The sequence below is a fragment of the Pseudomonas cichorii genome (assembly GCF_015471405.1).
Lineage (GTDB): Bacteria > Pseudomonadota > Gammaproteobacteria > Pseudomonadales > Pseudomonadaceae > Aquipseudomonas > Aquipseudomonas serbiensis.
The window spans coordinates 171,802-227,381 of sequence record NZ_BLVZ01000010.1 but is presented as its reverse complement, the minus strand read 5'-3'; the positions used below and the strand labels follow the sequence as shown (position 1 = coordinate 227,381).

The 55,580-nt window shown below is 58.2% G+C and carries 59 protein-coding genes and 1 tRNA gene (2 of these 60 only partly in view); 27 read left to right on the top strand and 33 right to left on the bottom strand.

Features of this window, described 5'->3' with window-relative positions; all coding sequences use genetic code 11:
- Nucleotides 1-417, top strand: the 3' portion of a protein-coding gene (locus JL015_RS17625; RefSeq protein ID WP_201019398.1) for an ABC transporter substrate-binding protein. 507 nt of this gene lie to the left of the window's left edge; the window shows 417 of its 924 coding nt (coding positions 508-924); its start codon lies off the left edge, out of view; the stop codon is at nt 415-417.
- A gap of 106 nt (nt 418-523) precedes the next feature.
- Complete coding sequence (locus tag JL015_RS17620; RefSeq protein ID WP_201019366.1) at nt 524-2,794, top strand: molybdopterin guanine dinucleotide-containing S/N-oxide reductase; 2,271 nt, start codon at nt 524-526, stop codon at nt 2,792-2,794.
- 2 nt (nt 2,795-2,796) lie between these two features.
- Here JL015_RS17620 and JL015_RS17615 read toward each other — a convergent pair whose 3' ends face one another.
- From JL015_RS17615 to JL015_RS17550, 14 genes are all read right to left on the bottom strand, one after another.
- Nucleotides 2,797-3,459: a response regulator gene (locus JL015_RS17615; RefSeq protein ID WP_200999891.1), complete on the bottom strand. Its 663-nt coding sequence runs from the start codon at nt 3,457-3,459 to the stop codon at nt 2,797-2,799.
- Between the two features lie 168 nt (nt 3,460-3,627).
- The gene (locus JL015_RS17610) at nt 3,628-4,680 is read right to left on the bottom strand and encodes a protein-glutamate methylesterase/protein-glutamine glutaminase (RefSeq protein ID WP_201019365.1); all 1,053 of its coding nucleotides are present in this window, start codon (nt 4,678-4,680) and stop codon (nt 3,628-3,630) included.
- Nucleotides 4,677-5,207, bottom strand: coding sequence for a chemotaxis protein CheD (locus JL015_RS17605; protein ID WP_236250234.1), 531 nt, complete (start codon nt 5,205-5,207; stop codon nt 4,677-4,679). Before JL015_RS17605 ends, JL015_RS17610 begins: the two co-directional genes overlap by 4 nt.
- Nucleotides 5,198-6,010 (bottom strand): CheR family methyltransferase, encoded by an 813-nt coding sequence (locus JL015_RS17600; RefSeq protein WP_200999888.1) that lies wholly within the window; start codon nt 6,008-6,010, stop codon nt 5,198-5,200. The genes JL015_RS17605 and JL015_RS17600 overlap by 10 nt, the downstream gene beginning before the upstream one ends.
- Nucleotide 6,011: 1 nt before the next feature.
- Nucleotides 6,012-6,530, bottom strand: coding sequence for a chemotaxis protein CheW (locus JL015_RS17595; RefSeq protein ID WP_201019364.1), 519 nt, complete (start codon nt 6,528-6,530; stop codon nt 6,012-6,014).
- A gap of 14 nt (nt 6,531-6,544) precedes the next feature.
- Nucleotides 6,545-8,173: a methyl-accepting chemotaxis protein gene (locus tag JL015_RS17590; RefSeq protein WP_201019363.1), complete on the bottom strand. Its 1,629-nt coding sequence runs from the start codon at nt 8,171-8,173 to the stop codon at nt 6,545-6,547.
- 27 nt (nt 8,174-8,200) lie between these two features.
- On the bottom strand, nt 8,201-10,267 hold the full coding sequence (locus JL015_RS17585; RefSeq protein WP_201019362.1) for a chemotaxis protein CheA: 2,067 nt from the start codon (nt 10,265-10,267) through the stop codon (nt 8,201-8,203).
- Between the two features lie 3 nt (nt 10,268-10,270).
- Nucleotides 10,271-10,588 (bottom strand): STAS domain-containing protein, encoded by a 318-nt coding sequence (locus JL015_RS17580; RefSeq protein WP_201019361.1) that lies wholly within the window; start codon nt 10,586-10,588, stop codon nt 10,271-10,273.
- A gap of 4 nt (nt 10,589-10,592) precedes the next feature.
- Nucleotides 10,593-10,958 (bottom strand): response regulator, encoded by a 366-nt coding sequence (locus JL015_RS17575; RefSeq protein WP_201019360.1) that lies wholly within the window; start codon nt 10,956-10,958, stop codon nt 10,593-10,595.
- A gap of 33 nt (nt 10,959-10,991) precedes the next feature.
- Nucleotides 10,992-12,083 carry a methyl-accepting chemotaxis protein gene (locus JL015_RS17570; protein WP_201019359.1) on the bottom strand — a complete coding sequence of 364 codons (1,092 nt, stop codon included), beginning with the start codon at nt 12,081-12,083 and terminating at the stop codon, nt 10,992-10,994.
- Nucleotides 12,084-12,591: 508 nt separating this feature from the next.
- A complete protein-coding gene (locus JL015_RS17565; RefSeq protein ID WP_201019358.1) occupies nt 12,592-13,770 on the bottom strand; it encodes an acyl-CoA dehydrogenase family protein in 1,179 nt (392 codons plus the stop codon).
- Nucleotides 13,767-15,119, bottom strand: coding sequence for an LLM class flavin-dependent oxidoreductase (locus JL015_RS17560; protein WP_200999880.1), 1,353 nt, complete (start codon nt 15,117-15,119; stop codon nt 13,767-13,769). The genes JL015_RS17565 and JL015_RS17560 overlap by 4 nt, the downstream gene beginning before the upstream one ends.
- A 342-nt stretch (nt 15,120-15,461) precedes the next feature.
- Complete coding sequence (locus JL015_RS17555) at nt 15,462-17,045, bottom strand: rhodanese-related sulfurtransferase (protein WP_201019357.1); 1,584 nt, start codon at nt 17,043-17,045, stop codon at nt 15,462-15,464.
- Entirely contained in the window at nt 17,042-17,650 is a 609-nt protein-coding gene (locus JL015_RS17550; protein WP_201019356.1) for a cysteine dioxygenase family protein, read from the bottom strand. Before JL015_RS17550 ends, JL015_RS17555 begins: the two co-directional genes overlap by 4 nt.
- A gap of 228 nt (nt 17,651-17,878) precedes the next feature.
- Here JL015_RS17550 and JL015_RS17545 point away from each other — a divergent pair, with 228 nt between their 5' ends.
- The gene (locus tag JL015_RS17545; RefSeq protein ID WP_200999877.1) at nt 17,879-18,784 is read left to right on the top strand and encodes a LysR family transcriptional regulator; all 906 of its coding nucleotides are present in this window, start codon (nt 17,879-17,881) and stop codon (nt 18,782-18,784) included.
- Between the two features lie 62 nt (nt 18,785-18,846).
- On the opposite strand, the gene JL015_RS17540 is transcribed toward JL015_RS17545, so the two are convergent.
- Together JL015_RS17540 and JL015_RS17535 are read right to left on the bottom strand one after the other, a co-directional pair.
- The gene (locus tag JL015_RS17540) at nt 18,847-19,935 is read right to left on the bottom strand and encodes an LLM class flavin-dependent oxidoreductase (protein ID WP_201019355.1); all 1,089 of its coding nucleotides are present in this window, start codon (nt 19,933-19,935) and stop codon (nt 18,847-18,849) included.
- 252 nt (nt 19,936-20,187) lie between these two features.
- Nucleotides 20,188-21,069 (bottom strand): DUF4123 domain-containing protein, encoded by an 882-nt coding sequence (locus JL015_RS17535; RefSeq protein ID WP_201019354.1) that lies wholly within the window; start codon nt 21,067-21,069, stop codon nt 20,188-20,190.
- 407 nt (nt 21,070-21,476) lie between these two features.
- On the opposite strand from JL015_RS17535, the gene JL015_RS17530 reads away from it, so the two are divergent.
- Complete coding sequence (locus tag JL015_RS17530; protein WP_200999874.1) at nt 21,477-21,779, top strand: SelT/SelW/SelH family protein; 303 nt, start codon at nt 21,477-21,479, stop codon at nt 21,777-21,779.
- On the opposite strand, the gene JL015_RS17525 is transcribed toward JL015_RS17530, so the two are convergent.
- Nucleotides 21,773-22,660 carry a DMT family transporter gene (locus JL015_RS17525; protein WP_201019353.1) on the bottom strand — a complete coding sequence of 296 codons (888 nt, stop codon included), beginning with the start codon at nt 22,658-22,660 and terminating at the stop codon, nt 21,773-21,775. The genes JL015_RS17530 and JL015_RS17525 overlap by 7 nt on opposite strands.
- Before the next feature lie 133 nt (nt 22,661-22,793).
- On the opposite strand from JL015_RS17525, the gene JL015_RS17520 reads away from it, so the two are divergent.
- Nucleotides 22,794-23,615, top strand: a complete 822-nt coding sequence (locus JL015_RS17520) for a UDP-2,3-diacylglucosamine diphosphatase (RefSeq protein ID WP_201019352.1) — start codon at nt 22,794-22,796, stop codon at nt 23,613-23,615.
- 6 nt (nt 23,616-23,621) lie between these two features.
- On the opposite strand, the gene JL015_RS17515 is transcribed toward JL015_RS17520, so the two are convergent.
- Together JL015_RS17515 and JL015_RS17510 are read right to left on the bottom strand one after the other, a co-directional pair.
- Entirely contained in the window at nt 23,622-23,933 is a 312-nt protein-coding gene (locus JL015_RS17515) for a DUF962 domain-containing protein (protein ID WP_201019351.1), read from the bottom strand.
- A gap of 58 nt (nt 23,934-23,991) precedes the next feature.
- On the bottom strand, nt 23,992-25,446 hold the full coding sequence (locus JL015_RS17510; RefSeq protein WP_200999870.1) for a TrkH family potassium uptake protein: 1,455 nt from the start codon (nt 25,444-25,446) through the stop codon (nt 23,992-23,994).
- A gap of 163 nt (nt 25,447-25,609) precedes the next feature.
- Here JL015_RS17510 and JL015_RS17505 point away from each other — a divergent pair, with 163 nt between their 5' ends.
- The gene (locus JL015_RS17505; RefSeq protein ID WP_201019350.1) at nt 25,610-26,170 is read left to right on the top strand and encodes a nitroreductase family protein; all 561 of its coding nucleotides are present in this window, start codon (nt 25,610-25,612) and stop codon (nt 26,168-26,170) included.
- Between the two features lie 33 nt (nt 26,171-26,203).
- Here the strand turns inward: JL015_RS17505 and JL015_RS17500 are convergent, their stop codons facing one another.
- From JL015_RS17500 to JL015_RS17475, 6 genes are all read right to left on the bottom strand, one after another.
- Nucleotides 26,204-27,544: a sensor histidine kinase gene (locus JL015_RS17500; protein ID WP_201019349.1), complete on the bottom strand. Its 1,341-nt coding sequence runs from the start codon at nt 27,542-27,544 to the stop codon at nt 26,204-26,206.
- Between the two features lie 80 nt (nt 27,545-27,624).
- Entirely contained in the window at nt 27,625-28,086 is a 462-nt protein-coding gene (locus JL015_RS17495) for a Spy/CpxP family protein refolding chaperone (protein WP_201019348.1), read from the bottom strand.
- 139 nt (nt 28,087-28,225) lie between these two features.
- A complete protein-coding gene (locus tag JL015_RS17490; RefSeq protein ID WP_200999866.1) occupies nt 28,226-28,903 on the bottom strand; it encodes a response regulator transcription factor in 678 nt (225 codons plus the stop codon).
- A gap of 7 nt (nt 28,904-28,910) precedes the next feature.
- Nucleotides 28,911-29,324, bottom strand: coding sequence for a translation initiation factor 2 (locus JL015_RS17485; RefSeq protein WP_201019347.1), 414 nt, complete (start codon nt 29,322-29,324; stop codon nt 28,911-28,913).
- Nucleotides 29,325-29,483: 159 nt separating this feature from the next.
- Nucleotides 29,484-29,783: a YciI family protein gene (locus JL015_RS17480; protein WP_117164088.1), complete on the bottom strand. Its 300-nt coding sequence runs from the start codon at nt 29,781-29,783 to the stop codon at nt 29,484-29,486.
- 1 nt (nt 29,784) lies between these two features.
- Nucleotides 29,785-30,384 carry a septation protein A gene (locus JL015_RS17475; protein ID WP_201019346.1) on the bottom strand — a complete coding sequence of 200 codons (600 nt, stop codon included), beginning with the start codon at nt 30,382-30,384 and terminating at the stop codon, nt 29,785-29,787.
- A gap of 67 nt (nt 30,385-30,451) precedes the next feature.
- Here JL015_RS17475 and JL015_RS17470 point away from each other — a divergent pair, with 67 nt between their 5' ends.
- The 7 genes from JL015_RS17470 to nadA all read left to right on the top strand — a co-directional run bounded on the left by JL015_RS17470 (nt 30,452) and on the right by nadA (nt 36,601).
- On the top strand, nt 30,452-31,315 hold the full coding sequence (locus tag JL015_RS17470; RefSeq protein WP_201019345.1) for a PHP domain-containing protein: 864 nt from the start codon (nt 30,452-30,454) through the stop codon (nt 31,313-31,315).
- Nucleotides 31,316-31,328: 13 nt separating this feature from the next.
- Nucleotides 31,329-31,958: an L-threonylcarbamoyladenylate synthase gene (locus JL015_RS17465; RefSeq protein WP_200999861.1), complete on the top strand. Its 630-nt coding sequence runs from the start codon at nt 31,329-31,331 to the stop codon at nt 31,956-31,958.
- Nucleotides 31,959-32,077: 119 nt separating this feature from the next.
- Nucleotides 32,078-32,776 (top strand): segregation and condensation protein A, encoded by a 699-nt coding sequence (locus JL015_RS17460; protein ID WP_176767540.1) that lies wholly within the window; start codon nt 32,078-32,080, stop codon nt 32,774-32,776.
- A gap of 15 nt (nt 32,777-32,791) precedes the next feature.
- Entirely contained in the window at nt 32,792-33,553 is a 762-nt protein-coding gene (scpB, locus tag JL015_RS17455; protein WP_201019344.1) for an SMC-Scp complex subunit ScpB, read from the top strand.
- Between the two features lie 28 nt (nt 33,554-33,581).
- Nucleotides 33,582-33,773, top strand: a complete 192-nt coding sequence (locus JL015_RS17450; protein ID WP_200999859.1) for a DUF1289 domain-containing protein — start codon at nt 33,582-33,584, stop codon at nt 33,771-33,773.
- A 185-nt stretch (nt 33,774-33,958) separates the two neighbouring features.
- Nucleotides 33,959-35,179, top strand: a complete 1,221-nt coding sequence (gene rluB / locus JL015_RS17445; RefSeq protein WP_200999858.1) for a 23S rRNA pseudouridine(2605) synthase RluB — start codon at nt 33,959-33,961, stop codon at nt 35,177-35,179.
- 363 nt (nt 35,180-35,542) lie between these two features.
- Nucleotides 35,543-36,601 (top strand): quinolinate synthase NadA, encoded by a 1,059-nt coding sequence (nadA, locus tag JL015_RS17440; RefSeq protein WP_200999857.1) that lies wholly within the window; start codon nt 35,543-35,545, stop codon nt 36,599-36,601.
- A 62-nt stretch (nt 36,602-36,663) separates the two neighbouring features.
- On the opposite strand, the gene JL015_RS17435 is transcribed toward nadA, so the two are convergent.
- A complete protein-coding gene (locus tag JL015_RS17435) occupies nt 36,664-38,097 on the bottom strand; it encodes a M48 family metalloprotease (RefSeq protein ID WP_201019343.1) in 1,434 nt (477 codons plus the stop codon).
- A gap of 148 nt (nt 38,098-38,245) precedes the next feature.
- Between JL015_RS17435 and JL015_RS17430 the strand changes: the two genes are divergently transcribed.
- Together JL015_RS17430 and JL015_RS17425 are read left to right on the top strand one after the other, a co-directional pair.
- The gene (locus JL015_RS17430; protein WP_201019342.1) at nt 38,246-38,497 is read left to right on the top strand and encodes a sulfurtransferase TusA family protein; all 252 of its coding nucleotides are present in this window, start codon (nt 38,246-38,248) and stop codon (nt 38,495-38,497) included.
- 35 nt (nt 38,498-38,532) lie between these two features.
- Nucleotides 38,533-39,603, top strand: coding sequence for an AI-2E family transporter (locus JL015_RS17425; protein WP_200999854.1), 1,071 nt, complete (start codon nt 38,533-38,535; stop codon nt 39,601-39,603).
- A gap of 45 nt (nt 39,604-39,648) precedes the next feature.
- On the opposite strand, the gene JL015_RS17420 is transcribed toward JL015_RS17425, so the two are convergent.
- Together JL015_RS17420 and JL015_RS17415 are read right to left on the bottom strand one after the other, a co-directional pair.
- Nucleotides 39,649-40,122, bottom strand: a complete 474-nt coding sequence (locus JL015_RS17420; RefSeq protein ID WP_200999853.1) for a peroxiredoxin — start codon at nt 40,120-40,122, stop codon at nt 39,649-39,651.
- 9 nt (nt 40,123-40,131) lie between these two features.
- A complete protein-coding gene (locus JL015_RS17415; protein ID WP_200999852.1) occupies nt 40,132-40,695 on the bottom strand; it encodes a glycine cleavage system protein R in 564 nt (187 codons plus the stop codon).
- Between the two features lie 326 nt (nt 40,696-41,021).
- On the opposite strand from JL015_RS17415, the gene dapA reads away from it, so the two are divergent.
- The 11 genes from dapA to JL015_RS17360 all read left to right on the top strand — a co-directional run bounded on the left by dapA (nt 41,022) and on the right by JL015_RS17360 (nt 51,915).
- Nucleotides 41,022-41,900, top strand: a complete 879-nt coding sequence (gene dapA, locus JL015_RS17410; RefSeq protein WP_095067464.1) for a 4-hydroxy-tetrahydrodipicolinate synthase — start codon at nt 41,022-41,024, stop codon at nt 41,898-41,900.
- Between the two features lie 18 nt (nt 41,901-41,918).
- The gene (gene bamC / locus JL015_RS17405; protein ID WP_201019341.1) at nt 41,919-43,034 is read left to right on the top strand and encodes an outer membrane protein assembly factor BamC; all 1,116 of its coding nucleotides are present in this window, start codon (nt 41,919-41,921) and stop codon (nt 43,032-43,034) included.
- Entirely contained in the window at nt 43,035-43,793 is a 759-nt protein-coding gene (locus JL015_RS17400) for an MBL fold metallo-hydrolase (RefSeq protein ID WP_122320391.1), read from the top strand. It abuts the gene before it with no gap.
- Between the two features lie 28 nt (nt 43,794-43,821).
- Nucleotides 43,822-44,532 (top strand): phosphoribosylaminoimidazolesuccinocarboxamide synthase, encoded by a 711-nt coding sequence (purC, locus tag JL015_RS17395; RefSeq protein ID WP_122320392.1) that lies wholly within the window; start codon nt 43,822-43,824, stop codon nt 44,530-44,532.
- A 92-nt stretch (nt 44,533-44,624) separates the two neighbouring features.
- Nucleotides 44,625-44,714, top strand: a tRNA-Ser gene (locus JL015_RS17390).
- Nucleotides 44,715-44,878: 164 nt separating this feature from the next.
- Nucleotides 44,879-45,346 carry a gas vesicle accessory protein GvpU gene (gene gvpU / locus JL015_RS17385; RefSeq protein WP_025261196.1) on the top strand — a complete coding sequence of 156 codons (468 nt, stop codon included), beginning with the start codon at nt 44,879-44,881 and terminating at the stop codon, nt 45,344-45,346.
- Between the two features lie 344 nt (nt 45,347-45,690).
- Nucleotides 45,691-47,382 (top strand): NAD-dependent malic enzyme, encoded by a 1,692-nt coding sequence (locus JL015_RS17380; RefSeq protein WP_122321994.1) that lies wholly within the window; start codon nt 45,691-45,693, stop codon nt 47,380-47,382.
- 237 nt (nt 47,383-47,619) lie between these two features.
- Complete coding sequence (locus JL015_RS17375; protein ID WP_122321996.1) at nt 47,620-49,269, top strand: phosphoethanolamine transferase; 1,650 nt, start codon at nt 47,620-47,622, stop codon at nt 49,267-49,269.
- A 205-nt stretch (nt 49,270-49,474) separates the two neighbouring features.
- Nucleotides 49,475-50,608 (top strand): ribonuclease D, encoded by a 1,134-nt coding sequence (rnd, locus tag JL015_RS17370; protein WP_201019340.1) that lies wholly within the window; start codon nt 49,475-49,477, stop codon nt 50,606-50,608.
- Complete coding sequence (locus JL015_RS17365) at nt 50,605-50,898, top strand: YcgL domain-containing protein (RefSeq protein ID WP_200999847.1); 294 nt, start codon at nt 50,605-50,607, stop codon at nt 50,896-50,898. Before rnd ends, JL015_RS17365 begins: the two co-directional genes overlap by 4 nt.
- 84 nt (nt 50,899-50,982) lie before the next feature.
- On the top strand, nt 50,983-51,915 hold the full coding sequence (locus tag JL015_RS17360; RefSeq protein ID WP_201019339.1) for a D-2-hydroxyacid dehydrogenase: 933 nt from the start codon (nt 50,983-50,985) through the stop codon (nt 51,913-51,915).
- 87 nt (nt 51,916-52,002) lie between these two features.
- Here JL015_RS17360 and JL015_RS17355 read toward each other — a convergent pair whose 3' ends face one another.
- Nucleotides 52,003-52,596: a nitroreductase family protein gene (locus JL015_RS17355; RefSeq protein ID WP_201019338.1), complete on the bottom strand. Its 594-nt coding sequence runs from the start codon at nt 52,594-52,596 to the stop codon at nt 52,003-52,005.
- Between the two features lie 216 nt (nt 52,597-52,812).
- Here JL015_RS17355 and JL015_RS17350 point away from each other — a divergent pair, with 216 nt between their 5' ends.
- On the top strand, nt 52,813-53,262 hold the full coding sequence (locus tag JL015_RS17350) for a YcgN family cysteine cluster protein (RefSeq protein WP_201019337.1): 450 nt from the start codon (nt 52,813-52,815) through the stop codon (nt 53,260-53,262).
- Nucleotides 53,263-53,267: 5 nt separating this feature from the next.
- On the opposite strand, the gene JL015_RS17345 is transcribed toward JL015_RS17350, so the two are convergent.
- The 4 genes from JL015_RS17345 to JL015_RS17330 all read right to left on the bottom strand — a co-directional run.
- Complete coding sequence (locus JL015_RS17345; RefSeq protein ID WP_200999843.1) at nt 53,268-53,645, bottom strand: YgaP family membrane protein; 378 nt, start codon at nt 53,643-53,645, stop codon at nt 53,268-53,270.
- 77 nt (nt 53,646-53,722) lie between these two features.
- Nucleotides 53,723-54,211, bottom strand: coding sequence for an RNA methyltransferase (locus JL015_RS17340; RefSeq protein WP_200999842.1), 489 nt, complete (start codon nt 54,209-54,211; stop codon nt 53,723-53,725).
- 52 nt (nt 54,212-54,263) lie between these two features.
- The gene (locus JL015_RS17335) at nt 54,264-55,136 is read right to left on the bottom strand and encodes a copper resistance protein B (protein ID WP_201019396.1); all 873 of its coding nucleotides are present in this window, start codon (nt 55,134-55,136) and stop codon (nt 54,264-54,266) included.
- A gap of 10 nt (nt 55,137-55,146) precedes the next feature.
- Nucleotides 55,147-55,580, bottom strand: partial view of a copper resistance system multicopper oxidase gene (locus JL015_RS17330; RefSeq protein ID WP_201019336.1) — the 3' portion only. 1,297 nt of this gene lie beyond the right edge of the window; only the last 434 of its 1,731 coding nucleotides appear in the window; the start codon falls outside the window, past its right edge — the gene reads right to left on this strand; its stop codon occupies nt 55,147-55,149.

Genomic DNA, 55,580 nt, shown 5'->3' with positions numbered 1-55,580 from the left:
GTCACCCAGCAGGAACGTCAGGGTGCCAGGATCATCATCACGGCCAAGGGGCTGATTCCCGCGCAGAGTTTCATTGTTGCCAACGACAAGGCTATCAAGAACAAGCGCGCCCAGATCAACGATTTCCTTCAGCGTCTGCAAGCGGCCCGCGACTGGTCGGTGCGTGATCCGAAGAACAGCGAAACCTACGCCAACGCCTGGTCGAGCCTGACCCGGGCCGATGCGGAGGTGGCCCGGCGCTGGTTCTCCCGCTCGCAGATAGTCGTCGTACCGATTACACCTGAAGTGATTGCAGGCGCGCAGCAGACCATCGATTTTTTCAACAGCGCCGGGTTGACCAAAAGCTATCCTGCGGCCAGCGTGTTTGATGAATCGTTCAATTCGGCGCTTAAATTGCAGGAGCAGGTTTCACGTTGATTCATCTGCTTCTTTTCGCGAATGAATTCGCTCCTGCACCCAAGGAGCGAATTCATTCGCGAAAGCTCCACGCCAAAACCCCACCCCCCCTCAGGAGCCCTTCACCATGACTTTCACTTCATTGCACTGGGGCGTCTACCGTCCACAGGTTGTGGACGGAAAGCTTGAGGCGCTGGTGCCCGCAGAGTGGGACAAGGACCCTTCGCCCATAGGGGATTCGGTAGCAGGTGCCATCGCATCGCCGACCCGTATCAAGCGTCCCGCCGTGCGCCGCAGTTTTCTTCACGAGCAAGGTGGTCGGCCCGACCTGCGAGGGCAGGAGCCTTTTGTTGAAGTGTCCTGGGACGTTGCACTGGATCTGGTCGCCCGAGAGCTGAAGCGCATCAGGGGCGAGCATGGCAACCAGGCAATCTTCGGTGGCAGTTACGGCTGGGGCAGCGCGGGGCGTTTTCATCATGCCCAGAGTCAGTTGCATCGCTTCCTCAACTGCCTGGGCGGTTATGTATTCAGCACCGACAGTTACAGCCTTGGTGCAGGACGAGTGTTGATGCCGCATATCGTCGGTAATATGGACTGGCTGCTGGCGGCGCACACCTCCTGGGAAAACCTGGCCGAGCACTGCGAGTTGTTCGTGGCCTTCGGTGGCCTGCCTGCCAAGAACGCCCAGACAAGCCCCGGTGGCGCCAGCGATCACTTGCTGAGTGAGGCTTTGCAGTCGATGTCGAAAGCGGGTGTGGAGTTCGTCAATGTCAGCCCGTTGCGCGATGACTTGGTCGGCCCTGAAAGGAATGAATGGCTGGCGATTCGTCCCGGCAGCGATACGGCGTTGATGATGGCGTTGTCCTGGATCCTGATCACCCAAGGGCTGCATGACGAAGCCTTTGTGCAGCGTTATACCGTCGGCTATGAGCGCTTTCGTGACTATCTGCTGGGCCATGTCGACGGACAGCCAAAGGACCCGCAATGGGCCGAGCAACTGACTGGAATCCCGGCCCGCCAGATCATCGAGCTGGCACAACGCATGGCCAGCAAGCGGACCATGATCAATGTCGCCTATTCCTTGCAGCGTTCGATCCATGGCGAACAACCGTTCTGGATGACCGTGACCCTGGCCGCACTGCTGGGACAGATCGGTTTGCCGGGTGGCGGTTTTGGGCTGGGTTATGGCTGCATGAACAATACGGGCAGCGGCCGCAAGGCATTTTCCGGGCCGCGTTTCGAGCAGGGCAGCAACCCGGTCAAGGATTTCATCCCGGTGGCACGTGTCGCCGACATGCTGCTCAATCCCGGTGCGCCTTTCGATTACAACGGCCAGCAACGGCACTATCCCGACATTCGGCTGGTGTACTGGGCCGGCGGCAATATCTTTCATCATCACCAGGACCTCAACCGTCTGCTGGATGCCTGGCAGCGCCCGGAAACCATCATTGTTCACGAGCAGTACTGGACCGCCCAGGCCAGGTACGCCGATATCGTCCTGCCTGCGACTACGGCGCTGGAGCGCAATGACATCGGCAGTTCGGCTTCCGACCGTTTCATGATCGCCATGCAGCAAGCCATCGAGCCAGTGGGTGACGCCCGCGACGACTATTCGATCTTCGCCGACCTGGCACAGCGTCTGGGCTTTGCCGATACCTTCACTGAGGGGCGTGATGCGTCTGCCTGGCTGCGTTATATCTATGAACAGTCTCGCGAGCGGGCCGAAACCTTCGGCGTGCAGTTGCCGGACTATGATCGGTTCTGGCGCGAGGGCCTGTTCGAGGTGCAGTACCCCGAAACCGACATGATCCTGCTCAAGCCCTTCCGCGACGACCCGCAGGCCAACCCTTTGCCCACGCCTTCAGGGCGTATCGAAATCTTCTCCGAGCGCATTGCCGGGTTCGGTTACGCGGACTGTCCGGGGCATCCGGTCTGGCTGGACAAGCCAGCGGCCACGTTTCCCTTGCACCTGCTCTCCAACCAGCCGCGAACCCGTTTGCACAGTCAGTACGACCACGGTGCCTATAGCCGCGCTTCAAAGATCCACGAGCGTGAGCCCTTGACCCTCAATCGCATCGACGCGCAGGCCCGAGGCATTGTCGATGGCGATGTGGTCAAGGTTTTCAACGAGCGAGGGGCTTTTCTGGCCGGGGTGATTGTCTCGGATGACATTCGCCCCGGCGTCGTGCAGATCGCCACCGGAGCCTGGTTCGATCCACTGGTCCATGGCCAGAAGGGCAGCCTTGAGAAACATGGCAACCCGAACGTGATTACCCTCGATGTGGGGGCTTCACGCTTGTCTCAGGGTTGCTCGGCACAAACCGCGTCGGTGGAGGTCGTCAGGTGGGATCAGGCGTTGCCGCAAGTGACGGCCTTTGAGCCGCCACTGCTGACGTGAGGCTAATCGTTGACCTGAATGATCCCCTCACGCACGGCAAACAACACCAGGCTGGCGATATCGTGAATCCCCAGACGATGCATGACCTGAGAGCGATGGGCCTCGACTGTCTTGACGCTCAGGCCCAGGCCCAGTGCGATGGAACGAGTCGATTCGCCACGGGCGATCAGGCGCAGGATTTCCAGTTGGCGTTCAGTCAGTGAAAAGTTTCCGGATCTGCTGCCCGAAGGCTGCGTAAGGCTTTTCTTGACGGCCTGGCTGACCACCAGCGGCACGACTTCCGAAGACAGATATTGATCGCCATGCTGCAACGCCTGTAAGGCCAGTTCCAGCTCCAGAAAGCTGGCGCTCTTGAGCAGATAGCCCTGGGCACCCAGTTGCAGGCATTTCATGACGAAGCTTGAGTCGGTATGTGTCGATAGCATGAGCACCTTGCTGCAGGGCGCATGGACTGATAACTCCTCCAGTGTATGGACGCTGCATGATCGCTCCATGGACATGTCGAGCAGGATGATGTCCGGCGACAACAGGCAAGCAAGCTGGACGATGCTATCCCCATCGCCAGCCTCCCCGACGATTTCGTATTCGTGTTGTTTTTCCAGTAGTGCTCGTATACCAGCCCGAAACAACGGGTAGTCATCGGCGAGCAGAATTCGGCAAGGCATATGTACGGCCTGTGTCGCATGGGAAGTGAATAGCGGCCAACGAGTGACAGCTACGATTACTATTCTCCCGTGGGGGTTGATGATAGCCCGCTGATGGCTAGCTGCATCCATTTGCAAGACGCCCACGGGGAGGACGTCCCTATCCCGAATATCGGCGATGGCATTCCGTTAGCCATGCCGTGCGCTGTCACCAAACTGTTGGATCAGTATCGGTACTCTGGACAGCGGTTCTATCGCTTGTGCCGCGCCCATGCGAATCGCTTCCTTGGGCATGCCGAACACAACGCAACTGGCCTCATCCTGGGCGACGGTGTGGGCTCCGCTTTCGCGCATGGCCAGCAGGCCGCGCGCTCCGTCGTCTCCCATGCCGGTCATGATCACGCCCAGCGTATTGGCGCCTGCATGTCTGGCCATAGAGCGAAACAGCACGTCTACCGATGGCTTGTGCCGGTTTACCGGTGGGCCATCGATAACCTCGACTTGATAGTGTGCTCCGTTGCGTTTGAGCTGCATGTGCAGACCACCGGGAGCGATCAGTGCCAGACCGCTGTGAACGCGATCCAGATGCCTGGCTTCACGTACTTCTATCTGGCAGAGACTATCGAGACGTCTTGCGAAATCTGCCGTGAATTTTTCCGGCATGTGTTGAACGATCACAATGCCCGGGCAGTCACGTGGCAGTTGGCGAAGAATGAATTCCAGTGCCTGGGTGCCTCCGGTCGAGCAGCCCAGTGCGACCACCCGGTCGGTGGTCCTGAACAATGGATTTACTGCGGGCGGTGCTTCCTGGACCTGCGCGCGGGCAGGTGGCCGGAAAGCGCCTGGGCGTGTGCGGGCGGCCTCTTCGATCTTGCGGATCAGATCCCCCGAAAGTTGCTCCAGGCTTTGTTTCAGACCCAGCCGGGCCTTGGTGAAAACCCCCACTGCACCGGCTGCCAGTGCTTCGACGGAAACGCTGGCACCTTCCTCGGTCAGCGTCGAACAGATCAGGGTCGGAGTAGGGCGTTCGCTCATGATCTGACGCAGAAAGGTAAGACCATCCATGCGCGGCATTTCGACATCCAGAATCACCACGTCAGGCCAGTCGCGGCGCATCTTGTCGATGGCGTAAAGCGGGTCACTGGCCTGGCCGATCACTTCGATGCCGGGATGGTTTGTCAGGCAATTGGTAAGCACCTGGCGAACCAGGGCCGAGTCGTCAACGATGAATACGCGGATCACAGAATATGCCCACCTGTCCTTGAGTTCGGCATGACGGGCGGCGTGACTTCATTGCGCTGACAGTCGATCCTGCCACTCAGGCCATCTATCTGAAGGCGGCGGTAGTGCTCGCCATTGAGGTCGTGCAAGTCCACCGCCCAGTTGCGCAGGCTGAACTGTTTGCGGGCGAAGTCGCTGTTGGTGTGGCCGATCTTGCGCAGCGAGTTACCCTCGAAACGCGACAGGCAGCCACCGCCGAAAATCCCTTTGCGGTACTCGCTCGGGTTGGTGCCGTGACGCACCATGTCGGCGTGCATGCGCTGGAACACGGCATCGCCGTAGCGCGTGTCCTGATCGTTGAGCGGTGCCTTGTTGTAGCTGGCCGTCGGGTCACGGGGCAGGACGTAATGGGATACGCCCAGCAAGCGCCAGCGTGGATGCCAGAGAATTATCGATACGCAACTGCCCAGCAGGGTCGTGACAGGACCGTCGTGGCGCCCAAAGAAGTAATCGCCGGGGCGCAGGAAAATGGGTTGATTCACAGACATTCGTACACCGAGGGCCGTACCAGTCGTACGGGTAGCTCAAAACCATGAATGCTTTCGGCGTGGCCTATGAATAGCAGGCCGCCGGGACGCAACTGACAGACAAGGCGCTGCACAATACGTTTCTTTTCTTCGTTGTCGAAGTAGATCAATACGTTGCGCAGAAAGATCACATCGAACATGCCCACGTCTTCTGCCAGCGGCTGGACGATATTCACCTCGCGCAGCGTGACCCGGTCGCGCAGGGCCGCCTGCACCCGGAAGCGTCCGCTCATGTCGCCTACGCCGCTCAGGCAGTAGCGCTGCATCCAGCCCTGGGGAAAGTACTTGGCCTGGGCGATGTCATAGATGCCTTCGTGGGCCTTGTGCAGCATGCTCAGGCTCAGGTCGCTGGCCATGATGGACCAGTCCTGTGTGGTGGCGTGTTCGCTGAGCACCATCGCAAGGCTGTAGGGTTCTTCACCCGATGAACAGGCGGCACTCCAGATCCGCAGTGAACCCCGACGTCTGGCCAGCCACTGGCCGAGAAACTCGAAGTGCGGATGTTCGCGGAAGAAGTACGTTTCGTTGGTTGTAAGCAGATCCACCACCAGACGGCGTTCCTGCTTGTACATGGGCTGTTCGAGCATGTGCAGGTATTCGGTGTAACTGTCGAGCCGGTAATAACGAAGGCGTTTCATCAGGCGACCGGCAACCAGCGGGCGCTTGTTCTGCGCCAGCTGGATGCCTGAAGCATCGGCCATGAGTTTTTGCAGATGGAGGAACTCGGTATCACCGAGTGTCGGCATCTTCAGTGCTTCTGACATCTCAGGTTCCCTTGAGCACAGCAAGACTGAGCTGGCGAATGTCGTCCAGTGACAACACTTGTGCAATGTTCAGAATGATGGTGAAAGTCTGGTCGCGACGAGCCATGCCGGCGATGAAGTCTGTGCGGATACCGGCCCCGAAAGGTGGGGCGGGCACCACCTGTTGCGGATCGATATCGAGCACGGCGTCCACGGCGTCCACCACCAGACCGATGCGCTGGTAGAGGTCTTCCAGCGTCAGTTCGATGATCACGATGCAGGTGCGCTTGCCGGGCTGCGTCAGCTCGAAGCCGAAGCGCGCCGCCAGATCGAGCACCGGCACCACGTTACCGCGCAGGTTGATCACGCCATGGATAAAGGCCGGCATCATCGGTACGGAAGTGACTTCGTCGTACTCGATGATCTCCCGCACCAGATCGATGGGTAACGCATACGCGGCATCGCGTACCCGAAACGACAGATGCTGGATGCTCATCGTGTCGGCGTCGGATAACAGCTCTACAGTTTGCGGAAGGCTCATAGGTCACGTCCCCCTTAATTGAAACTGACGAACTGGCCTTCATCGACCTGCGACTTGCCTCTGGACCATGGCGGCGGCGTGCTGCTGTAGTTGTCCGAGGCTCGTGGCTGAGGTCTGGATGAAGACTGTGCTTCAAAGCGGAAGAAGCCGATCAGTTCCTGCAACTGGCCGGCCTGGGCATTCATTTCTTCTGCCGTGGCCGCCAGCTCTTCGGAGGCCGAAGCGTTCTGCTGGGTGATCTGGTTCATCTGGCCCATGGCGATATTGATCTGCCCGGCCGCGCCGCTCTGTTCCTGGGACGCCGCAGTGATTTCCTGCACCAGGTCGGAGGTCTTCTGGATATTGGGCACGATCTCGTTGAGCAAGCGTCCAGCCTGCTCGGCCAGTTGTACGCTGCTGGAGGCGACCTGACCGATTTCCTGGGCCGCCACCTGGCTGCGTTCGGCCAGCTTGCGTACTTCGGCGGCGACCACTGCGAAGCCTTTGCCGTGATCGCCCGCTCGTGCGGCTTCGATTGCGGCGTTCAGGGCCAGCAGGTTGGTCTGGTAAGCGATGTCGTCGATGATGCTGATCTTGTCGGCAATCTGCTTCATGGCCAGGACGGTGTCGCCGACAGCGCCACCGCCTTGAACGGCGTCATTGGCAGCCTTGCCTGCGATGCCGTCAGTGATCTTGGCGCTTTCGGTGTTCTGGGCAATCGAAGCGGACATCTGTTCGACCGAGGCGCTTGTCTGTTCGACGCTGGCGGCCTGTTCGTTGGCCGCCTGGCTCAAGGACTGCGAGGTCGAACTGACCTGCTCCGAGGCTGAAGACAGCGAGTCTGCGGCACTGCGTACATCACCCAGAATACTGCGCAGACGCAGGGCCATGTTCTGCATGGAAGCGAGCAACTGACCGGTTTCGTCCTTGCTGTTGACTTCAAGGTCCTTGCTCAGGTCGCCGGCCGCCATGCGGTTAGCGGCTTCCACCGCGCCATTGAGCGGCTTGGTGATGCTGCGGGTGACCAGTACGCCGATCAGCATGCCCAGCAGAGTGGCGACGGCCACCAGCACAATCATTTGCACGCGGGAGCTTTCGGAGATCGTGGTGATTTCCTGATTCGACTGTCCGGCCCGTTCTTTCTTGTAATCGACCACTTCACCCAGCATGCGGTCGACTATCTCGGACGTCGATATGGCCTTTGGCAACAGATTGGTTACCTCACTGGCTTCCTGGAGCTGGCCGCTTTGTTGATGGGCGAGCAAGAGTTGCTTGGCTACGTTTTCGTATTCGGTCAGTGGTGCCAGCAAGCCATCGACTCTGGCCTGGCCTTCTTTGGTGATGAAGCTCTCGCGGGATTTGACGATCAGAGCGCGAGTGGTTTCCAGTGTGCTGCGAGTCAGGTTGGCCGCACTTTCCCGCTCTTCCTGAGTGGTGGAGAGCAGGCTCTGGCGCATGGCGCGACCTGCGGTGATCAGCTGGATATTGGCTTCCTGCAACTGGCTCATGCCCTCGACGTCGATGTCGTACATTCGATCCGAAAGCCGGTTCACCTCGTCCAGGTTGCGGATGCCAAGCAAGCCAATGGTCGCGGTCAAGGCCACGACGATCAGAAAACCGAGTGTCAGCCTGACCCCTATCTTCATATTTCGGATGAACTGCATGTTTACATCTCCTGAAGGCTGAAAAAGTTAGTTGGTGCTGGCGACACTGGTCTGGTTGGCGCTTTCGACCAGGGCTTGTAAATGGCGAAACAGGCTGGGTATATCCAGAATCAGTGCGACCTGACCGGAGCCCAGAATGGTGGAGCCGCTGATACCGCGAAGGTGCTGGAACATCTTGCCCAGAGGCTTGATGACGGTTTGCAATTCGCCATGCAACTGATCGACGATCAGCCCGGCCTGCTGGCGTCCCTGGCTGACCACGACAATATTGCGGCGGCGCGAAGGCTCTGCCTTGATACCGAAATGGCTGTCCAGTGCGATGCAGGGCAGGGGTCTGCCACGCAGGTTCAGATAGCCATAGCCGTTTTCCAGAGGCGGCTCGCTGGCCTCCATGCATTCGGTGACCATGTCCAGCGGAATGACGAAACTGTCCTGGCCTACGCTGACCAGAAAACCGTCGATGATGGCCAGGGTCAGCGGCAGGCGAATGCGGAATGTGCAGCCTTCACCGGCAACCGAATCGATCTCGATCAGGCCGCGCAGTTGATCGATGGCGCTACGCACGACATCCATTCCCACACCGCGCCCCGACAGGTTGGAAACCTGCTCGGCGGTGGAGAACCCGGCCTCGAAAATCAGCAAGTGAATATCGCTGTCGCTCAGTTGTGCGTCAGGTTCGACCATGCCTTTGGCGATGGCTTTTTCCAGAATGCGTGCGGTGTTCAGGCCGCGGCCGTCATCGCTGATTTCCAGCACGATCATCCCTGAGTCGTGATAGGCATTGAGGCTCAGATTGCCCTCGGCGGGTTTGCCGACGGCCAGGCGGTCGGCCGCGGACTCGATGCCGTGGTCGATGGCGTTGCGCACCAGATGCGTCAGCGGGTCGGCCACCTTGTCGATCACCGACTTGTCCAGCTCGGTTTCGCCCCCGCGAATGGTCAACTGGATCTTCTTGTCCAGTTCCTGGCTGACGTCACGCACTACGCGGTGGAAGCGGTTGAAGGTTTCACCCACTTCGACCATGCGCAGCTTCAACGCGCTTTCGCGGATCTGCTCAACATGCTGGAGCACCGCCTGAGTGCTTTCGATACAGGCGTTGTGGCCACTGAGACGGGCCTGCATTTGCGCGCCGGCTGTACTGATGACCAGCTCGCCGACCAGATTGATCAGCTCATCAAGCTTGTTTGCTGCGACCTTGACCAGCGTGGTTTCCACGGGCCGACGGTCACGGTTGGGGGCCGCGGAGGGTCTTTCAGGCGCGGCTACGGGGACCTGAGCCACGGCCTGCGCTTGCATGACCGGAGCCTGTTCGACGACTGGGTAATGCTCGATAACGGTTTGGCCAGCATCGGGTTCAGGAGTCAGTTGCTCGATATGCAGTGTGCAGAAATCCTGAATGAACTCGAAAACGTCTTCGATCTCGCTGGCCTGAGCGCTGCTGCGCAGGGTCAGTTTCAGCTCCAGGTAGCAGTCTTCAGGGTCGAGTTTCCCCAGCTCGGGCAAGGAGGGCGTCAGCGTCTGCAAGTGCGTGATGGTGCCGAGCTTCTTGAGGTAACGCACGAAGGCCGCAGGGTCAAAACCGTTCTGGAACAGTTCCTTGGCAAACGCGATGCAAACCTGCCAGTCGCGTTCGTCGGCACTCACGGCCGTTTCACTGCTGCTCGACGCGGTATCTTTGGTCTCGACGGCATCATGTCCCTGAGCCTTGGCCAATGCCGCGAGCAGTGGGGCCTGGCGGCTTTCGTTGGCTTCCATCAGGCCGTTGTCGGGGTCTACGCTTTCGAGCATCGTGCTCAGTTCATCCATGCATTTGAGCATTAGCGAAGTCAGGTCCGAGGTCAGCACTCGCTGGCCGTCGCGTACCGACATCAACAGACTTTCCAGGTGATGGGTGAGGGTGACCAGCGGCGTCAGCGAAAAAATGCCGGCTGACCCTTTGAGGGTGTGTACAGCCCGGAAAAGGCCATTGACGGCGTCGTGATCGTCAGGCGAGGTTTCAAGACGCAGCAGGCTGTCTTCGGCATCCTTGAGCAGGTCACGGCCTTCATCCAGAAAGCCCTGGAGTAATTGATTCCACTGTTCGCCACTGAGCATCGGTCAATCCTCGGCCTTGGCCACAGGTTGGAGAACATCCAGAGCCAGCAGCTCGGCCATTTCAATCACGCTGGGCGAGGCTGCACTGACGGTGGCTGGTGTCCCGGTCAATGACAGCTCGCGCTGCAATGCCAGCAACAGTTGGGCGCCAGCGCTGTCGAGTTCATCGATGCCGCTGAGGTCCATTTGCCATGAATGGGCCTGGGTGGACATCAAGGGGATGAGCAACTCACGCGCCTGTCTGACTTCATAGATGGTCAGGTCGCCCTTCACATGCATCAGCGTCGGGGCGTCTTGCGTACCGCCTGTTATCGAGAACATGGGCTTACCCCAGCAGTTTCTCGACCGCAGCGAGCAATTGCTGAGGCTGAAAAGGTTTGACGATCCAGGCTTTGGCACCCGCGGCCTGGCCTTCGGCTTTCTTGGATTGTTCGCTTTCGGTGGTGAGCATGATGATGGGCGTGAAGCGGTATTCAGGGCGTGCCTTGACTTCCTTGACCAGGCCTATGCCGTCGAGGTTGGGCATGTTCACGTCGCTGATGATCAGGTTGACCTTCTGCCCGGTCAGCTTGTTGAGGGCATCGCGCCCGTCTACAGCCTCGATCACCTGATGCCCGGCGCTGCTCAGGCTCATTTTCACCAACTGGCGCATCGATGAAGAGTCATCGACGATCATTACGGTCTTGGCCATGTTCGGAACTCTCGTATAGGGAAAAAGCAGGAATCAGAAAAAAGTGATTTCGCTGGCAGCGGCCTGTGGTCGCCCGTTGCGCTCTTCTTCCGTGGTGAAGCGCTGACGCAGGCGATCCAGCCATGCGTGCGGATCATCGAGGCTCTGGTCTTGACTGTGCAGGGCATCGAGCAGTTGTTGCTGATCGGCCTGGACGTGATCGAGCATCTGGTCGGCGCGGTCCTGGAACTGCAGGTTGACCATGATCGAGTGGATATCGCGCTGGGTATCCCTGGCATCGCGTTGCAGCGCCTGGGAGGAATCTGAAAGTTCGTTGAGGTTCTCTCCCAGGCGGGCCATGACTTGAGTGACCGAGTCGTTGAGAAAGTCCAGGTTGTTGCGCTCGCTTGCGCCCAGTTCGGCGGCCGCTGTGATGGTGAACTGGATGGCCTGGTTGATTTCTTCGACCTTGGTGTCCATGCCCTGGCCTGTCTCGGCGGACAGCGAAGAGAGCTTGCGCACTTCGTCGGCGACTACCGAGAAGCCACGGCCATGTTCGCCGGCACGAGCGGCTTCGATAGCGGCATTGAGGGCCAGCAGGTTGGTCTGGCTGGCGATTTCCTGCACGCGCTTGGCCATGAATTGCAACTGACCGGCATAGCTGTCGAGTTTGCCGATCGTGGTCGTCAATTCCTGCTGGCGCTGACTGCTGGCGTTGAAGGAGTGGGTCACTTCCTTGAGCCGTTCGTTGGCTTCAAGCAGGCTGGCTCCGACGCCACCGTTTCCGAGGATGTTCTCGGAGTTCTGCAGGCTGCCTTCCAGGCGGGTCGCAATATTACTGAAGCTGTTGAACAGTTCACTGATATTGGTTTGCAGCAGGTCACGGCTCTGATTGATGCTTTCGCTCCAGCTTGGAACGACGGTATGCAACAGCGCCGGTACGTCGGGCTGGCTCAGGGATTGAGCCGGGTCTGAGTCGGAGTGTTCTGTGGCAAGTGGCGTTGTAGACGCTCTGGCACGTAAATGCAGGGCAATAGTAGCGATAGCAATAATAACCAGGCCACTGGCTGAAACTATGTTTTGTCCCAGTGCGATCCCGGTAGCGCTTACAGCGAGGCCAAGCCAAAAACCAATGTAAATAGCCATCCTCGCATCCATTCGATTGCCTTAAAGATAATCGGATGATAGCGATGGTAAATTGACGTCAATATCGGGATAACCCCTAATCCTTGCAGTGGGCGGCGTAGGCTCTACGACACAGGTATTTGGATTTTTAGCTGACTGGAGTGTCAGGTAAAAGTCATTGTATTCAATGTTTTTGGATCCAGAACGGACTGTCGCAGGTGTGCGCGACAGGTGTGTGGTCCTAGGTAAATGGCTTAAGGGTGTGAGCTTGAAAGCGGTTTGAAAGGGCGAACTAATATGAGTTTTAGATGGATTTACTATCGATGTACGATAACTAACTAGGGTGATATTTCAGGGGGGATGAATGAGGGGGGACAAATAAAAAAGCGGTTTGCTAAAGGGTTGAAAAAATAGGCTTTTAATATTGAATATGACATTTTTATTTTGATGTTCGTCTTCACGAAGTTATTCGTGAAGACGCCTGTTAAATAGATTCATTATCATCGGAAAAAACGATCTGATGAAGTCCTTACAGGGATGTACTGCGAGCCGCGAAAACAGCCTTGCCCACCCCCTGAAGGACCGCGTCGTTTTGCGGCGTATGAACCCGGCCACACAGCACATTACGGTAATGGCGTTGCAGCGGATTGCTGCGTGACAGGCCGGGATTGCCGGTCGCTTCGATGGCCAGCTCTACAGCGCGAAGGGCGTTGCCGGTCACCAGGTATTTGATCTGCGCAGCGTTTTTCGTCGGCACCAGCCCCCTGGCGGCAGACTCCAGCAGGTTCTGATTGGCGAACAGCAAGGTGTCGATATGGCCGACCACCTCCTGAAAGCGTGGCAGGGTCGACAGTGCAGCTCCGAGGTTGGACGGTTTGCGCTGCTCCAGCCACTGAACCAGCCAGTCCCTTGCCGAGTGGGCGATACCGTCATAGACCGATGACAGCAGCACCGACATCCAGAGCAGGCCCGAAGCGTCGAGCTCCGGCTGTGGAGCGCTCCAGCGGCTGACACTGACGGCATGTTCCAGCGGTACCAGCACGTCCTCGAAGATCACTTCATGACTGCTGGTGGCACGCATCCCCAAATGGTCCCAATCTTCGACTATACGGATGCCGGGCGTGTCCTTGTGTACCAGCCAGGCTCCGACCAGTGGGTCTTCATCATCACTGCGAGCCCAGACGCTGAACCAGGTCAGGCCATGGCTGCCGGTGGAGTAGATCTTGCTGCCGCTGATCCGCCAGCCTTCCGCTGTGCGGCGGGCAGTGGTGGCAGGTAGGCCGCCGCGAGCTGGAGTGCCGAGGTCTGGCTCCACTCGCAGTGCATTGATCAGTGCGCCATCCTGAACGGCTTGTTTCGCGACCAGTACACGCAAATCCCTGGGCCAGCTTTTGCTTTCCTGCAAACGGGAATGCTGGATGTACTGCATGACCAGAATCAGCGCAGTGGAAGGTTCGCCCTTGGCAACGGCACTGACCGTTTGCAGTGCCTGAACCAGATCGGCACCGCCGCCGCCCAGGTCGGTGGGGACGGTAAGACCCAGCAGTCCGTGTTCATGCAGCAGACGGAAGTTGTCGTGGGGGAACTCGCCGCTGACGTCGTAATGCTCGGCTGTTTCGGCCAGTTGTGCGGTGATCTGGGCCAGCCGGGCCGCGAAAGCCTCGGCTGATTCTGGATTGTCCTGAGGACGAAGCAGGGAAAGGCTCATGCCACGGCTTCCTCTCTGGAACCGAGGGCCTGGGCGTCTTGTGCATGGCGATTGACCGGTACGGACAAACCAAAGTGCTCACGCAGGGTTGCGCCCGTGTATTCGCTGCGGAACAGACCGCGTTGCTGCAACAGCGGCACGACCAGCTCGGTGAAATACTGCAAGCCGTCCGGCAACAGCGAATTGATGATGAAGCCATCCGCCGCGCCTTGTTCAAACCAGGTCTGGACAGCGTCGGCAACCTGTTCGGGTGTGCCGACGAAATCGCGGCGAGGGCGCGAGAAGTACAAGGCGACTTCACGCAGGGTCAGGCCTTCGTCTTTGGCCAGTTGCTTGATGCGGTCCGAGCCGCCTTTCTGACTGTTGGAGCCCAGGTCGCCCAGTTCGGGGAACGGCTCATCCAGTGGGTACTGGCTGAAATCGTGATCGTTGAATGGGCGACCCAGCGCAACGATGGCATCTTCGATGGACACCAGTTCCACGGCCTGTTGATAGCGGCTTTCCACTTCGGCTTCATCGCGGCCGATGATCGGGCGGATACCCGGCAGGATCGACAGGTCTTGCGGGTTGCGGCCGAATCCTGCGGCGCGTTTTTTCAGGTCCCTGGAATAGTTTTTGGCGTCTTCGAGGGTTTCTGCATGAACAAAGATGGCATCGGAATATTCCGCTGCGAAATTGCGCCCGTCCTCGGAAGTCCCGGCCTGAAACAGCACGGGATGACCCTGACGGGAGCGGGAAATGTTCAGCGGGCCTTTGACCTGAAAGAACTCGCCTTGATGGTTGAGCGCATGCAGCTTGCTCGGGGTGAAGAATTCGCCGGTCTGTTTGTTGCGGGCAAAGGCGTCGTCTTCCCAGGAATCCCACAGGCCCTTGACCACCGAGACGTGTTCCTTGGCGATGCGATAGCGAACCGCATGGGGCGGATGTTCGCCTTTGCTGAAGTTATCGGCAGTGCCGCTGAGCCAGGACGTGACCACGTTCCAGCCAGCGCGACCGCCACTGATGTGATCCAGTGAGGCGAACTGGCGGGCCACCTGGAAGGGTTCGGTGTAGCTGACCGTGACAGTCGCCACCAGACCGATGTGCTGTGTGGTGGCCGCCAGTGCAGAGAGGATGGTCAGCGGCTCGAAGCGGTTCAGATAGTGCGGGCTGGATTTCTCGTGGATATGCAGGCTGTCGGCAATGAAGACGAAATCGAATTTGGCCGCTTCGGCCAGGGCGGTCTGCTGCTTGTAGAAACCGAAATTGACACTGGCATCCGCCAGCGCATCCGGATGGCGCCATTCACCCCAACCGTGGCCCACGCCATGAACCATGGCTCCGAGTTTCAAGTGACGTTGTGTGCTCATGTCGAGTGCTCCTGAATGGGTGTCGTGGGCTGACGGCTCTGGAGGTCAGCAGTCCCTGCCTGGGTGAATGAGATTGAAATTATTCCTATAAGAAACCGATGTGAAGTATCTTTTGGTTATATGCTAATTATGTAATTAAGTGATTTTTAGTTTTTAGAATATAAATAATATTGATTTTGTTCGAGCGGATTCATCCGCTAGACGTCATTGAAGGCGGTGTGTTTTCCTTGGCTGTACAGGCCTTTTGCGAATGAATTCGCTCCTACGGAATCAAGTTCACATGTGAGCTTTTCTGTGGGAACGGAGTCATCCGCGAAGAGGCCAGTAAAGTTCAGCGCAAAGTCAGATCACATTGAAGCCATGGGTCCCGTCGCGACCCAGTTGCTCCACCAGACCAAACTCCCAGTCCAGATAAGCCTGCATCGCCTCGCGTGGTGCATCAGTGCCTTCATAGGGGCGGCGATAGCGATCAATGCGTGGCGAGGCCAGGTGACTTTCGCCGTGCTCCAGTGGCAGGCCAGCCTTGATCCAGCTGGCGGTCCCGCCGTTGAGCAGGAACACCTGCCTGCCGGTCAAGGCCTCTACCTCGGCCACTGCCAGACGGGCCAGACGACTGCTGCCGCAAGTCAGCACATAACGTTCGGCACTGGGCACTTTGCTCAGGGCCTGTGCGAGATCCGCCCGCAATGTCCACCATGCGCCGGGGATGTGCTGCTTGACGTAGTTGGCGCTGGCGGTGAAGTCGAGCACCGCGACATTGTCGTCGGCCTGCCATTGGGCCAGGGTTTCAGGGCTGATTTCCTCGACCTGAGGCGGCGTCGGGAAAGGAGCATCCCAGTCACCTGTTTCGCTGAAATCCGCCGCTTGCAGATCATCGATCACGAACACTTCCCAGCCCAGTTGCGCCAGCCACGAAGCCGACATGTTGGCCCGTACGCCGTCATCGTCCACCAGCACCAGACGCGCACCGCGCACGCTGGCGAAGTGATCGGTTTCCTGCACCAGTTGCCCGCCGGGCGTGGAGCGAGCCGCAGGCAGGTGGCCTTTGGCGAATTCTTCCGGTGTGCGTACATCGAACAGATACGTGGTTCGTGTGGCGTCGTCCTGCCAGCGTTGCAGGTCGGCGCGGCTGGCGCGTTGTACGCCGGCCTTGTCGGCAACCTTGCGGGCATCGGCACTGGCCACTTCACGAGTTTCCTCGCTGACTGCCGCGAAACGACGTGCCTGACCGTGATCCAGTGTCTGTCCGGCCAGCAGCCAGCCGATGGTGCCGTTACGCAGTGCGTTGATCTGATTGGGAAGACCCGCGTTGACCAGCGACTGTGTGCCAATGATGCTGCGGGTACGTCCGGCACAATTGACGATGATCCGGGTGTTCGGATCCGGCGCCAGTTCCCGTGCGCGCAGCACCAGTTCTGCACCCGGCACGCTGATCCCGCTGGGGATGCTCATGGTCTGATACTCGTCATAACGACGGGCGTCGAGCACCACCACATCAGCCTTGCTATCGAGCAGGGCCTTGACCTCTTCGGCCGACAGGGAAGGGGTATGGCGATGATGTTCAACCAGTTCGCCAAAGGCCTTGCTGGGTACGTTGACGTCGATAAACAGTTCGCCACCCGCATCGCGCCAGCCCTGCAGGCCGCCATCGAGCAGTTTGACGTCGCTGTAGCCAAGGCCCTGCAAGCGTTGCAGGGCAATCTGCGCCAGGCCTTCGCCATTGTCATAAAGGGTGATGGCGGTATCGCGGCGCGGAATGCGCGAGAACACTTCCAGCTCCAGCTTCGACAGCGGGATATTGGCTGCGAACAGCGGGTGCGCTTCAGCGAACGGGGCTTCTTCGCGCACATCCACCAGCGCGGTTTCCCGGCGTTCCAGCAGCGCTTGGCGAATGTCGGCAAAGGTTCGGGTCGATTGTGTGGTCATTGGGCTTTGCTCTCTTTTGACAGGTCCCAGATATTCGGGAGAAAGGCGTTGGAATAACCGGAAATGAACAGTTTTTCGGTGCCGTCCGGCTCATAGACGGCACGCTTTACCGCGCCGATGTTGGCGCCGTAGACATGAATGCTGATCGACACTTGATCGCTGAAGGCGTTACTGACCTGGTGGACATCGTTGCTGCGTGGCGACAGGGCCTCCACGTGGCCGGGCTCCAGGCGAATCGCCGGGCCTTCGCGCTCCAGGCGTCCATCGGGGCTGCGAACGAAACCCTGTGAGTATTCGGCGCCACGCAACATGCCGATCAGGCCCCAGACCCGATGGTCGTGAATCGGCGTGCTCTGGCCCGGCCCCCATACGAAGCTGACAATCGAGAAGCGCTGCCGGGAATCGGCATGCAGCAGGAATTGCTGATAGCGGGTCGGGTCGGGGATCGCGAATTCGTCAGGTAGCCAGTCGTCATGGCTGACCAATTGTGAAAGCAGTTTGCCGCCACGATGCAAGAGATCTCCCTCGCGCGGGTTGCCATCGATAAGCTCGGCCAGTGCTCCGATGAAGGCCCTGAGTCGTTCCGGGTGTCGAGTCTGTGTCATATCCATTCCAGGGCTGGTTGATGCCTGAATGAATGTAAACATAATGTGAGATCTTAATATGCTATTTTTTTATGATTAGGTTATAACGAAAAGCTCTTTAATACTTTTTTGCGAGCCGGGACTTTCGTGAATGATTCGCTCTTGTCGCGTGAAGGCAGCTATTCAGAATCCTGAAATCCCACTATGCTTTTTGCCTATGTTCTTTTTATATTTTTATGTGCGGTCCGAATGAAAATTGATGATATCGATGCTTTCGTTGCAGTGATTCGTTGTCAGTCGATCAGCCATGCGGCGGATTCGCTGGATTTGACTCAGCCTGCGATTACCCGCCGGGTACAGAATTTCGAGCAGGCGCTGGGTGTCGAGTTGTTCGACCGCAACACCAAGCCGCTCAAACCCACGCCGATCGGCATGCAGGTCTATCAAAAGTGCCTGGCGATCCTGCGTGAGATGGACTCGTTGCGAGAACTCGTAGCCAGCGATACACCGCCCAGCGGTTTGTTGCGCTTGGGTGTGCCGCAGACCATTGGCGATGTGGTGCTGCTTGATGCGCTCAAGCAACTGCGGGGCGAATTCCCGGATTTACGTGCCCAGGTGGTGACCGGCTGGGGCAGCAACCTGATCGGCAAGATCGAGAACGGTGAGCTGGATGCGGCGGCAGCGCTTTTCCCGGCAGGCAAGATATTCCCGGAAAACATCATCGGCCAATCCATCGGCAAGGTGGAACTGGTGGTGGTTTGCGCCAAAGACGCAGTGATGAAGAAGCCCGGCAAGCTGGCTGACTGTTATGAACAGGGCTGGGTGCTCAACCCGGATGGCTGTGGCTTTCGTGCAGGGCTACAGCGCACCTTGTCCGATCAGGGGCTGAACCTGAAGGTCAACCTGGAAACCTTCGGCACCGAGCTGCAACTGGGTCTGGTTGCCGATGGCATGGGGCTGGGGCTGGTACCGCGTCCATTGCTGGAGCGTAGCGCCCATCGCGAGCAACTGGCGGTACTGCCACTCAAGGACTTCAAGCCGGTGATGGATTTGTGGCTGGTCTACCCGCGTTTCCTCGGCAACCTGCAAGGGCCGGTGGAATCATTCGGCAGTCTGGTGGCGAGGTCGTTGCGGCAGGAACAGGTTGCGGCATGAATGACCAGGCCCCTTCCCGCATGGGTAATCGTGGGAGGGGCCTTGGCCGCGACGGCTAAGTATCAGGCAACCCGTTCCCGAGCCTGACGCTCACGTTCTGCAACCAGTTCCCGAGTCAGCGGGATCAGCTTCTTGCCGTAATCGATTGCATCGTCCAGCGGATCGAAACCACGGATCAGGAACGTGGTGATTCCCAGATCGTAATAATCCAGCAGTGCTTCAGCGACTTGCTCCGGTGTTCCCACCAGCGAAGTGGAATTTCCCTGGGCGCCCAGCAGGCCAGCAATGCCGGTCCACAGGCGTTTGTCCAGACGCGCCCCTTGAGCCGCCGCAGCCAGCAGGCGACGCGAGCCTTCATTTGGCGGTTCGCGACGTACGAAACCATTGCTCTGAGCCAGGGCGGTGGCTTTCTCCAGAATGCTGTCGGCACGCGCCCAGGCTTTCTCTTCGGTCTCTGCCAGGATCGGACGCAATGACAGGCTGAAGCGAATGGTGCGGCCATGTTTGGCCGCTTCGGCGCGGACTTGTTTGACGACATCGCGCACCTGCTCGTAAGTCTCGCCCCACAGCGCATAGACATCGGCATGCTTGCCTGCCACGGCAATCGCTGCGGCGGATGAGCCACCGAAGTACAGAGGGATATGCGGCTGCTGTGGCGATTTGACCTGCGAATGAGCGCCTTCAAACTGGTAATAGGTGCCTTGATGGTCGAACGGCTTGTCGCTGGTCCATTCCTGGCGCACCACGCTCAGGTATTCATCGCTGCGGGCATAGCGCTCGTCCTTGCCGATATGGCTGCCATCGGCACGCAGTTCCTTGTCATCCCCGCCAGTGATGATATGCACGGCAGTGCGCCCGCCATTGAAGACATCCAGCGTCGCGAACTGGCGTGCAGCCACGGTTGGCGAAATGAAACCCGGGCGATGGGCAATCAGAAACTTGAGTCTGGTCGTGACGCTGGCGGCATGAGCGGCAACAAACGCGCTGTCAGGGCTATTGGAGTGATACGCCACCAGCGCCCGGTCGAAGCCTGCGTCTTCATGAGCCTTGGCGACCTTTTCCACGTAGTCGGGCTGAATGGTCGGGCCGCTGCGTGGATGGATTTCAGAACCGGGTTGGGTGGCGATATAGCCGATGAATTCGATGCTCATGACAACTCCTGCCAATGGTAGAGGTCCGTTCGACCTTGTCCAGAGCACCTTAAAGTGATGCAGCACTGCCTGTGAAATTCGATTTTGGTCTAAGTTAATTATAAAAAATATGCATCACTTTTATTGATTATAATCAGTAAGTTTTCGACCTGACTGTGCCATGCCCAGGCACAATCGAGCTTGTGATATCAAGGCTGGGCATGCGCAAGCTGCACGACTTGCTGCATGCCGTTGCCGAAGGGGGCGTGCTTGTCAGTCTGGGGGCACACCGGTGATGCTGCGTGCGTGTGCTGCGACTGCCTCGACGCGAAGTTCGGGAGGCAACTGTGCCTTGTCGGGAAACAGCGTCAGCCAGCGCTGATAGGGGCCGTCAGTCCGATCCATGAAGTCCAGGCCCCAGGTGTGGCAGACATCCGCCCACGCCACGAATGCGTAATCACTTTCCAGCCCCCATGCCCGGCCTTTTTCCAGTACGTGTTCCATCCAGCGGCGGACCTGTTCGTCCGTCTGGTTGGCGAACGCCGATGAGTGGTTCTCGGTGAGCCATTCGTGAAGCTGCTCGATGAACAGCCAGCGATAAGACTGCTCGAATGCGGCCAGTTGCTGTTCGCCCTGTAGCGCAAAACGTGCATCCCAGGCTTGAGGCGGGCCATGGCGGGCAAAGTGTGTGAAAGGGGACTCGGGCTCAGGTTGCCAGCGATGAATCGGTGTCTTGATCCATAAGTCGGTGACAGGCCCCAGCAATGAGTCCAGATGTTCCTGGCGATAGCTCGATAACCAGAAATACATCACGACGGGGTCTGCAAAGCGCAGCAGGCTGTGATTGCCCAGATGGTCCGGCGGCTGGAGGAAATGGCGCAGGTGGCTGGAGACCGTGCGCAAGGGCGCCTGGCTGGTGAAGACACTGGCATACAGGTGCTGGACTGCACTCTGTTGCCATTCGGCAATCAGCGAGGTGCCGACAGGCGCGTGTACCAGAATCGGTCCTTGTTCCTTGAGAGTGGCCAGGCCTGTGCCGAGGTAAAGCGGCTCGATTTCCAGTGGCTCGCTCCGCTGTTGCAGATGGCGAATGGCGTTCGGGTGCAGAGCACCGTCGATCAACATGTAATTGGCCTGATGAGCAGGTGTGAACATCCCTTGTTCCTTTGTCTTGCGGGCGATGCTGCCCGCTGAATGGCATTGCCTCTATCAAGAGTCGTGCCTGAATTTATTTCCCTATTTAAATCAATTGCTTATGTTTTTAACGAGCGATTTTTGATTGTTTTTTGAGCAAATACCTCCGATAAGCTGCGCAAAAAAATGCGCACATGCGCAATATCGTGCGCAGTTGGGTGACTGGCTTGATCCATAAGGGCTGTAGCGGTTTTTATGGCGTTTTTTCTAGAGATGGGTGCGCAAATAGATGCGCATCAAGGCTTGTGGCTACTATTGATGGGTGGGCAGTTAAAAAACGGAGTTCCACAAACGTCATGAAAACAAGGAATGTTTATCATGTGCTCTATTGTGGGTACCTCAATTGATTTGTCTTGAAGAGTCCGTTCATGTCAGTCGAAAAAGCTGAAGTCGTCATTACCTATTGCACCCAATGCCAGTGGCTGTTGCGTGCGGCCTGGCTGGCCCAGGAGTTATTGAGCACGTTCTCGGACGATCTCGGTAAAGTTTCCCTGGAACCGGGTACGGGCGGGGTATTTCGCATCACCTGCGATGGTGTGCAGATCTGGGAGCGCAAGGCCGATGGCGGGTTTCCGGAAGCCAAGGTTCTCAAGCAGCGAGTGCGCGACCAGATTGATCCTCTGCGCGATCTGGGTCATAACGACAGGTCGGGCCAACCCGATACTCAGTGAGTCCTGGCGGTGGCCGAGGGCGTGGTGTCCGATCGATTCATCAGCCCTGAAACCATGATGGCGCTAATGATCAAGGCGCCCCCCAGCAGCATTCTCGGCGAGGGGCTTTCGGCAAATATCAGCCAGGCGAAAGCAATGCCATAGATCGGCTCCATGGCGAACACTATCGCTGCCATTCTTGCCTTTATCACCGCCAGACTGGCGACGAACAGGCTGTGTGCCACACCTGTGCAAAATACGCCAAGCAGCCCGATCCACAGCCAGTCCAGCCTTGAGACATCACCCAGTTCACCGGCCGCAGCAGGCAACAGGCAGACCGCTACGATCAGGTTCTGGCACAACGCAGCCTGCACCGGGGGGACATGTGCAGAGCTTGCGCGATTGACCAGTGACAGCAGCGAGAATGTCAGCCCCGAAAATATGGCCCAGAGCAGGCCCGTGGTCGCCTCGCTGGCAAGGTCGAAATCCGGTGTCACAAGTATCAGCCCGGCACTGACCAGCACCACGAGAAGAATTTCCGTGAGGCGAATCCGTTCGCGAAAGAACAGGCCTTCGAGAATGACCGTAAAGGCCGGAAAGCTGGCAAAGCCCAGAGTCGCAACCGCCACGCCCGATATTTTCACCGCCATGAAGAACGTGACCCAATGGGCACTCAGCAACACACCGCTGAGCAGCAGTTGTGCCCAATGCCTTATGCGCAGAGATGCCCAGGCGGTATTGCGGGCGAAATGGATGAAGAGCCACAAGGCAACCGCTGCAAAGGCTGCGCGTCCGAAAACGATGACCGAAGGCGAGGCGGCAGCCAGCTTGCCGAGTACACCGGCAAGGCCAAACATCAGGGCGCCGATATGCAAGGCGCCGAGGGCGGAGCGCTGATTCATTCTGATCCCTGAAAGCAGTGAAGTGTGTGAGTTCATGGCAGGGGCGGAGTATGTCATTACACGGTCATATCGGTGTCACATCCAGTTAACCCATATGCCGCACTCTCGTGGAAAACCTGCCGGAGGTCTTCCCATGAGCAGTGCTCAGCTTGCCAAACCCAGCTCCAAGCAACGTGTGCGGACCTTGTGGATTTCAGATGTGCATCTGGGCACTCGCGATTGTCAGGCTGAACATCTGTCGGCTTTCCTCAAGCGCTATCAGGCCGACAAGGTTTATCTGGTCGGCGACATCATAGACGGCTGGAAGCTGCGCAGCGGCATGTACTGGCCTCAGGCGCACACCAACGTGATTCGCCGCTTGCTGACCATGAGCAAGCGCGGCACCGAGGTGATTTACATCACCGGGAACCATGATGAGTTCCTGCGCCGTTACTCGAAGCTGATCCTGGGCAATATCCAGCTTGTGGATGAAGTCGAGCACGTGACGGCGGACGGCCGTCGATTGCTGGTGATTCATGGCGATCAGTTCGACGTCATCACGCGCTATCACCGCTGGCTGGCTTTTCTGGGGGATTCGGCCTACGAGTTCACGCTGACTCTCAATCGCTGGCTCAACCACTGGCGGGCAAAATATGGCTACGGTTACTGGTCGCTGTCGGCGTATCTGAAGCACAAGGTCAAGACGGCGGTGAATTTCATCAGCGACTTCGAGGAAGCCATCGCCCACGAATGTGTGAAGCGCGGGCTCGATGGCGTGGTGTGCGGGCATATCCACCACGCTGAAATTCGCATGGTTGGAGAAGTGGAATACCTCAATTGTGGCGATTGGGTAGAGTCCTGCACCGCCTTGATCGAGCATCTGGACGGTACCATCGAACTGTTTCGTCTGGCCGATGCGCATCTTCAGCAAAAGGCTGCTGCGCCGCAGGAGCCGGTCGCTGAGTCGGTCGTTTGATGCTGTCTAGAACGGCACCTTGCCCAGCAGCATGTCCCGGTACATGACGAAGTCGCCGAGCAGGCTGTAGAACGGGTGCTTGAAAGTGGCCGGCCGGTTTTTCTCGAAGAAGAAATGCCCCGCCCATGCAAAGCCGTAACCGGCAACGGGCAGTAGCCACAACAGCCACCATCTGCCGCTGCCGATTCCAAATGCCAACAGGAAGATCACCAGACTGGTGCCGATGAAGTGCAGGCGTCGGCTGGTGCTGCTGCGGTGTTCCTGCAGATAGAAAGGATAGAACTCAGCGAAGCTCGTGAACTGTTTGACGTGATCCATGATGCCCACCCTCATGTCGGTCTGACCTGAGTCTAGCCGAGTGAGGGCAAGCCTTGCATCAGTGCCGCCAGAATGCCGGTACGCAAAGCACCAGAACAGTGATGATCTCCAGACGGCCCAGCAGCATGCCAGCGGACAGAATCCATTTCGCAGCATCCGGCAGAGTGGAGAAGTTGCCCGCTGGCCCGATGATTTCTCCCAGCCCAGGGCCCACGCCTGAAACCGTGCTTGCAGCACCGGTCAGGGCAGTCATCCAGTCCAGGCCCAGCAGTGAAAGCAGCAGCGCGATCACGCAGATGGTGATGGTGAAGAAGAACGAAAAGGTCAGGATCGAACGTACGATTTCGTCGTCGAGCCTGTGCCCGTTGTACTTCTGCTTGATGACGGCGCGCGGGTGGATCAACTGATTGAGGTTGGCGCGCAGCAGGATATAGGCCACCTGGAAGCGAAATATCTTCACGCCACCGGCGGTCGAGCCGGAGCAGCCACCAATGAAGCCCAGATAGAAAAACAGCATCAGCGAGAAATTGCCCCACAGGCTGTAGTCGCCCAGTGCGAAGCCGGTGGTGGTGACGACCGAGGTCACGTTCAAGGCCACGTGACGCAGTGCGTCGCTCCAGGGCAGGTCGGTGGTCGCGCCGTACCACAGAGTCATCATGAGCCAGGTGACCAGTAGCAGGCCGAGCAACCCTTGAACCTGTTCATCCTTGATCAACGCCTTGCGATTGCCGCGCAGTGTTGCCACGTACAGCGTAAAGGGCAGGCTGCCGAGGATCATCACCACGATTGCGACCCAATGCACGGCAGGCTGTGGCCACTTGGCCAGGGAAAGATCGGAGGTGGAGAAACCGCCTGTGGAGATCGCAGACATCGCATGGTTGATTGCGTCGAACAGGCTCATGCCCGCCGCCCAGAAGGCAAGGCTGCCCAGAGCGGTAAAGCCGACGTAGGCCAGGACGATGAACTTGGCCACCATATGTGAGCGTGGCATGACCTTTTCCGAGCGGTCGGAGGACTCGGTCTGGAACAGGCGCATGCCGCCGATGCGCAGCAGGGGCAGGATCGCTACCGCCATGCCGATGAAGCCGATGCCGCCCAGCCAGTGCAGCATGGAGCGCCAGATGAGAATCCCCGGAGACGCGCTGTCCAGATTGCTGAGCACGGTCGAGCCAGTGGCGGTGATCCCCGACATGCTCTCGAAGAACGAATCGGTGTAGCTGATGTGCTGGGTCAGCAGGAAGGGCAGGGCGGCGAAGATGCAGACGATGATCCAGCTGGAAACCGTGAGCATGTACATGTCCCGCGGACGCAGATGGACATGCTCCGGCCGGCCCGGCACCACAAGCGCCAGGCCCGCGATGAAGGTAATGGCGCTGGCCCACAGAAAGGAGCGCAGGTCTTCGAAACGCTCGTATATGACGAGTGTTGCCATGGGCACGATCATGGCAACCGCCAGAGTGATCAGGAATATGCCGATGATGAAACCGATGATGCGGAGGGTCGGCAACGCCATGAACTGCTCTGACTGAAATAGGGAAAGGCGGCCATTTTACCTGTGCCTGAGTGCATGTAAACCGACAGGCAAAGGTCATCGGTGGTAAGTAATTGCTCGACGTGCTCGTTATTGACTCTGAACACACTCTAGAATGCCCGATCAATTCTCAAGGAGGTCGCCCATGGAGGCTCTCGACGTTTTGCTCAATCGTGTTTCGGTCCCGCGATTGGTCGATCCCGCCCCGGATGCTGCACAGCGGGAAATCCTGTTTGGTGCAGCCTTGCGCTCACCCGATCATGGCCAGTTGCGGCCTTATCGTTTCATTACTGTCGAAGGTTCGGCCCGTGAGCGCATGGGCGAACTGCTGGTCGAGGCGCTGCAGGAGGGTGGTGGCGAAATTACGCCTCAGGCACTGAACAAGGCGCGTCTCGGGCCGCTGCGTGCTCCGTTGGTGGTCGTGGTGGTTGCGCGCTTGCAGGATCATTTCAAGGTGCCGCGCAAGGAACAACTGATCACTGCCGGCTGTGCCGCGCATGCCGTGCTGCTGGCCGCTTATGCCCAGGGCGTCGGAGCGGTATGGCGTACCGGTGATCTGTCGTACTCACCCCATGTCGCCAAGGGCTTCGGGCTGGCCGATGACGAGGAAGTCATTGCCTTCCTGTATCTGGGCACGCCGCAGAACCCGCCCCGTGAAGCTGCGAAAGTGGACGGGGCGGGTTTTGTCAGCGAATGGCAGGGTTGATTGCAGGTCGCTCTGATGAGCGACCAGGATCGATCAGTTTGTCTGCGGGTTGACGGGCTCTAGCGGTATTTCCAGTGTGGCAATGAAGCCGCCTTCCGGATGATTGCCCAGCGTCAGGCTGCCGCCATGACGCTCCGCCGCCCGCCTGGCAATGGCCAATCCCAGGCCATGGCCAGGAGCCGTCTGGCCGGGCGCGCGGTAGAACGGTTCACCCAGTTGTGACAGGTGCTCTTCTGCGGCGCCGGGGCCGTGATCGCGCACGCTCAGCTTTATATGGTTATCCGTGCGCACAGCCTGCACGTCGATGGGCTGGCCTGGCGGATTGAAGCGCAAGGCGTTACGCAGCAGGTTGTCCACGGCACGTTCGAGCATGTCCGGCCAGCCTTGCAGTTGCAGGTTGTCCTCGACCTGAACCTTGATGCTCTGTTGGGCGTTGTCCAGTTGCGTGTCGTTTTTCAGGCGTTGCAACATCGTGCTCAGATCCACGGGTTCCGGGCTGCCAAAGTCGGCATCCACGCGAGCCAGAGCAAGAATCTCACTGATCAAGGCTTCCAGGCGGTCGCATTCACGGCCCAGGCGTGGCCAGAGCTTTTCTCGTTCTGCCGGCTCTGCGCGCTCGGCCAGCGCCAGGGCAATACGAAGTCGTGCGAGGGGCGAGCGAAGTTCATGGGACACGTCACGGAGTAACTGGCGCTGGCTGCCGATCAGGCTTTGCAGGCGGGCGCCCATGCGGTTGAAGTCAGTCGCCAGTACACCGAACTCGTCGCGGCGGTTGGCCAGTTGCGCCAGGCTGTGTTGCTGATAGCTGGTTTGTCCCAGGTCATGCACGGCACCGCGCAGTCGACTCAGTGGCCGGGTGATGGAGAGTGTCACCAACAGGCTGAACAGGGTCAGCACCACCAGCGCGATACCCAAGGCACTCAGCGGCCACATCAGGCTTTGGCGATGCCATTCTTCGATTTCGGGATGCGGGATGCGGAAGATCAGCAGGTAGGTGATGCCGGTGCTGTCGCTGGTGTATTCGGTGGTCAGGCGTCGCCATGGCAATTGGCGCGCATCGTCCTGCTGACGGGCTTCAAAAGCCGCCGCTCGCGGGGGAAAGGTCCCGAGTACCACGGATTCGCCGTTGTCATTGAGCACCTGTACATCGATCCGGTAACGACGTTTTATGCTCTGCAGATAATCCTGGGCCGTGGCTGCGCCTTGTTCTTCATAAACCTGCACCCATTTTTTCGGAAGATCGTTCAGGACCGGATGACGGCTGAGGATCCAGGCATCCTGATTGAGCATATGCCCAAGCAGAATCGACAGGCCTGCAACCAGGGCTATGGCTAACCAGAAGCTGGCCAGGATTCGCCAGAACAATGAACGCACAGGATGACCTCAATGGAGAAACCCGACATGCGTTGGCATGCCGGGTTTTAGCTAAGTGAGCAGGCTCACAATCAGGGCAATTATTGCGCCTTTTTTGCCTTTTCTGCTTTCCAGGCTTTGAATTCAGCCCATTCAGCGCGGCGTTCTTCCTGCTTTTTCCGAATCTCGTCGAATTGCTTCTGTTGATCAGGCTTGAGCAGGGCGCGGATATCGCTATCGGTCTTGGCCTTTTTCGCGTCCAGTTCTTCTTTCATGGCTTTCTGGTCTGCGGGGGACAGCTTGGCCAGATAGCGTTCAGTGACGTCACGGCGGCTGTGCATCTGCTCGCCCAGCAATTTTCCGATATCGCGGCGTTGTTCGCGAGTCAGGTCCAGGTCAGCGAAAGGGCCAGGGCCACGTTTCAGCTCTGGGCCAGGGCCACGATGATCACGATCCTGATGCAGGCCTGGAGCATCAAGGTCCGGGCCGCCAGGTGGTGGAACGGCCATGGCGACGGTAGGCAGGGCTGCTGCGAACATCAAAGCGATCAGGGTCTTGCGCATGGTGTATCTCCTTGTCTCTGGTGCGGCTCGATGCCGTTGGAGCCCAGTTTAGGGAGATCAAGGTCAAGGGCGGTCAGCCCAGGGTAAAGCTTGTGTAAAGCGAACCGGCACCAGGATTTACCAAGCGCCGAGGCTTTGTTTACAGGCTGTAGAAATAACCGCGGCTGCGCAGTGCCACGATACGTGGCCGGCCATCGGGGTGTGGGCCGATCTTCTTGCGCAGGTTGCTGACGTGCATGTCCAGGCTGCGATCATAGAGTGTCAGTTTGCGCCCCAGTGCCAGTTGGGCCAGTTCCTGCTTGTCCAGAGGTTCGCCCGGCTGACGCAGCAGCGCTTCGAGCAGGCGGCTTTCGGAAATGGTCAGGGTCAGTTCTTTTTCATCGATGCTGACAACGCCACGTACCGGGCTGAAACACAGGTCGCCCAGTTCAAGCTGGCTGGGTGTGGCAACCGGGTGACTGCGGCGCAGTACTGCACGCAGCCTGGCCGTCAACTCCCGAGGGTCGCAGGGCTTGGCCAGATAATCGTCGGCGCCCAGCTCAAGGCCAAGGATACGGTCCAGAGGTTCGCCACGGGCCGAGAGCATCACAACCGGAAGGTCGGGGTGGTCAGTGCGCAGTTGCTTGAGCAATTCTAGGCCGCTGCCATCGGGCAGCATCACATCCAGCACAACGGCAGACGGAGCGGTTTCAGCCAGTGCCCGACGCGCGCTGTGGCCGTCGTGACAGGCGCGTACCTGAAAACCTTCCTGGTTCAGCCAACTGCTCAGAAGCTCACATAGCTCCTGATCATCATCAATTAGTAACAGCTCGCTCATGACTCACTCAATTTAGCCATTGCTGACGTTGCTTACGTCGGCCGCCGACAAATATACCGCACACAAGGGCAGTCACCGCAACGCCACCGCCTGCAACGAACCATTGTTGCTGTTCGGTCAGGACTCGTGAGGAGGCGACGGATTGCGCTTCTTTGAGTTGCAGCTTGAGCCTTTGGTTCTCTTGACGCAAACGTGCCAACTGCGCGCTTTCACGCTCTATATCGGCATTCTGCGCCTGCTTGAGCTGTTCCTCACGCAGACGCTCGCTTTCCTTGAGTCGTTGCTGAAGCTCGGCAATCTGGCTGGCAGGGCTGGGCAAATGCAATGCCTGCACTGTGCCGGAGGCACTGGTTTCTTCGGCCTGAACTTCAACGTTTACCGCCAACACCATCATCAACAGATACAACGCACCTGAACGCATCTGAACTCCCTTGATAGAGCCGTTTCTATTAGAAATATCGATGAGGTTGTCGGCAGGAAGGCGGGAATGATGAGCAAAGGGGAGGTATGCGTAGGAGCGAATTCATTCGCGAGACGGTGCTTTTCGCGAATGAATTCGCTCCTACGCGCAATAGCTGATTTACGGCAGGACTTGCTTGAACGGCTTGACCACAACATTGCCATAGACGCCAGCTGCAACGAACGGATCAGCCTTGGCCCAGGTTTCGGCGGCGCTCAGGGACTCGAACTCGGCGACGATCAGGCTGCCGCTGAAACCGGCCGGACCCGGATCGTTGCTGTCTACCGCTGGATGTGGACCGGCCAGCACCAGACGGCCTGCGTCCTTGAGGGCGTTGAGGCGCTCAAGATGAGCAGGACGTACGCTCAGGCGTTTTTCCAGCGAGTCGGCAACATCTGTAGCAATGATGGCGTAGAGCATGTCAGTCCTCGGTTTTGGTGGTGGAAGAAGGTGCCGCGTCACTCAGGTGACGGCTCAGGTAAATGCCTTGAGCGACCAGGAAGATCAGGGTCATTGCCAGGCTGCCGAAGACTTTGAAGTCGACCCAGAAGTCTTGATAGGTAAAGGCCACATACAGGTTGGCCGCACCGCAGAAGACAAAGAACAGGATCCAGGCAACGTTGAGCTTGACCCAGACGGCAGCGGGCAGGTTCAGGGCATGGCCCATGACACGCTGGATCAGTGGACGATCACCGATGAAATGGCTGCCGGCGAATGCCAGGGCAAACAGCCAGTTGACCACTGGCGCTTTCCACTTGAGGAAGGTTTCGCTGTGAAAGGCCAGGGTCAGGCTACCGAAGACCAGGCAGGCGATCAGGGTCAGCCACTGGCTTTTTTCCAGTTTGCGCTGCTTGATGTAAAGGATTCCGTATACGACCACGGAGCTTACGATCAGCATCGCGGTTGCACTGAAAATCCCGCCTAGCATGTAACTGTTGCCCAGGATGTCGACGGCGCGAGGTTCGGTCTTGTAGACGATGAAAAACAGGAGCAGCGGGATGAAGTCTAGGAATTGTTTCACAATGGCAGCCAGAAGCAGGATGTGACGGCATAATAACAAACATCAAAGACAGCGAAAGCACCCCAATATGAATGTTGACCTGCACTGCCACAGCACCGCTTCGGATGGCTCTCTTGCGCCAGCGGCTGTGGTTGCCCGTGCCTATGAAAACGGCGTGCGCGTCCTTTCCCTGACCGACCATGACACGGTCGAAGGCCTTGAAGAAGCCCGTGCGGCTGCGCATTCGCTGGGGATGCAGCTGGTCAACGGGGTTGAATTGTCCTGCACCTGGGGCGGCGCGACCATTCATGTTCTGGGCTACGGATTCGATGTGAATGCCCTGGCGCTGGTCGATGCAATCAGCCGTTTGCACGAAGGCCGCTGGCTGCGGGCCGAAGAAATCAGTCGCAAATTGGCGATAAAAGGTATGCCTGGAGCGCTGGAAGGTGCCCGGGCGATCCAGCAGGAGCTGGGAGACAGCGGTAATGCACCGGCCCGTCCGCACTTTGCGGACTTTCTGGTACGTGCCGGCTTCGTCAAGGACCGCTCTGAAGCGTTTCGCAAGTGGCTGGGGGCGGGCAAGCTGGGTGATGTGAAGCAGCATTGGCCGACTCTGGAAGAAACAGTCGCCACTTTGCGGGCTTCAGGTGCCTGGGTCAGCCTTGCGCATCCATCGCATTATGACTTCACGCGCAGTAAACGGCGTAAACTGGTCGCCGATTTCATCCAGGCTGGTGGCCACGCCATCGAAGTGGTGAATGGCATGCAACCGGCCGATCAGGTCGGGACCCTGGCAATACTGGCCCGTGAGTTCGGCTTGCTGGTTACGGCCGGCAGCGACTTTCACGGCCCAGGTGCCTGGTCCGAGATCGGTATATACCGGCCATTGCCCGAGGATCTGCCGCCACTGTGGTGCAGATTCAAACATGAACAGCCTCCAGCCTCCGTCTGAACAGGAAGTTACCGTGAGTCAATTTTTCCAGGTCCACCCGGAGAACCCGCAACCGCGTCTGATCAAACAGGCCGCGGAAATCATCAAGGCCGGCGGGCTGGTGGTGTACCCGACCGATTCGTCCTATGCGCTGGGCTGCCAGATCGGCGACAAGAGCGCCATCGAGCGTATCCGCCGTCTGCGCCAACTGGACGACAAGCACAATTTCACCCTGATGTGCTGCGACCTGTCGCAACTGGGCCTGTTCGCCAAGGTCGATACCGGTGCCTTTCGAGCGCTCAAGGCTCATACGCCGGGGCCTTACACCTTTATTCTGAATGCAACCCGTGAAGTGCCGCGCCTGATCCTGCACCCCAAGCGCCGTACCATTGGTCTGCGCGTGCCCAGCCATCCGATTGCTCAAGCGTTGCTGGAGCAACTGGGCGAGCCGTTGATGAGCGTCAGCCTGATCATGCCCGGTGACAGCGTGCCGCTGAGCGATCCTTATGAGATGCGCCAGATTCTGGAGCATCAGGTGGACCTGATCATCGATGGCGGCATGGGCGGCATTTCGGCTTCCACGGTCATCAGCCTGGCTGACGGCGAACCACAGATCGTGCGTGTCGGCTGTGGTGATCCCACGCCGTTCGGTGAAGAAGCGTAATGACGAACCTGGAAACGGTAGACAGCCAGGCCGATGCCCAGCAGGAGCTGCCGTTCGCTCTGGTCTACGGGCAGGCGGTCACGCAAATGCCGCTGGACCTTTATATCCCGCCTGATGCTCTGGAAGTCTTTCTTGAGGCGTTTGAAGGCCCGCTCGACCTGCTGCTGTACCTGATCCGCAAACAGAACATCGATATCCTCGACATCCCGGTAGCGGAAATCACCCGTCAGTACATGGGGTATGTCGAGCTGATGAAAACCGTGCGCCTGGAACTGGCCGCGGAATATCTGGTGATGGCCGCGATGCTGGCCGAGATCAAATCTCGGATGCTGCTGCCGCGTTCGGCAGAAGTGGAAGAGGATGAAGAGGACCCGCGTGCCGAGCTTATCCGTCGCCTCCAGGAGTACGAGCGTTTCAAGGCTGCTGCTGAAGGGATCGATGGCTTGTTGCGGGTCGGGCGCGATGTGATAGTGCCCAAACTCGATGCGCCCGAAGCGAGGGCGCGCAAGCTGTTGCCGGACGTGAGTCTGGAAGAGGTCCTGATGTCCATGGCCGAGGTGCTGCATCGGGGCGACATGTTTGAAAGCCATCAGGTCAGCCGCGAGGCATTGTCGACCCGCGAGCGCATGAGTGATGTGCTGGAGAGGCTCAAGGGCGGCGGTTTTGTGCCTTTTGCCGAGTTGTTCACTGCAGAAGAAGGGCGCCTTGGCGTGGTCGTGACCTTCATGGCTGTGCTTGAACTGGTCAAGGAATCCTTGGTCGAGCTGGTCCAAAACGAGCCCTTTGCGGCGATCCATGTCCGGGCGCGAGCCGAGTAGAGCAAGAACTGAATCATGAACCTCAATGAACCCCGCGAACTGGCCCCGCTGCTTGAAGCATTTCTGCTGGCCTCTGGAAAGCCGCAGACGCTGGAGCGCTTGTACGAGCTGTTTGAGGAGGGCGAGCGCCCGGAGCCATCGGTCTTCAAGAAGGCTTTGCAGGTGCTGAGCAAGTCCTGTGACGGGCGGGCTTTCGAGCTCAAGGAGGTTGCTTCAGGCTATCGCTTGCAGATTCGCGAGCGTTTTTCACCCTGGGTCGGGCGTTTGTGGGAAGAGCGCCCGCAGCGTTATTCCCGCGCCATGCTGGAAACCCTGGCGCTGATTGCCTACCGTCAGCCGATTACCCGTGGCGAGATCGAGGATGTGCGTGGCGTGGCGGTCAACAGTCATATCGTCAAGACGCTGCTGGAGCGCGAGTGGATCAGAATCGTGGGTTATCGCGACGTGCCCGGCAAACCCGCCATGTTTGCGACCACCAAGGGCTTTCTCGATCACTTCAACCTCAAGAGTCTTGAAGAACTGCCACCGCTGGCCGATTTGCGCGAGATGGAGACCGAGCCTGTGCTTGAGTTCGACGATGCGCCGGTCCCGGCGCATTTGCAGGCCCTGGCCGATGCCAGCCTGGATGTCGATGAAGATGAGCCTGAAGCACCACGGGATGAAACCAGCTTCCGCAGCCTGTTGCTTGAACTCGACTCCATGGAGCAGGGTCTGAAGACCGACTTCGATGATCTGTTGGTCGAACAACCCGATAAAGAGCCCGAAGACGACGTTTGACGGTGGAATTCATTCGCGAAAAGACCCTATGAGCAGCACCAAGAACCCCTGTATCAGCCTCTGCAAGTTTGACGACGACATCTGTCTGGGATGCGGTCGCAGCAAGCGGGAGATCAAGGCCTGGAAGAAACTCGACAAGGACGACAAGCGCACCGTGCTTGCCGAATCGGCCATGCGTCTGGCGAAGCTGAAGACCACCGGTCGTAAAAAGAAGAAGTGACCGGCAGATTTTCGACTAGCCTTGGATGCGCAACCGGCTGCATGAGCGTATGATTCGCGACCCTTTGGCGAATCCTCTTCGCCCAGGCTTAAAGTATTTCGCCTTGCGGCTATCCACAGCGCGCACGGCAGCAGGTCTTGCCGGTCCTCGGCAATCCCTGATTCGACACACCGGGAGGTGCCCAGATGAGTGAAAAAGACACGCAGGACAGCCAGGAAATCGGACCCGCAGGTGAAAAACTGCAGAAGGTTCTGGCACGTATTGGCGTCGGTTCGCGCCGTGACGTCGAGGCCTGGATCAGCCAGGGCCGCATCAAGGTCAATGGCCGTGACGCCACCCTTGGTCAGCGCGTAGACCTGCATGACGCCATTACCGTTGACGGCCGCGTCATCAAGCGCGAAGAGGCGGCCGAAACGGTACGCCGCGTCATCATGTACAACAAGCCGGACGGCGAGATCTGCACCCGTGACGACCCGGAAGGCCGTCCAACGGTGTTCGACCGCCTGCCGCGCCCGAAGGAAGGCCGCTGGATCAATATCGGTCGCCTGGACATCAACACCACCGGTCTGCTGATGTTCACCACCGACGGTGAGCTGGCCAACCGCCTGATGCACCCGTCTTTCGAGATGGACCGCGAATACGCGGTACGTGTCCGTGGTGAAGTCGATGACGACATGCTGTTGCGCCTCAAGAACGGCGTGATCCTTGAAGACGGTCCTGCACGTTTCACTGACATTCAGCAGGCGCCGGGCGGTGAAGGCTTCAACCACTGGTATCACTGCGTGGTGATGGAAGGCCGTAACCGTGAAGTGCGTCGTCTCTGGGAATCCCAGGGGCTGGTGGTCAGCCGTCTGAAGCGCGTTCGTTACGGGCCGGTATTTCTCAACTCGGACCTGCCGATGGGCCGCTGGCGTGAAATGAGTCAGCAGGAAGTCGATATCCTGGCTGCCGAAGTCGGCCTTACGCCTGTGGCCCAGCCGCAGATGAACGCCAAGACCAAAGACAAGCTGGAGCGTTTGCAGCGCCAGTCGTCCCGTCCATTGGGCAAGGGCGAGCGTGTGCGGACCCTGCGTCCGGCCAATGGCGCACCGGCTACCGGCGAGCGCGCACCGCGTCAGCCGCAGGTCACTGGCAGCGATCGTGATCGTCCTCGTGGCGATTCCACCCAGCGTCCGCCACGCAAGGACTCGGGTAAACCAGGTTCGCGTTCGCCGCGTCCTGCCGATAACGGCCGTGGTACGCCGGTTGCCGAGCGTCCAGGTGACGTGAGCAAGCGTCCAGCCAAGCCTTCGCCAAAGCGCGCAGGTATCAAGCTGGTCGACGATGATGCTCCATCGGGCAAGCGCCGTGGTCCACCGGCCGGTTCCGGTCAGCGTCCTGGTTTTGGGCGTCGCAAGCCGCAGTAAGTGTTCAGGTAAATAAAAAACGCCAGTTTCGACTGGCGTTTTTTTATGGCTTTCATTTAATGAGCGCTCATAAATGCGCCTTGTTTGAAGTTGTCTCGCCAAGTTGTCAGAGGCATATGAATTGATTTATTGATGTTAATGATTCTCGTTACTTGGAAGGTCAGCCAAACCAATGGGAAATCAGTCTCTTGCAGTCGGGCTCGATGTGCGTCTGGCTTGCGTTGCGTGTGCTTTACAGTCTTGAAGAGTGATACCTGAAAAGTTGGGCCACTCCTGAAAATCAGCTATTTCGGCTTTTTTCTTACCTGCCTTTCCAGTGTAAACTTGCCGCTCGCGCTCAAGTGCATTCAGGTCCAGCTAAAAATGACGCAGATTTCCGAACGCTTTCTGGTACAGGCTCACCTTGATGCCAAGCAGCCCAAAGCGTTGAGTATTGAAGAACAAGCCCATTACCGCGCCGAGATCGCTGCCGAACTCAAGGCTCGGGATGCGGTGCTGGTTGCCCATTATTACTGCGACCCGGTCATCCAGGCCCTGGCTGAAGAAACCGGCGGCTGTGTGGCCGACTCTCTGGAAATGGCCCGTTTCAGCAATAACCACTCAGCCAGTACCGTGCTGGTGGCTGGCGTTCGTTTCATGGGCGAAACCGCCAAGATCCTCAATCCGGAAAAACGGGTATTCATGCCGACGCTTGAAGCCACCTGTTCTCTGGATGTCGGCTGTCCTGTCGACGAGTTTTCCGCTTTCTGCGATCAGCATCCCGACCGCACCGTGGTGGTTTACGCCAATACTTCGGCGGCGGTCAAAGCCCGTGCCGACTGGGTGGTGACTTCCGGCTGTGCCCTGGAGATCGTTGAAAGCCTGATGGATAACGGCGAGAAAATCATCTGGGCGCCGGACAAGCATCTGGGGCGTTATATCCAGCGTGAAACCGGTGCCGACATGTTGCTGTGGGACGGGGCCTGCATCGTTCACGAGGAGTTCAAGTCCAAGCAACTGCAAGACATGAAGGCGCTGTATCCGGAAGCTGCCGTGCTGGTCCATCCCGAGTCGCCTGAGGAAGTCATTGCCCTGGCCGATGCCGTGGGGTCCACCAGCCAGATGATCGCCGCCGCCCAGCGCATGCCCAACAAGACCTTTATCGTGGCCACCGACCGAGGCATCTTCTACAAGATGCAGCAGTTGTGCCCGGACAAGATATTCATCGAGGCACCAACTGCCGGTAATGGTGCCGCGTGCCGCAGTTGCGCTCATTGCCCATGGATGGCGATGAACACCCTGGAGCGTACCTTGCAGTGCCTGCGAGAGGGCGGCAACGAGATTTTCGTCGATCCTGCGCTGATCCCCCATGCTGTGCGTCCTTTGCAGCGCATGCTGGACTTTACCCAGGCGGCACGCATGAAACAGGCTGGCAATGCCTGACAGGTATTTCTGAAATGAAAATCCCGGCCATCGAGCCGGGATTTTCATGTTGCGGTGAACGATCAGTTCATCATGTCCTTGACCATTCGTTCCTGCTCGATCAGGTCCTTCTGCCGGGCATCGATGCGTGAGGCCAGCTGGAAGTTGTTGCTGGCGCGGCGTTTGGCGAACTCCAGTTGCTGAATAGCCTGTCGAAAGTCGCCGACCAGGGCGAAATATTCGGCACGGGCCTGATGCAGGCCAATGGTGTTGCCATTCAAACCGCGGGTTTCTGCCACTACGTACCAGATGTCCGGATCGTCGGATCGGGTCTTGAGCAGTGACTCCAGTGCCTTTTCAGCTTCTGCGGTACGGTTCTGCTTGAGCAGTACGTCGATTCGCACATCGTTCAGGGGATAGTTGTTCGGATACAGTGTGAGCATCCGGTCAACCCGCTGCTGGGCATCTGCCAGGCGGTTATTGGTAATGTCCAGATCGATCTGCGTCAGGTTGTAAGTGATGTCGTTGGGGGTCTTGGCCAGCAGCGGCTTGAGCTCTTCACGGGCTTCATTGAGTTGTCCGGCCTTGATCTGCGCGATTGCCAGCCCGTAGCGTGCCGAGTCGGAGTTGGGGTTTTCAACCAGTTGGGCACGGAAGCGCTTGGCGGATATGCCAGGGGTTTCTTCATAGATCAGCGCGACCCGTGCACGCATCAGTTGATAGAGAAGGCTGTCTTCCTTGCCGCCGGCCTTTGCCTGTTCGGCGCGGTTGCGGGTGTCGGCGATCCGCGATTCGCTGACCGGGTGAGTCAGCAGGAATTCCGGTGGCCTGGCATCGAACCGATACTGACGCATGAGACGCTCGAACATGGTTGGCATGTTGCGAGGGTCGTAACCGGCTTTTTCCAGGTTCAGGATGCCGATACGGTCTGCTTCCTGCTCGTTCTGGCGCGAGAAGCGGCGCTGCTCCTGGATTGCAGCGGCCTGGGAGCCGGCAATGGCTGCGATGCCTGCGTCACCGGCGCCTGCTGCGGCCATGACGATACCGGCCAGCATGGCCGCCATTACGGGGACCTGCATGCGCTGCTGGGCTTCGACGCCACGGGCGAAGTGGCGCTGTGACAGGTGAGCTAGTTCGTGGGCCATGACCGAGGCGTATTCGCCTTCGGTCTGGGCGTTGAGAAACAGCCCGCCGTTGACTCCGATGATCCCGCCGGGAGCGGCGAAGGCGTTCAGTTGTGGGCTGTTGATGAGGATGAACTCAAGGCGCCGGTCCTGGACCTGGCTGGTTTCTGCGAGACGATAGACCGAGGTTTCGACGAAATCCTTGAGCTGCGGGTCGGACAGTTGGCCCACCTGGGCACGCAACATGCCCAGCCAGGCACGGCCCAACTGGTGTTCCTGTTCGGGTGAAACGATGGAAGAGCTGGCGTCGCCCAGGGACGGTAAGTCATCAGCCATGCTCGGTGTGGCGAGCAGGCAGGCAAGCGTGAGCAGTGTAGGACGCAAAAAATTCATGCACGAGGCTCTGAGCTGGAGAACCCTTACTGTAGCTGGCTCAATGGCGTGCTGACCAGAGTGAGGTATTCTTGCCGTCCTGTCTGAAATGTCCGCATGTGTTTTTTCGAGTACTTTTCAATTCAATGTGTCCGCCTGGAGAGAAACGATGTCTGACGCTGTAATGCGGCCCGAAGCCTGTGATGCAGAACTCGATGCCTGTGGCCTCAATTGCCCGTTGCCGTTGCTCAAGGCCAAGATGGAGCTCAACCGTCTGCCCAGTGGCGCGGTATTGAAAGTGACGGCGACCGATGCGGGATCGCAGCGTGACTTCAGAACCTTTGCCAAACTGGCAGGGCATGTGTTGCTGCATGAAGAGGCCAATGACGGCATCTACAGCTATTGGTTGCGCAAGGCGTAAATCATTGCCCGTTTTTCTCCTAAAAAGGATGTTTGATGTTCAAGGTGCTTCGCAATTGGGTGCAGCTTTATTTTTCCGATGAGGAAGCGGTTGTACTGGCGGTCTTGTTGTTTCTGGCGTTCACCATCGTCCTGACTCTGGGGGGCATGCTGGCTCCTGTTCTTGCCGGGTTGGTTCTGGCCTTCCTGATGCAGGGCGTGGTCAACTTTCTGGAGCGCCTGCGCATGCCGGAAGTGGGGGCGGTCGGTCTGGTATTCACCCTGTTCATGGGGGTGTTGCTGGTTTTCCTGCTGGTGCTGGTCCCGCTGCTCTGGCATCAGTTGATCACCTTGTTCAACGAGCTACCGGGCATGCTCGCCAAATGGCAGTCACTCCTGCTGTTGCTGCCGGAGCGTTATCCGCATCTGGTTTCGGACGTGCAAGTGCTGCAAGCCATCGAAGCGGCTCGTGGCGAAATCGGCAAGATCGGCCAACTGGCGCTGACGTTCTCCCTGTCCAGCCTGCCTTTGCTGGTCAATCTCATGATCTATCTGGTTCTGGTGCCTATCCTGGTGTTCTTTTTCCTCAAGGACCGACAGATGATCGGTCGTTGGGTGCGCGGCTACCTGCCTCGTGAGCGGGCATTGCTGACTCGGGTTGCCGAGGAAATGAACCGCCAGATCGCCAACTACATTCGCGGCAAGGTCATCGAGATATTTATCTGCGGCGGTGTGACCTACGTGGCGTTCGTGGCGCTGGGCCTCAATTACGCCGCGCTGCTGGCGATGCTGGTGGGCGTGTCGGTTGTAGTGCCTTATGTGGGGGCTGTCGTGGTGACGGTGCCGGTGGCACTGATTGGCCTGTTTCAGTGGGGTTGGGGCGATCAGTTCATCTATCTGATGATGGTACACGGCATCATTCAGGCGCTGGATGGCAACGTGCTGGTGCCGCTGTTGTTCTCGGAGGCCGTCAATCTGCATCCGGTGGCGATCATCTGCGCAGTGCTGCTGTTTGGCGGGCTGTGGGGGTTCTGGGGGATATTCTTCGCGATTCCGCTGGCGACCCTGTTCAAGGCCGTTCTCGACGCCTGGCCGCGTAATGAGCCGAGCGTAGCGCCGATGTTGTAGCGCTTGCTGCGGCGCATTGCGCGCCGCAGCAAGGTGGCCGGATGATCAGGCCTTGTTCAGAGCCTGAGCTTCTGCCAGTACTTCGTCCACGTGGCCCGGGACTTTCACGCCACGCCATTCCTTGCGCAGTACGCCGTTCTTGTCGATCAGGAAGGTGCTGCGATCAACGCCCAGATATTCCTTGCCATACAGCTTCTTGAGCTTGATGACGTCGAACAGCTGGCACAGGGCTTCGTCCTTGTCCGAGATCAGCTCGAACGGAAACTCCTGTTTGGCCTTGAAGTTCTCGTGGGCCTTGAGGCTGTCGCGCGATACGCCGAAGACCACGGTATTGGCCGCCTGGAACTGCGCAATGCTGTCACGGAAGTTCTGACCTTCGGTGGTGCAGCCCGGCGTATTGTCCTTGGGGTAGAAATAAATGACGACCTGCTGGCCCTTGAGCCCGGAAAGGCTGACAGCCTGCCCGCTGGTGGCGGGCGCCTGGAAATCGGGAACGGATTGATCTACTGCAACAGCCATGAGAACTCCTTACATGGGGGCTTGCGGGCGCCAGGGTTCGATCAGCGCATCGAGGTTCAGTGCGTCGGCGAAGTCCAGGAACTGGTCGCGTAACCAGCTGATCTGCGTACCTGCCGGCAGCGTGACCGTGAAAGTGGCGTTGAGCATGGTGCCGCCGGTCTGCGGTGCCTGGTAGGTATCGCAGATCAGGTTTTCCAGCTCGACGTTGTGGTCGATGAAGAACTGGCACAGTTCATTGATGATGTCCGGGCGATAGGCCGAGCTGACGTAAGCCACGTACGGCAAGGCTTCCGGGCGGCTCTCAAGCGTGGCGCTGCGCACGACACTGATAGTGAAGGCGTGCTTTTTCGACAGCCCCGGCAGGCCTGTCTCAAGACGGGCCAGGGCATCCCAGCTACCAGAGACCTGAAGGATCAGCGCGCTGCATTCACCGTGGCGGGTCAGGCGTGAGCTGACGACCGAGCAGCGGTTTTCATGGCTGGCGCGGCACAGGACGTTGGTCAGCTCCATAGGGTTTGCGCCAAGGGCACTGATAACAAGGAATTGTTCGCGAACTGTGGGGGTGGACGACATGCAGCATTCCTAAACGATGAGCGGTCGGTACTTTTTGGGCTCTGCCGGGCTGTTTCGACGATCGTGACTGCAAGACACCAACCCGGGCTGCGTCGTCGTACGCCTGCATGGCATGGCCATGGTAGGGCTGCAACGCGCTGGCGCAAGGGGGTTGGCGGCAAAAAACGATCGATTGAACGTGGTGCGCAGATGACCAGTACCGATCAAAGGACGAAGGGTAGCGAAAACCATCGCTCAGGGGAATGCTCACAGTGCGGTACTTCGCTTGTACAAGGCTGATGGCGCCAGTACCATTACGGCTCTCTTTTTCCGGCAGGAGCGGTTGCATGATTGCGGGCAGTATGGTGGCACTGGTCACACCTATGGATGCACAAGGTCGTCTGGACTGGGACAGCCTGAGCAAACTGGTGGACTTCCACTTGCAAGAGGGCACCAACGCCATTGTTGCCGTCGGCACTACAGGTGAGTCGGCGACACTCGATGTGAGCGAACACATCGAAGTCATTCGTCGTGTGGTCACTCAGGTTGCAGGGCGTATCCCTGTCATTGCAGGTACTGGTGCGAACTCCACGCGCGAAGCCGTCGAACTGACGACCAACGCCAAGACCGCAGGCGCCGATGCATGCCTGCTGGTAACGCCTTACTACAACAAGCCTACGCAAGAAGGCCTGTTCCAGCATTTCAGCCACATCGCCAAGGCAGTCGACATCCCGCAGATCCTCTACAACGTGCCTGGGCGTACAGCTTGTGACATGTTGCCCGAGACTGTCGTGCGCCTGTCGAAGGTCCAGAACATCATCGGCATCAAGGAAGCCACGGGTAACCTGCAACGCGCCAAGGACATCCTTGCAGGCGTCAGCAGCGATTTCCTGCTGTACTCCGGCGATGACGCCACGGCCGTTGAGCTGATGCTGCTGGGCGGCAAGGGCAACATTTCCGTGACCGCCAACATCGCTCCGCGCGCCATGAGCGAGCTGTGTGCTGCCGCGATGCGTGGCGATGCCGAAACGGCACGGGCCATCCATGAAAAGCTCATGCCGGTCAATAACACCCTGTTTATCGAATCCAACCCTATTCCCGTGAAATGGGCTCTGCATGAAATGGGTCTGATGCCGGACGGTATCCGTCTGCCACTCACCTGGCTCAGCGAAGCCTGTCACGAACCGCTGCGTCAGGCCATGCGCCAGTCCGGCGTATTGGTTTAATTGAGGAAGCATTACGCAATGAAGCGACTGGCCGGACTTTCCGCACTAGCCTTGATTATCTCCAGCACCAGTGGTTGCGGTTGGCTGTGGGGGCAAGATGGTTACTTCCGTGATCGCGGTAGCGATTATCTGGAAGCATCCCAGACAGCACCGATGCAGGTGCCTGCCGACATCTCCAGCGCCAAGCGTCTGGACCCTCTGCTGCCGATTCCTCGTAATGTGGCTGACAGCACCGTGAAGGGCGAGTACAAGGTGCCTCGTCCGCTGCCTCTGTCGGTAGCCTCCGAATCAAGCGATTTCAGCTTGCAGAAGAGCGGCGATAACCACTGGGTTCTGGCTCAGCGTCCACCTGCCGAAGTCTGGCCGGTGGCGCATCAGTACTTTGAAGACAACGGTTTCCGTATCGCTGAAGAGCGTCCGCAGACCGGTGAATTCAGCACCACCTGGCAGCGTCTGGACGAACTGTCCGCTTCTGTCGCCAGACGTCTGACGGCCAGTGGTGTATCGGCCGGTTCCGAAACCCGCGTGCGGGTTCGTATCGAGCCGGGTGTGCAGCGCAATACCAGTGAAGTCTATGTGGTCAGCGTCGAGCGTCCGGCTGGCAGCACTGCCGATGTCGGTTTCCCGCCCCGCACCACCAATATCGGTCTCGATGCCGCACTGACCGACGATCTGCTGGCCAGCATGAGCCGTAACGCCGAGAAGGGTGGTTCCGTATCCCTCGTGGCTGCACGTGACTACGATACGCCGAGCCGTGTAGCGCTGAGTGAAGATGGCAGCGGTAACCCGGTCCTGAGCGTGGGTGCCGATCTGGATCGCGCATGGTCGAGTGTCGGTCGTGCTCTGGATCAGGGCGAATGGCGTGTTGAAGACATCAACCGCAGCCTCGGCCTGTACTACATCAACCTGGCAGAAAAGGCGAATACGCCTGCGAACGAGCCTGGTTTCTTCGGTCGCCTGTTTGGCAGCAAGTCCAGCAAGGAAGAAATCGAAGCCCGTGCCGAGCGCTATCAGGTCCGCCTGAGCAAGGTGGGTGACAGCGTGCAGGTTACTGTCGAGAAAAACATCAATACCGTTGCGCCGGCCGACGTCGCTCGCAGGGTCTTGAGTGTCATTCAAGACAACCTGGGTTAAGTGCGTTTCGCTGTTCTGGGCAGCGGCAGCCGTGGCAACGGCACGCTGGTCGCAAGCAACGATACGTACGTGTTGGTCGATTGCGGTTTCTCCCTGCGAGAAACCGAACGGCGTCTGGCGCGACTGGGAGTCAGCGCCAGACAGTTGAGTGCCATTCTGGTGACCCACGAACATGCAGATCATGTGCATGGCGTGGGTTTGCTGTCTCGGCAGTACAATGTGCCGGTCTATCTCAGTCGCGGGACCTTGCGCGGGATGCGCAAGCCGGTCGAAGCCGCCGGGGTGGTGGAGGGTGGTCAAAAGCTGCAGGTGGGGTCGCTGGGCATCGATGTGGTGTCTGTCTCTCACGATGCGCTGGAGCCTACCCAGTTCGTCTTCAATGACGGACGCCGCCGCTTTGGCCTGCTGACCGACCTTGGGTCTTACTGCCCGAAAGTGTTGCAAAGCTATCATGGCCTGGACGCCTTGATGATTGAAGCCAACCACTGCCGCGACATGCTTGCCCGAGGCCGTTATCCGGTCTTTCTCAAGCAGCGGGTGGGAGGCGAAACGGGACATCTGAACAATCATCAGGCCGCAAACCTGGTGAGCGAACTGGGGTGGAGGGATTTGCAGCATCTGGTGCTGGCCCATCTCAGCAGCAAGAACAACCTGCCGTATCTGGCCCGGCAATGTTTTGCCGACACTCTGGGGTGTGACCCGGACTGGCTGGAACTGGCCGATCAAGATTCAGGGCTCGACTGGCGACATATCGCCTAGCCCAACTACTTAGCAAGCGGAGCCCATCATGGAAAAACGTGAAGAACTCTACCGCGGCAAAGCCAAGTCGGTTTACAAGACCGACGACGCTGACCGCTTGATCCTGCTGTTCCGTAACGACACCTCGGCGTTCGACGGCAAGCGCATCGAACAACTGGACCGTAAGGGCATGGTGAACAACAAGTTCAACGCCTTCATCATGCAGAAGCTGGAAGAGGCGGGCGTTCCGACTCAATTCGACAAGCTGCTGGGCGATAACGAGTGCCTGGTCAAGAAGCTGGACATGATCCCGGTCGAATGCGTCGTGCGTAACTACGCTGCTGGCAGCCTGGTCAAGCGCCTGGGCATTGAAGAAGGCACCAAACTCGATCCGTACACTTTCGAGCTGTTCCTCAAGGACGACGCCAAGGGCGACCCGTTCATCAACGAATCCCACGTCGTGGCATTCGGCTGGGGTACTGCCGAGCAACTGGTCCGCATGAAAGAGCTGTCGCTCAAGGTCAACGAAGTCCTCAGCAAGCTGTTCGACGACGCAGGCCTGCTGCTGGTCGACTTCAAGCTCGAGTTCGGCGTATTCCACGGCGAGATCGTCCTGGGCGACGAATTCAGCCCTGACGGCTGCCGCCTGTGGGACAAGGACACCCGTAAAAAGATGGACAAGGACCGCTTCCGCCAGGGCCTGGGTGACGTCATCGAAGCCTACGAAGAAGTCGCAAACCGCCTGGGCGTCCCGCTTTAAGGCAAAAAGTTACGCAAGCGCTTGATAGCACGAAAAAAATTAGCGTAAAGGGCTTCGCCTTGCGCGCCGATGCTGTTATCATGCGCGCCGTTGGAGAGATGCCAGAGTGGCCGAATGGGACGGATTCGAAATCCGTTGTACCTTCACCGGTACCTAGGGTTCGAATCCCTATCTCTCCGCCATTACATTGAAAAGCCCCGTAGATTCTGTCTACGGGGCTTTTCTGTTTTCTGGGGTGCGCTTCACGGATCTTCAAGAAATCCCGCCTCCCACCGCTCCTTTACTTTTTTTCAGCTAAGGTGTGGTAGAGCCAAATCTCACGTTTTGTGGTGCAAGGAGCTATCAGATGTCGGACGTAAACCAGGCACAATCGCAACCGTCTCCCAGCCAAAGTCATGATGATGTAATCGCCCAGTTCAAGTGGCAGGGCAAGCAGATCGACTGGCTGCTTCAGTGGCTTGTCAAATTCGTTGCAAACACCAAGGTGGAACTGGGGATTACCCTGTCGGTAGGCGGGAATCTCGTTTCCGGCCATCTGATTTCCCATGACGCCTACTTTGAGCAACTGGCAGCAGATATCTCTGCACCTTTCTCCCAGTTCAATAATGGTACTGACGAGTCGATGAAGGAGATGATCCTGTCTTTCAAGCCAGGTGAGTCCAATGAAGATACTCCAGCGTTTCACTTCATCCATTTGAAGGACTGCAGAACCTACTCGACCGATGAAAGCCCGATCTGCGATGCGGGCGTGCTGTGGCGCGGCAGGATTGCCGCTGTCGATGGCTTCACCATCGGTCTGATTGCTCGAAAGTGACCCACTGAAATGCAGAATGGCCCTGGTATTTCCGGGGCTTTTTGTTTGGAGCTGACTGAATCAGCATGGGGACTATTTCTTCTTGTGCACCCGTGAATCATGCCCTTTGCGGGTCAGAAAGCGAGGTCTGTTTTTTACATTGAGACATCATTTGGCCATGTTTTGCGCGACAAAATGCCGCAACCGGCTCTATCGCAGGTAATATGGGCCATTCGATTTTTATGCCCGGAATGGCCTGATAGAAAACTGGCAACCAGAAGAAGAACAAGAAACAGAGAGCCAGGCTGCCCGCCCCGGTCGATACCCAGAATTAATGAGTAGACGAAAAAAGGCGATTAGAAAAAATGACCAACACTTCGCGACCTTTGTACATTTCCTATGCCGGCCCCTCGCTGCTGGAAATGCCCCTTCTGAACAAGGGGAGTGCTTTTACCCCGCAAGAGCGGGTCGAATTCAATTTGATCGGGCTGCTGCCGCAGAACGTAGAGACGATCGAAGAGCAAGTCACCAGGGTGTACAGCCAGTACAAGCAGTGCGCCAGCGACCTGGACAAGCATATTTATCTGCGTTCGATCCAGGACAACAACGAGACTCTGTTCTTCCGCCTGCTGGACTCGCATCTGGACGAGATGCTGCCGATTATCTACACCCCGACGGTCGGTCAGGCGTGTCAGGAATTCTCCAAGATCTACCGCACGCACCGCGGGCTGTTCATTTCCTACCCTGAACGCGACCGCATCGACGACATCCTGCGCAGCGCCACCAAAGACCGCATCAAAATCATCGTTGTCACCGATAGCGAGCGCATTCTGGGTCTGGGCGACCAGGGGATCGGCGGCATGGGCATTCCGATCGGCAAACTGTCGCTGTACACCGCTTGTGGTGGCATCAGCCCGGCCTATACGTTGCCGATCGTGCTGGATGTCGGTACCAATAACCGCGAATTGCTCGACGACCCGATGTACATGGGCTGGCGTCATGAGCGGGTGACCGGCAAGGAATATGACGATTTCATCGCAACGTTCATTGAGGCCGTGCAGCGTCGCTGGCCGGATGTGTTGTTGCAGTTCGAGGATTTTGCCCAGTCCAACGCCATGCCGCTGCTGGAGAAGTATCGCGACGAGCTGTGCTGCTTCAACGACGATATTCAGGGCACTGCATCGGTGGCCGTGGGCACCTTGCTGGCTGCCTGCAAGGCCAAGAACGAGACCCTTGGCCAGCAGAAGGTCGTGTTCCTGGGCGCGGGTTCTGCCGGTTGCGGGATTGCCGAGCACATCATTGCTGCGATGAAGATCGAAGGCCTGAGCGAAAGCGAAGCGCGTCAGCGTATTTTCATGGTCGACCGTTTCGGCCTGCTGACCGAGGGCATGGATAATCTGCTGGACTTCCAGCAGCGCCTGGCTCACAAGGCGGGTGATGTTGCGGGTTGGGCTACTGGCGGTGAAGCTTTCCCGCAGTTGCTCGATGTGGTGACGCACGCCGGTGCGACGGTTCTGATCGGTGTTTCGGGCCAGCGTGGTCTGTTCACTGAGCAAGTGATCCGTGAGTTGCACAAGCATTGTGCCAAGCCGCTGGTCATGCCGCTGTCTAACCCGACTTCCAAAGTCGAAGCCACGCCAGAAGAGATCCTGCGCTGGACCGATGGCAATGCGCTGGTTGCCACCGGCAGCCCGTTCGCGCCTGTGGAGATCAATGGTCGTACCGTGCATATCGCGCAGTGCAACAACTCCTACATTTTCCCGGGCATCGGTCTGGGTGTGGTGGCTTGCAAGGCTTCGCGTATCACCGACCGGATGCTGATGGCCGCTTCCAATGCCTTGGCTGAATGCTCGCCGATGGTGTCCGGGCTTGGTGATGCAGTTTTGCCGCCGCTCAAGGAAATCCAGCAGGTCAGCCGCAAGATCGCTCTGGCTGTGGCCAAGGAAGCTCAGGCTGAAGGTCTGGCCCTTGAGACGTCGGATGAAGTACTGCTGGAGGCCATCGAGCGTAACTTCTGGGTGCCTGAGTATCGCGGCTACCGTCGTCGCTCCGTCTGACAGTAAGCGTTACTACTGAATGGCCCTTCGCGAGCGTGCTCGTGAAGGGCCATTTTTTATGCCGGGATTATGGTGCGGGTTTCTTGAAGGTTTTTTCCTACAATGAAATAAGTTTAATTCGACCAGTTATTCGCGTTCTTTTCACAAAAAATTGATAGGATGCCGCCTAAAGTCTGCGCATGGATGGGCCGTCTGGTTCAATCTATACTCGATAAAAATTATATAAGCAGACTGTCAATGCTGAAAATCAAGGCTGTACGTCCAGAAGTTGTTACGTTGATTGCCAGTGCCTTTTTGTTGTTCGGTTATAACGCCAATCTTTGGCAGCATCTTTTTGAAATCACGGGAGGGAGCAGTAAAGGTATTGCCATGCGCATTGCTTTTGGTGTGATGATCTTTTGCGTGTTCAATGTTTTTCTGACACTGTTTTCATTCAGACGTGTACTCAAGCCGGTGTTGGTTTTTCTGTTTTTTGCCAGTGCTGCTGTTTCTTATTTCATGAGCGAATACGGCGTCATGATTGATGCCGGCATGTTTCGTAACTTTGCGGAAACCAATCCTACCGAAGTTCAAGGCCTGCTGTCCCTGAAACTGGTGATTTACATCGTCCTGCTGGGGCTTCTGCCGTCAGTATTGCTGTGGCAAACCCCGATCAACTATCGCCGCTGGCACCGTGAGCTGTTCAGCAAGGTGCTGGTCTGTTTTATCTGCTCGGTGTCGATTGGTGGGGTCGCGCTGGCGAATTATCAGGGGCTGTCGTCGCTGTTTCGCAATCACCATGAGCTGCGCCTGATGGTCGTGCCGAGCAACTATATTGGTGCCTCGGTTGGCTATCTGAGCGAGCAGATCATTTCGTCCCGGCGTCCGTTTCTGGCAATTGGCGAAGATGCCAGGCGCTCGCCGGACTGGTCGACGCATACTCGCAAATCCCTGACGGTCCTGGTGGTGGGTGAAAGTGCCCGGGCGGAGAATTTCGGCATTCTGGGCTATGGCCGCAACACCACGCCAAAGCTCAATAAACAGAGCGGTCTGGTGGCATTTACCGATGTGTATTCGTGCGGCACCGAGACGGCAGTGTCGGTGCCTTGCATGTTTTCCAATATGGGACGCAAGGATTACAACGCGACCAGGGCGCGCAATCAGGAAGGGCTGCTGGATGTGCTGAAACGTGCAGGTCTTGAAGTGATATGGCGCGATAACCAGTCTGGCTGTAAAGGCACGTGTGACCGCGTTGCTTTCCAGGATGTCAGCAACCTCAAGGACCCGTTACTGTGCGCCAACAATGAATGCCGGGACGAGATCCTGCTGCAAGGGCTCGACACGTTTATCGACAGTCTGGATAAAGACACCGTACTGGTACTGCACCAGATGGGCAGCCACGGGCCGGAGTATTTCAAGCGTTACCCAAAGGCGTTCGAGAAGTTTACGCCTGTCTGTGAAAGCAATGCGCTGAACAACTGCAGTCGTGAGAGTATTGTCAACGGTTATGATAATACCCTCTTATATACCGATCACGTGCTGTCCACATTGATCGATATGTTGCGCAGTCGTCAGGATAAAGTCGATACCGCCATGTTGTATCTCTCGGATCATGGTGAGTCGTTGGGCGAATATAATCTGTTCCTGCACGGCACTCCTTATATGTTGGCGCCGGATCAACAGAAGCATGTACCGATGATGGTGTGGCTGTCCGATAACTATCAGAAGTCTTTTGCCGTCAATCCGGAATGCCTGGCAAAAGAGCGGAATGCACCACTGAGCCAGGATAATCTCTTTCACTCCATGCTGGGTTTGTTGAAAGTCGACACCAAGGTCTATGACCCGAGCCTTGATATGTTTTCCGGTTGCAGAAGTTCGATCGGTAATGGTGTGGCCGATAACAGGTAATCAATATCCCTGATCGTGAGGCGCGGGTAGTCGCTGTGAAGAACATGGCGGTGCAGGGCGCGGCCCGAAGCGCATCGTCGGCCAGGATGGCCGACCTGCTGTTTGTCGGCGATCTGGGTGAAGATATCCAAGAGTTTCAGGGCAGATGCGCGATAAACCTCCTATGGCGATATATACTGCGCGCCATTGATCAAGGGAGAGCCGTGTGGCCATCGATATTCATTGGATTCGCGACGACGACAGCCTCGCCCGACAGTGCGCGCAGTGGCAGTCGCTGCCATTTGTCGCGCTCGACACCGAGTTCATGCGGGTCGACACCTTTTACCCTATTGCCGCGCTGCTACAGATCGGCGACGGTTCCAGCGCCTGGCTGATCGATCCGCTGCTCATCAGCGATTGGACGCCTCTGTCCGCATTGCTTGAAAACCCCGACGTCATCAAGGTGGTTCATGCTTGCAGCGAAGACCTGGAAGTCCTGTTGCGCCTGACGGGCAGCCTGCCGGTTCCGCTGTTCGACACCCAACTGGCGGCCGCTTACCTGAACATCGGGTTTTCCATGGGCTATTCGCGTCTGGTGCAGGAGGTGTTGAACATCGACTTGCCCAAGGGCGAAACCCGCTCCGATTGGCTGCAACGCCCATTGTCGGAAACCCAGATCAGCTATGCGGCAGAAGATGCCGTGCATCTGGCTGAGCTTTTCACTCTGCTGAGGCCACGTCTTTCGGACGACAAATACCTCTGGGTTCTTGAGGATGGTGCGGAGCTGGTCGCCAATCTGCGCCGTGAAGTCGATCCTTACGAGACTTACCGTGACGCCAAGCTGGCCTGGAAGTTGTCGCGTGCTCAACTGGCGGTATTGCGTGAGCTGTGTGCATGGCGCGAGATACAGGCGCGTTCGCGCAACCTGCCGCGCAATCGCATTGTGCGTGAGCACTCATTGTGGCCGCTGGCCAGGACTCAGCCAGACAACCTTGGAGCGCTGGCCAGAATCGAAGACATGCATCCGCGTACGGTGCGCCAGGATGGTGAGTTCCTGCTGGAACTGATCAGAAAGTCCGGCAGCCTGCCGCCGGATCAATGGCCTGCGGCGTTGCCCGAGCCGCTGCCGATCGAGGCTTCCGGCATTCTGAAAGGCTTGCGGGCCATCGGTCAGCAGTACGCCGAGCAACTGGATATTGCCCCCGAGGTCATGCTGCGCAAGAAGACTCTCGAAGTGCTGCTCAAGAGCGGCTACCCCGATGGTCCCTATACATTGCCAGACTCGCTGCGTGGCTGGCGCCGCGAGTTAATGGGACAGGCGCTGCTCGACAGCCTGGCCAATGCAGGAGAACAGCCTTGAAACGTATTTGCTCCATTTATCGCAGTCCGAAAAAGAACGAGATGTACCTGTATGTGCTCAAGAGCGATGTGCTCAAGCGTGTACCGGTAGAGTTACTGGCTGCGTTCGGCACGCCTCAGCATGCTTTCGACCTGGTGCTCAGCCCCGAGCGGGCGCTGGCTCGTGAAGATATCAACAAGGTGCTTGAGAACCTCGACAAGCAGGGCTATCACTTGCAGATGCCGCCTGCCGAAGAGGAATACATCCAGCATTTGCCCGAAGAGTTGTTGCGTCGCAACGATCCTGTCTGATCCGTTGTGCCGCACGGTGGCGCCGGCTTTGACCGGCCCATGACTGTTGCAGGTTGTTTGTCCCGTTTTTAAGGTTTTTGAAACATGCGCGTTCTGATTGCCGAACACGATTACCCTATCTACACCCAACTGTTGCGCAAGGTAGCGCCTGAAGTTGAAATCATGAGCAGCGGCGACTCGGCCGAGCTGTCTCGCATGGCCAGCGAATGCCCGGTCTGGCTGGGACAGCCTGATCTGCTCGCCAATCTGTTACGTCAGGGCCACAAGCCGCAATGGTTGCAATCGACCTGGGCGGGGATTACTCCGTTATTGGCTGAAGGCGTATCCAGGGATTATCGGTTGACGCGGGCGGTCGGTATTTTCGGTCAGGTCATGGCTGAGTTTCTGCTGACCTACATGCTCGGTCACGAACGTGAAGTGCTGGCTCGCCTGATGAGCCAGGTCGAGCGCAAATGGGACAACCGTCCGGGCCAGAGCCTGTTCGGTCGCAAGGCACTGATCGTTGGCGCGGGAGATATCGGCCAGCGTGTCGCGCAGTTCCTCGTGCCTTTTGGTGTACAGGTCTACGGCGTCGCCTCACAGGCGCGAACGCAGGAGCCGTTTATTGAAGTCGGTGCCCTGGCGGATCTGGAACAGATGGTTGGCGACATGGATTACGTGATCAATCTGCTGCCCAACACACCCGAAACCCACGATTTGTACGACGCGAAACTGTTCGCGGCATTCAAGCCCTCGGCGTTGTTCATCAACGTCGGGCGCGGTGTGGCGGTGGTCGATGCGGATCTGGTGGAGGCCTTGAAGGAAGGGCATCTGGCGGGTGCGGTGATTGACGTTTGTCGTCAGGAGCCGTTGCCGCAGCGTCATCCTTTCTGGACCGCCTATGGCCTGCTGCTGACCGGCCACAGCTCGGCACCGACATCGCCGGTGGCCATGACCGAATTGTTCGTCGATAACCTCAAGGCATTTCAGGCGGGTGAGCCGCTGCGCGGAGAAGTGGATTTTTCGCGGGGGTATTGAGCGGGGAGCTGCAAGTGGCAAGCTACAAGCTACAAGTCAAAAGCTTGAGGCTTGCAGCTTGATGCTTACAGCTTACAACTCTGAAACCTACAACGAAAAATCACCCTCGACCGCCAGTTCTTCTACCGGCTTACGCGGGCTTGGGACTTCGCGGCCTTGCAGGTATTCGGGCAGGATCGCCTTGTCGCCCAGCTTGCCGATGGCCACGGCTGCATGCAGGGCATAGCCTTCTGGAATGTTCAGCTCCTTGCGGGTCAGTTCCTTGTCGAAGCCTGACATGCCGTGGGTGTACCAGCCGCTCAGGCTCGCTTGCAGGGCAAGGTATCCCCACGCGGAACCGGCATCGAATTCGTGTGTGGTTGCCGGGCTTTCTTCGGTTGCGCCCGGTGCGGCGAAGGTTGTCTTGGAGATGACGATCACCAGTGCCGAAGCGCTCTGTGCCCAACTGCGGTTGAACTCATTGAGCAGGCCCAGGTAACGCTCCCAGTTTGGCGTGTCGCGACGAGCGTACAGGAAGCGCCATGGCTGCGAGTTGTAAGCCGAAGGTGCCCAGCGTGCGGCTTCAAAGAAGCTCAGCAGTGTTTCCTGTGAAATGCTTTCACCGGTGAAGGCGCGAGGCGACCAGCGATTGGTGAATTGTGGGGCGATGGTATGGTCTGCGATGCGTGGATTAATGCTCATGAACATCCTGTCATTACGAGGGGTTGAAGTGAGCCTGACGTATGGGCCGTGGTCGGCAGGCATCGTCTTGAGCCGTCAAAATCGCCTTAACGCTACTGTTTTGTTTTATGGCTGACAAGTGAAGTTGTTGGATACCGGTAGTCGCAATTGCTTGGCCCGCACCCAATGTGACACTAGACTGGCGGCCTTTTCATTGCTGATACCGTTGTCCGAACCATGGCCGCTAAAGTTGAACCCTTCTGGATACGCAAGACACTCGCACAACTGGACAAGGACGAGTGGGAGTCGTTGTGTGATGGCTGCGGCCTGTGCTGCCTGCAAAAGCTGGAAGATGAAGACGACAACAGCGTTTACTACACGCGAATCGCCTGCAAGTTGCTGGACCTGAAAACCTGCCAGTGCTCCGATTACAGCAATCGTCGGGCGTCTGTACCTGACTGCATCCAGCTCACCGCCGGGCAGGCCGATGAGTTCAAATGGCTGCCACCCACCTGCGGTTATCGTCTGGTCAGCGAAGGGAAGGATCTACCGCTCTGGCACCATCTGGTGTGCGGTGATCGCGAAGCTGTGCATCACGAGCGCATCTCCCAGTCGGGCCGCATGCTCAGTGAGAACAGCGTGCCCGAGGAAGACTGGGAGGACTATCTGATTTTCCGCGCCGGCTAAGGGGTTCAGACGTCGGTTTTCGGATCTTTCAAGGCATCGATGCCGTTGATGACCGTGCTTCTGGCGGCCCGCTCTGCATTGTCCTTGAGTTGTCTCAACTCAGCTCCCGCGCGTTCGATATCCGAGCGCGCACTGTGCAGGTTGCTGCGGCTTTTTTCGATCAGGCTTTTGGCCGAGCAGTGTCCTGTGATGCCGCGTGCCAGCACGGCACCGCCGATGGCCAGTTGCACAAGGCCCAGGATGCCGCCACGGCGAAGTCCCTTGCCCATCAGTGTCACGCCGCCCGCCAGAGAGCCTACACGCTCCCAGCCCTGGACGTTCTGCTGTGGATGGTTGTGCAGCCGCGGGGTGTCGATTCTATCGATGATCGGGGTGTCGCTCATGATGCTTCTCCATGATGTGATAAGTCGGCTTCAACGAAACTGACTGCCCATCGATGAAACTGTTCACTGCATTTTCATCAGCGGTCGAGCTTTTCCCGGCCGAATTGTGGACCGGAACGGGTGTTCACGCCCTTGGCCATGCGGTCATAGAGCACGACGTTGACGGTCGCCGCCAGGTTCATGCAGCCCTCGGTCGGGATGTAGACCACGTCTTCGCACCAGTCGCGGATTTCCTGATCCAGCGAGCCGTCTTCCGGGCCGAAGATATACAGGGCACGATCCGGGTGAGTGTATTCGGGCAGGGCGCGCGCGCCGTCCACCAGTTCCACCGCGACCGGAATGCAGCCCAGCGGCAGAATGCTCTTGAGGTCTTCGATGCCGATCAGCGGGATATCCTGATGAATCTTCTTGGTGTCGGTGATGAAGTCCCGCGCGCGCTCATAGCGTTTGCCAGTGTAGAAGACCGAAGCCACGCCATAACAACCCGCCGCCCGCATCACCGAGCCGACGTTTTCCGGAGATTTCGGGTTGTAAAGACCGATGCAGGCGTACCGTTTATTTGCCACTTGGAGGATGCTCTGGGTAAAACGTGCAAGTATACGGCAGAACGTAAAAGCGCTAGAACCACATCCTGACACCCATCACCAACTTCGCTTCGCTACGGTCTTCGCCTTCCTCACGAGCATAATCAGCCGTCTTGCCGTAAGTCCGGTTCCAGCTCAGGCCAATATAAGGCGCGAATTCCCGGCGGATTTCGTAGCGCAGCCGCAGGCCGACTTCGGTGTTGGCCAGGCCAGAACCAATGCCTCTTTGTGGATCGTTCTTGCCGTAGATGTTGAGTTCGGCCGTGGGCTGCAGAATGAGCCGGTTGGTCAGCAGCAGGTCGTAATCGCCCTCAAGGCGTGCGGCGCTCTGGCCAGCTTCGCCGATGAAGGCTGTGGCTTGGGCCTCGAAGCTGGAAAGTGCCATGCCCTGAATGCCGAATGCGGCCCAGGTCTGTGGATCGCCGGGCTTGAAGTCCTGCCTGGCACCCGCGACCAGATCCCACCATGGGCTGATCGCATGACCCCACAACGCCTGGATTTCGGCATCTTCTGTCTTGCCATTGGTGCGCTCGCCTTCGGAGCGTATCCACAGACGATCGATATCACCGCCGACCCAGCCTTTGACATCCCAGGCCAGGGGGCTGCCTTTGTCTGCGTCCTGCCATTCCAGTTTGTCGGCCAGGACGAAGGTGTTGATGGCGGCATCGTGGACCATATGGCCCGTATGGCTGGTGTAAACGGCCGCTCTGTCTTCATCCGTCAGTTCGGGGATTGGCGTACGGCTCTGGCCTGAGGTGGATTGCACGGGCTGCGCGTGGTCATGGTGCATGGCGTGGCTGCCATGGTCCATGCCGCTCATGTCGGAAGCCAGAGCAGGCGTTGCCATCAAGGGAGCCAGCGCCACAAGCAGGCCGGACAGGCGCGAAGGGTGAAAGATTCTGTTCATCATGAGGTTCTCATTCTTCCACACGCACTTCACGGAACATGCCCATTTCCATGTGGTACAGCAGATGGCAGTGATAGGCCCAGCGCCCAAGGGCGTCGGCGGTGACACGATAACTGCGTCTTGAGCCGGGCGGCATGTCGATGGTGTGTTTGCGGACCATGAACTGCCCGTTCTCGTCTTCGAGATCGCTCCACATGCCATGCAGGTGAATGGGGTGAGTCATCATGGTGTCGTTGACCAGCACGACCCTGATGCGCTCGCCATATTTGAGCTTCAGTGGCTCGGCATCCGAGAACTTCACGCCGTTGAAAGACCAGGCGAACTTCTCCATGTGACCGGTGAGGTGCAGTTCGATGGTGCGTCCAGGCTCGCGCCCGTCCGGGTCCTCGAAGGTGCTGCGCAGATCCCCATAGGTCAGGACCCTGCGGCCGTTGTTTCTCAGGC

What these genes read in the sequence shown, in the direction of transcription:
- JL015_RS17620 (WP_201019366.1), top strand. Translation starts at nt 524, where the DNA reads ATGACTTTCACTTCATTGCACTGGGGCGTCTACCGTCCACAGGTTGTG.
- JL015_RS17615 (WP_200999891.1), bottom strand. Translation starts at nt 3,459, where the DNA reads ATGCCTTGCCGAATTCTGCTCGCCGATGACTACCCGTTGTTTCGGGCT.
- JL015_RS17605 (WP_236250234.1), bottom strand. Translation starts at nt 5,207, where the DNA reads ATGTCTGTGAATCAACCCATTTTCCTGCGCCCCGGCGATTACTTCTTT.
- JL015_RS17600 (WP_200999888.1), bottom strand. Translation starts at nt 6,010, where the DNA reads ATGTCAGAAGCACTGAAGATGCCGACACTCGGTGATACCGAGTTCCTC.
- JL015_RS17595 (WP_201019364.1), bottom strand. Translation starts at nt 6,530, where the DNA reads ATGAGCCTTCCGCAAACTGTAGAGCTGTTATCCGACGCCGACACGATG.
- JL015_RS17590 (WP_201019363.1), bottom strand. Translation starts at nt 8,173, where the DNA reads ATGCAGTTCATCCGAAATATGAAGATAGGGGTCAGGCTGACACTCGGT.
- JL015_RS17585 (WP_201019362.1), bottom strand. Translation starts at nt 10,267, where the DNA reads ATGCTCAGTGGCGAACAGTGGAATCAATTACTCCAGGGCTTTCTGGAT.
- JL015_RS17580 (WP_201019361.1), bottom strand. Translation starts at nt 10,588, where the DNA reads ATGTTCTCGATAACAGGCGGTACGCAAGACGCCCCGACGCTGATGCAT.
- JL015_RS17575 (WP_201019360.1), bottom strand. Translation starts at nt 10,958, where the DNA reads ATGGCCAAGACCGTAATGATCGTCGATGACTCTTCATCGATGCGCCAG.
- JL015_RS17570 (WP_201019359.1), bottom strand. Translation starts at nt 12,083, where the DNA reads ATGGCTATTTACATTGGTTTTTGGCTTGGCCTCGCTGTAAGCGCTACC.
- JL015_RS17565 (WP_201019358.1), bottom strand. Translation starts at nt 13,770, where the DNA reads ATGAGCCTTTCCCTGCTTCGTCCTCAGGACAATCCAGAATCAGCCGAG.
- JL015_RS17560 (WP_200999880.1), bottom strand. Translation starts at nt 15,119, where the DNA reads ATGAGCACACAACGTCACTTGAAACTCGGAGCCATGGTTCATGGCGTG.
- JL015_RS17555 (WP_201019357.1), bottom strand. Translation starts at nt 17,045, where the DNA reads ATGACCACACAATCGACCCGAACCTTTGCCGACATTCGCCAAGCGCTG.
- JL015_RS17550 (WP_201019356.1), bottom strand. Translation starts at nt 17,650, where the DNA reads ATGACACAGACTCGACACCCGGAACGACTCAGGGCCTTCATCGGAGCA.
- JL015_RS17545 (WP_200999877.1), top strand. Translation starts at nt 17,879, where the DNA reads ATGAAAATTGATGATATCGATGCTTTCGTTGCAGTGATTCGTTGTCAG.
- JL015_RS17540 (WP_201019355.1), bottom strand. Translation starts at nt 19,935, where the DNA reads ATGAGCATCGAATTCATCGGCTATATCGCCACCCAACCCGGTTCTGAA.
- JL015_RS17535 (WP_201019354.1), bottom strand. Translation starts at nt 21,069, where the DNA reads ATGTTCACACCTGCTCATCAGGCCAATTACATGTTGATCGACGGTGCT.
- JL015_RS17530 (WP_200999874.1), top strand. Translation starts at nt 21,477, where the DNA reads ATGTCAGTCGAAAAAGCTGAAGTCGTCATTACCTATTGCACCCAATGC.
- JL015_RS17525 (WP_201019353.1), bottom strand. Translation starts at nt 22,660, where the DNA reads ATGAATCAGCGCTCCGCCCTCGGCGCCTTGCATATCGGCGCCCTGATG.
- JL015_RS17520 (WP_201019352.1), top strand. Translation starts at nt 22,794, where the DNA reads ATGAGCAGTGCTCAGCTTGCCAAACCCAGCTCCAAGCAACGTGTGCGG.
- JL015_RS17515 (WP_201019351.1), bottom strand. Translation starts at nt 23,933, where the DNA reads ATGGATCACGTCAAACAGTTCACGAGCTTCGCTGAGTTCTATCCTTTC.
- JL015_RS17510 (WP_200999870.1), bottom strand. Translation starts at nt 25,446, where the DNA reads ATGGCGTTGCCGACCCTCCGCATCATCGGTTTCATCATCGGCATATTC.
- JL015_RS17505 (WP_201019350.1), top strand. Translation starts at nt 25,610, where the DNA reads ATGGAGGCTCTCGACGTTTTGCTCAATCGTGTTTCGGTCCCGCGATTG.
- JL015_RS17495 (WP_201019348.1), bottom strand. Translation starts at nt 28,086, where the DNA reads ATGCGCAAGACCCTGATCGCTTTGATGTTCGCAGCAGCCCTGCCTACC.
- JL015_RS17490 (WP_200999866.1), bottom strand. Translation starts at nt 28,903, where the DNA reads ATGAGCGAGCTGTTACTAATTGATGATGATCAGGAGCTATGTGAGCTT.
- JL015_RS17485 (WP_201019347.1), bottom strand. Translation starts at nt 29,324, where the DNA reads ATGCGTTCAGGTGCGTTGTATCTGTTGATGATGGTGTTGGCGGTAAAC.
- JL015_RS17480 (WP_117164088.1), bottom strand. Translation starts at nt 29,783, where the DNA reads ATGCTCTACGCCATCATTGCTACAGATGTTGCCGACTCGCTGGAAAAA.
- JL015_RS17470 (WP_201019345.1), top strand. Translation starts at nt 30,452, where the DNA reads ATGAATGTTGACCTGCACTGCCACAGCACCGCTTCGGATGGCTCTCTT.
- scpB (WP_201019344.1), top strand. Translation starts at nt 32,792, where the DNA reads ATGAACCTCAATGAACCCCGCGAACTGGCCCCGCTGCTTGAAGCATTT.
- JL015_RS17450 (WP_200999859.1), top strand. Translation starts at nt 33,582, where the DNA reads ATGAGCAGCACCAAGAACCCCTGTATCAGCCTCTGCAAGTTTGACGAC.
- rluB (WP_200999858.1), top strand. Translation starts at nt 33,959, where the DNA reads ATGAGTGAAAAAGACACGCAGGACAGCCAGGAAATCGGACCCGCAGGT.
- nadA (WP_200999857.1), top strand. Translation starts at nt 35,543, where the DNA reads ATGACGCAGATTTCCGAACGCTTTCTGGTACAGGCTCACCTTGATGCC.
- JL015_RS17435 (WP_201019343.1), bottom strand. Translation starts at nt 38,097, where the DNA reads ATGAATTTTTTGCGTCCTACACTGCTCACGCTTGCCTGCCTGCTCGCC.
- JL015_RS17430 (WP_201019342.1), top strand. Translation starts at nt 38,246, where the DNA reads ATGTCTGACGCTGTAATGCGGCCCGAAGCCTGTGATGCAGAACTCGAT.
- JL015_RS17425 (WP_200999854.1), top strand. Translation starts at nt 38,533, where the DNA reads ATGTTCAAGGTGCTTCGCAATTGGGTGCAGCTTTATTTTTCCGATGAG.
- JL015_RS17420 (WP_200999853.1), bottom strand. Translation starts at nt 40,122, where the DNA reads ATGGCTGTTGCAGTAGATCAATCCGTTCCCGATTTCCAGGCGCCCGCC.
- JL015_RS17415 (WP_200999852.1), bottom strand. Translation starts at nt 40,695, where the DNA reads ATGTCGTCCACCCCCACAGTTCGCGAACAATTCCTTGTTATCAGTGCC.
- dapA (WP_095067464.1), top strand. Translation starts at nt 41,022, where the DNA reads ATGATTGCGGGCAGTATGGTGGCACTGGTCACACCTATGGATGCACAA.
- bamC (WP_201019341.1), top strand. Translation starts at nt 41,919, where the DNA reads ATGAAGCGACTGGCCGGACTTTCCGCACTAGCCTTGATTATCTCCAGC.
- purC (WP_122320392.1), top strand. Translation starts at nt 43,822, where the DNA reads ATGGAAAAACGTGAAGAACTCTACCGCGGCAAAGCCAAGTCGGTTTAC.
- gvpU (WP_025261196.1), top strand. Translation starts at nt 44,879, where the DNA reads ATGTCGGACGTAAACCAGGCACAATCGCAACCGTCTCCCAGCCAAAGT.
- JL015_RS17380 (WP_122321994.1), top strand. Translation starts at nt 45,691, where the DNA reads ATGACCAACACTTCGCGACCTTTGTACATTTCCTATGCCGGCCCCTCG.
- JL015_RS17375 (WP_122321996.1), top strand. Translation starts at nt 47,620, where the DNA reads ATGCTGAAAATCAAGGCTGTACGTCCAGAAGTTGTTACGTTGATTGCC.
- JL015_RS17360 (WP_201019339.1), top strand. Translation starts at nt 50,983, where the DNA reads ATGCGCGTTCTGATTGCCGAACACGATTACCCTATCTACACCCAACTG.
- JL015_RS17355 (WP_201019338.1), bottom strand. Translation starts at nt 52,596, where the DNA reads ATGAGCATTAATCCACGCATCGCAGACCATACCATCGCCCCACAATTC.
- JL015_RS17350 (WP_201019337.1), top strand. Translation starts at nt 52,813, where the DNA reads ATGGCCGCTAAAGTTGAACCCTTCTGGATACGCAAGACACTCGCACAA.
- JL015_RS17345 (WP_200999843.1), bottom strand. Translation starts at nt 53,645, where the DNA reads ATGAGCGACACCCCGATCATCGATAGAATCGACACCCCGCGGCTGCAC.
- JL015_RS17335 (WP_201019396.1), bottom strand. Translation starts at nt 55,136, where the DNA reads ATGAACAGAATCTTTCACCCTTCGCGCCTGTCCGGCCTGCTTGTGGCG.